Origin of the sequence: Pseudomonas karstica, from assembly GCF_009707515.1 — a bacterium.
Classification (GTDB): domain Bacteria; phylum Pseudomonadota; class Gammaproteobacteria; order Pseudomonadales; family Pseudomonadaceae; genus Aquipseudomonas; species Aquipseudomonas karstica.
Map to the genome: position 1 here is coordinate 172,454 of NZ_WLYI01000005.1, position 49,812 is coordinate 222,265.

Annotated in this window: 45 protein-coding genes, 2 tRNA genes and 2 pseudogenes (1 of these 49 running past the window's edge); 37 read left to right on the plus strand and 12 right to left on the minus strand. The window is 58.7% G+C overall.

Annotated features, from left to right (window positions below; genetic code table 11):
* The 3 genes and pseudogenes from GIR22_RS05825 to rsgA form a co-directional block, all read right to left on the minus strand.
* A pseudogene (locus GIR22_RS05825) lies at nt 1-122 on the minus strand (caspase family protein) (it extends 839 nt beyond the left edge of the window).
* 3 nt (nt 123-125) lie between these two features.
* Complete coding sequence (locus GIR22_RS05830; RefSeq protein ID WP_154742406.1) at nt 126-533, minus strand: TIR domain-containing protein; 408 nt, start codon at nt 531-533, stop codon at nt 126-128.
* 238 nt (nt 534-771) lie between these two features.
* Nucleotides 772-1,803 carry a small ribosomal subunit biogenesis GTPase RsgA gene (gene rsgA / locus GIR22_RS05835; RefSeq protein ID WP_154742407.1) on the minus strand — a complete coding sequence of 344 codons (1,032 nt, stop codon included), beginning with the start codon at nt 1,801-1,803 and terminating at the stop codon, nt 772-774.
* 106 nt (nt 1,804-1,909) lie between these two features.
* On the opposite strand from rsgA, the gene orn reads away from it, so the two are divergent.
* Both orn and GIR22_RS05845 read left to right on the plus strand, forming a co-directional pair.
* Nucleotides 1,910-2,452, plus strand: coding sequence for an oligoribonuclease (gene orn / locus GIR22_RS05840; protein WP_154742408.1), 543 nt, complete (start codon nt 1,910-1,912; stop codon nt 2,450-2,452).
* A 106-nt stretch (nt 2,453-2,558) separates the two neighbouring features.
* On the plus strand, nt 2,559-3,173 hold the full coding sequence (locus GIR22_RS05845) for a TRIC cation channel family protein (protein ID WP_178122114.1): 615 nt from the start codon (nt 2,559-2,561) through the stop codon (nt 3,171-3,173).
* Here the strand turns inward: GIR22_RS05845 and queG are convergent.
* Nucleotides 3,155-4,234: a tRNA epoxyqueuosine(34) reductase QueG gene (queG, locus tag GIR22_RS05850; RefSeq protein WP_154742410.1), complete on the minus strand. Its 1,080-nt coding sequence runs from the start codon at nt 4,232-4,234 to the stop codon at nt 3,155-3,157. The two genes, GIR22_RS05845 and queG, sit on opposite strands and share 19 nt — an antisense overlap.
* Nucleotides 4,235-4,297: 63 nt before the next feature.
* On the opposite strand from queG, the gene GIR22_RS05855 reads away from it, so the two are divergent.
* The 12 genes from GIR22_RS05855 to GIR22_RS05910 all read left to right on the plus strand — a co-directional run bounded on the left by GIR22_RS05855 (nt 4,298) and on the right by GIR22_RS05910 (nt 18,634).
* Entirely contained in the window at nt 4,298-5,158 is an 861-nt protein-coding gene (locus GIR22_RS05855) for an NAD(P)H-hydrate dehydratase (protein ID WP_154742411.1), read from the plus strand.
* A complete protein-coding gene (gene tsaE, locus GIR22_RS05860) occupies nt 5,146-5,616 on the plus strand; it encodes a tRNA (adenosine(37)-N6)-threonylcarbamoyltransferase complex ATPase subunit type 1 TsaE (protein WP_178122109.1) in 471 nt (156 codons plus the stop codon). Before GIR22_RS05855 ends, tsaE begins: the two co-directional genes overlap by 13 nt.
* Nucleotides 5,617-5,631: 15 nt before the next feature.
* Nucleotides 5,632-7,050, plus strand: a complete 1,419-nt coding sequence (locus tag GIR22_RS05865) for an N-acetylmuramoyl-L-alanine amidase (RefSeq protein WP_154742412.1) — start codon at nt 5,632-5,634, stop codon at nt 7,048-7,050.
* 14 nt (nt 7,051-7,064) lie between these two features.
* Entirely contained in the window at nt 7,065-8,963 is a 1,899-nt protein-coding gene (gene mutL, locus GIR22_RS05870) for a DNA mismatch repair endonuclease MutL (protein ID WP_178122115.1), read from the plus strand.
* Entirely contained in the window at nt 8,963-9,934 is a 972-nt protein-coding gene (miaA, locus tag GIR22_RS05875) for a tRNA (adenosine(37)-N6)-dimethylallyltransferase MiaA (RefSeq protein WP_154742414.1), read from the plus strand. Before mutL ends, miaA begins: the two co-directional genes overlap by 1 nt.
* 94 nt (nt 9,935-10,028) lie before the next feature.
* Complete coding sequence (gene hfq, locus GIR22_RS05880; protein WP_154742415.1) at nt 10,029-10,289, plus strand: RNA chaperone Hfq; 261 nt, start codon at nt 10,029-10,031, stop codon at nt 10,287-10,289.
* A 12-nt stretch (nt 10,290-10,301) separates the two neighbouring features.
* The gene (gene hflX, locus GIR22_RS05885) at nt 10,302-11,603 is read left to right on the plus strand and encodes a ribosome rescue GTPase HflX (protein WP_154742416.1); all 1,302 of its coding nucleotides are present in this window, start codon (nt 10,302-10,304) and stop codon (nt 11,601-11,603) included.
* Between the two features lie 96 nt (nt 11,604-11,699).
* On the plus strand, nt 11,700-12,875 hold the full coding sequence (hflK, locus tag GIR22_RS05890; RefSeq protein WP_154742417.1) for an FtsH protease activity modulator HflK: 1,176 nt from the start codon (nt 11,700-11,702) through the stop codon (nt 12,873-12,875).
* The gene (gene hflC / locus GIR22_RS05895; RefSeq protein WP_154742418.1) at nt 12,875-13,741 is read left to right on the plus strand and encodes a protease modulator HflC; all 867 of its coding nucleotides are present in this window, start codon (nt 12,875-12,877) and stop codon (nt 13,739-13,741) included. The genes hflK and hflC overlap by 1 nt, the downstream gene beginning before the upstream one ends.
* A 288-nt stretch (nt 13,742-14,029) precedes the next feature.
* Complete coding sequence (locus GIR22_RS05900; protein WP_154742419.1) at nt 14,030-15,217, plus strand: ATP phosphoribosyltransferase regulatory subunit; 1,188 nt, start codon at nt 14,030-14,032, stop codon at nt 15,215-15,217.
* A 53-nt stretch (nt 15,218-15,270) separates the two neighbouring features.
* Complete coding sequence (locus GIR22_RS05905; RefSeq protein WP_154742420.1) at nt 15,271-16,560, plus strand: adenylosuccinate synthase; 1,290 nt, start codon at nt 15,271-15,273, stop codon at nt 16,558-16,560.
* A 139-nt stretch (nt 16,561-16,699) separates the two neighbouring features.
* Nucleotides 16,700-18,634, plus strand: a complete 1,935-nt coding sequence (locus tag GIR22_RS05910) for a methyl-accepting chemotaxis protein (protein ID WP_154742421.1) — start codon at nt 16,700-16,702, stop codon at nt 18,632-18,634.
* A gap of 128 nt (nt 18,635-18,762) precedes the next feature.
* Here the strand turns inward: GIR22_RS05910 and GIR22_RS05915 are convergent, their stop codons facing one another.
* The 4 genes from GIR22_RS05915 to GIR22_RS05930 all read right to left on the minus strand — a co-directional run bounded on the left by GIR22_RS05915 (nt 18,763) and on the right by GIR22_RS05930 (nt 21,873).
* A complete protein-coding gene (locus GIR22_RS05915) occupies nt 18,763-20,328 on the minus strand; it encodes an ABC transporter permease (RefSeq protein ID WP_154742422.1) in 1,566 nt (521 codons plus the stop codon).
* Nucleotides 20,328-21,353, minus strand: a complete 1,026-nt coding sequence (locus GIR22_RS05920; protein WP_154742423.1) for an extracellular solute-binding protein — start codon at nt 21,351-21,353, stop codon at nt 20,328-20,330. The genes GIR22_RS05915 and GIR22_RS05920 overlap by 1 nt, the downstream gene beginning before the upstream one ends.
* A gap of 169 nt (nt 21,354-21,522) precedes the next feature.
* A tRNA-Leu gene (locus GIR22_RS05925) sits at nt 21,523-21,609 on the minus strand.
* Between the two features lie 177 nt (nt 21,610-21,786).
* A tRNA-Leu gene (locus GIR22_RS05930) sits at nt 21,787-21,873 on the minus strand.
* Nucleotides 21,874-22,097: 224 nt separating this feature from the next.
* Between GIR22_RS05930 and rnr the strand changes: the two genes are divergently transcribed.
* From rnr to GIR22_RS05995, 14 genes and pseudogenes are all read left to right on the plus strand, one after another.
* Entirely contained in the window at nt 22,098-24,728 is a 2,631-nt protein-coding gene (rnr, locus tag GIR22_RS05935) for a ribonuclease R (RefSeq protein ID WP_154742424.1), read from the plus strand.
* Complete coding sequence (gene rlmB / locus GIR22_RS05940; RefSeq protein WP_154742425.1) at nt 24,725-25,495, plus strand: 23S rRNA (guanosine(2251)-2'-O)-methyltransferase RlmB; 771 nt, start codon at nt 24,725-24,727, stop codon at nt 25,493-25,495. Before rnr ends, rlmB begins: the two co-directional genes overlap by 4 nt.
* Nucleotides 25,496-25,696: 201 nt before the next feature.
* Nucleotides 25,697-26,119, plus strand: a complete 423-nt coding sequence (gene rpsF / locus GIR22_RS05945) for a 30S ribosomal protein S6 (protein WP_003217491.1) — start codon at nt 25,697-25,699, stop codon at nt 26,117-26,119.
* A 28-nt stretch (nt 26,120-26,147) separates the two neighbouring features.
* Nucleotides 26,148-26,378: a 30S ribosomal protein S18 gene (rpsR, locus tag GIR22_RS05950; RefSeq protein WP_003171373.1), complete on the plus strand. Its 231-nt coding sequence runs from the start codon at nt 26,148-26,150 to the stop codon at nt 26,376-26,378.
* Between the two features lie 36 nt (nt 26,379-26,414).
* Entirely contained in the window at nt 26,415-27,308 is an 894-nt protein-coding gene (locus tag GIR22_RS05955) for a YybS family protein (protein ID WP_154742426.1), read from the plus strand.
* Nucleotides 27,309-27,326: 18 nt separating this feature from the next.
* Entirely contained in the window at nt 27,327-27,773 is a 447-nt protein-coding gene (gene rplI, locus GIR22_RS05960) for a 50S ribosomal protein L9 (protein ID WP_003171376.1), read from the plus strand.
* 108 nt (nt 27,774-27,881) lie between these two features.
* Nucleotides 27,882-29,276: a replicative DNA helicase gene (dnaB, locus tag GIR22_RS05965; RefSeq protein WP_154742427.1), complete on the plus strand. Its 1,395-nt coding sequence runs from the start codon at nt 27,882-27,884 to the stop codon at nt 29,274-29,276.
* A 96-nt stretch (nt 29,277-29,372) separates the two neighbouring features.
* A complete protein-coding gene (locus GIR22_RS05970) occupies nt 29,373-31,676 on the plus strand; it encodes a YgiQ family radical SAM protein (protein ID WP_154742428.1) in 2,304 nt (767 codons plus the stop codon).
* A 232-nt stretch (nt 31,677-31,908) separates the two neighbouring features.
* Nucleotides 31,909-32,826, plus strand: coding sequence for an Ssp4 family T6SS effector (gene ssp4, locus GIR22_RS05975; protein ID WP_154742429.1), 918 nt, complete (start codon nt 31,909-31,911; stop codon nt 32,824-32,826).
* Complete coding sequence (locus GIR22_RS05980; protein ID WP_178122110.1) at nt 32,823-33,269, plus strand: hypothetical protein; 447 nt, start codon at nt 32,823-32,825, stop codon at nt 33,267-33,269. The genes ssp4 and GIR22_RS05980 overlap by 4 nt, the downstream gene beginning before the upstream one ends.
* Nucleotides 33,270-33,275: 6 nt before the next feature.
* Entirely contained in the window at nt 33,276-33,725 is a 450-nt protein-coding gene (locus tag GIR22_RS05985; protein WP_154742430.1) for a hypothetical protein, read from the plus strand.
* An 81-nt stretch (nt 33,726-33,806) separates the two neighbouring features.
* Complete coding sequence (locus tag GIR22_RS05990) at nt 33,807-34,265, plus strand: hypothetical protein (RefSeq protein ID WP_154742431.1); 459 nt, start codon at nt 33,807-33,809, stop codon at nt 34,263-34,265.
* A 20-nt stretch (nt 34,266-34,285) separates the two neighbouring features.
* Nucleotides 34,286-34,447, plus strand: a pseudogene (locus GIR22_RS26285) (NAD synthetase); the annotation flags it as partial.
* Nucleotides 34,444-34,893 (plus strand): hypothetical protein, encoded by a 450-nt coding sequence (locus GIR22_RS05995; RefSeq protein ID WP_178122111.1) that lies wholly within the window; start codon nt 34,444-34,446, stop codon nt 34,891-34,893. The pseudogene GIR22_RS26285 and the gene GIR22_RS05995, both read left to right, overlap by 4 nt.
* Nucleotides 34,894-35,099: 206 nt before the next feature.
* On the opposite strand, the gene GIR22_RS06000 is transcribed toward GIR22_RS05995, so the two are convergent.
* Complete coding sequence (locus tag GIR22_RS06000) at nt 35,100-35,288, minus strand: hypothetical protein (RefSeq protein ID WP_154742432.1); 189 nt, start codon at nt 35,286-35,288, stop codon at nt 35,100-35,102.
* A 439-nt stretch (nt 35,289-35,727) separates the two neighbouring features.
* Between GIR22_RS06000 and azu the strand changes: the two genes are divergently transcribed.
* Nucleotides 35,728-36,174, plus strand: a complete 447-nt coding sequence (gene azu, locus GIR22_RS06005; RefSeq protein WP_154742433.1) for an azurin — start codon at nt 35,728-35,730, stop codon at nt 36,172-36,174.
* A 119-nt stretch (nt 36,175-36,293) separates the two neighbouring features.
* Here azu and nadE read toward each other — a convergent pair whose 3' ends face one another.
* From nadE to GIR22_RS06020, 3 genes are all read right to left on the minus strand, one after another.
* The gene (gene nadE, locus GIR22_RS06010; RefSeq protein ID WP_154742434.1) at nt 36,294-37,121 is read right to left on the minus strand and encodes an ammonia-dependent NAD(+) synthetase; all 828 of its coding nucleotides are present in this window, start codon (nt 37,119-37,121) and stop codon (nt 36,294-36,296) included.
* Between the two features lie 3 nt (nt 37,122-37,124).
* On the minus strand, nt 37,125-38,339 hold the full coding sequence (gene pncB / locus GIR22_RS06015) for a nicotinate phosphoribosyltransferase (protein ID WP_154742435.1): 1,215 nt from the start codon (nt 38,337-38,339) through the stop codon (nt 37,125-37,127).
* Nucleotides 38,340-38,575: 236 nt separating this feature from the next.
* Nucleotides 38,576-39,463: a LysR substrate-binding domain-containing protein gene (locus tag GIR22_RS06020; RefSeq protein WP_178122112.1), complete on the minus strand. Its 888-nt coding sequence runs from the start codon at nt 39,461-39,463 to the stop codon at nt 38,576-38,578.
* Between the two features lie 152 nt (nt 39,464-39,615).
* On the opposite strand from GIR22_RS06020, the gene amaB reads away from it, so the two are divergent.
* From amaB to GIR22_RS06060, 8 genes are all read left to right on the plus strand, one after another.
* The gene (gene amaB / locus GIR22_RS06025; protein ID WP_154742436.1) at nt 39,616-41,106 is read left to right on the plus strand and encodes an L-piperidine-6-carboxylate dehydrogenase; all 1,491 of its coding nucleotides are present in this window, start codon (nt 39,616-39,618) and stop codon (nt 41,104-41,106) included.
* Nucleotides 41,107-41,254: 148 nt separating this feature from the next.
* The gene (gene amaA / locus GIR22_RS06030; RefSeq protein ID WP_154742437.1) at nt 41,255-42,538 is read left to right on the plus strand and encodes an L-pipecolate oxidase; all 1,284 of its coding nucleotides are present in this window, start codon (nt 41,255-41,257) and stop codon (nt 42,536-42,538) included.
* A gap of 393 nt (nt 42,539-42,931) precedes the next feature.
* A complete protein-coding gene (locus GIR22_RS06035) occupies nt 42,932-44,068 on the plus strand; it encodes a branched-chain amino acid ABC transporter substrate-binding protein (protein ID WP_154742438.1) in 1,137 nt (378 codons plus the stop codon).
* Between the two features lie 222 nt (nt 44,069-44,290).
* Complete coding sequence (locus GIR22_RS06040; RefSeq protein WP_154742439.1) at nt 44,291-45,205, plus strand: ABC transporter permease subunit; 915 nt, start codon at nt 44,291-44,293, stop codon at nt 45,203-45,205.
* 2 nt (nt 45,206-45,207) lie between these two features.
* Nucleotides 45,208-46,485 carry a high-affinity branched-chain amino acid ABC transporter permease LivM gene (gene livM / locus GIR22_RS06045; RefSeq protein ID WP_154742440.1) on the plus strand — a complete coding sequence of 426 codons (1,278 nt, stop codon included), beginning with the start codon at nt 45,208-45,210 and terminating at the stop codon, nt 46,483-46,485.
* Nucleotides 46,482-47,357, plus strand: a complete 876-nt coding sequence (locus GIR22_RS06050) for an ABC transporter ATP-binding protein (RefSeq protein ID WP_154742441.1) — start codon at nt 46,482-46,484, stop codon at nt 47,355-47,357. The genes livM and GIR22_RS06050 overlap by 4 nt, the downstream gene beginning before the upstream one ends.
* On the plus strand, nt 47,354-48,070 hold the full coding sequence (locus GIR22_RS06055; RefSeq protein WP_154742442.1) for an ABC transporter ATP-binding protein: 717 nt from the start codon (nt 47,354-47,356) through the stop codon (nt 48,068-48,070). Before GIR22_RS06050 ends, GIR22_RS06055 begins: the two co-directional genes overlap by 4 nt.
* A gap of 814 nt (nt 48,071-48,884) precedes the next feature.
* Complete coding sequence (locus GIR22_RS06060; RefSeq protein ID WP_154742443.1) at nt 48,885-49,652, plus strand: SDR family oxidoreductase; 768 nt, start codon at nt 48,885-48,887, stop codon at nt 49,650-49,652.
* Nucleotides 49,653-49,812: the final 160 nt, after the last annotated feature.

Below are 49,812 nucleotides of genomic sequence, written 5' to 3' on the forward strand. Positions count from 1 at the left end.
TGGGTCGGCCGTTCGCGTGACGTTCCAATTAAAGAAGCCATCGCAATGGCGTCATTGTTGCAGCCCGATAGCGGTGAAACATACTGGTAGTTATTAATGCCAATAAAAAGTGCCTTGCGCATGGTTCAGGCTTCCGTGTGCAGGCGAATGGCACCGACGATGCTGTTGGTATTCCATGCGCACTCTGCATTGGCCGCCTCGCGCACGACCGTGGAAATACGTTCGGCGCCAAACGGTTTGATCGCGATAATGACTTTGCCCATGCGCTGGGCAATCTCGATTTCCTTGTTGATCCACTTGCTGTAGGTGGAATACATCCCCGCCATGATCAGCACCGCCGAGCACGGGCGAATCTTGTTTTCGATGGCGGTTTCAAGTTCCTTGTCGGTCTGCGCGCCGATGATCGGGTTGTGCGGCGGTACCGAGAAGTTCTTGAAGTTAAATGTCGGGTGGGCAGTCAGCAGATTTACCAACTTGTCGTGTGCATCTGAGTAGTTCCACGAATGACTGATAAACAGATGGTAAGTTTGCATGGCATTCCCTTGGGGCATTTCGCATTGATCGTTTGCGGCATCGATTGATGGTGCCGAGATGGCGGAATGTAAGGGAATAAGTGCGTAATAAAACTGTGCTTTTAATAAAGAGAAGAACCCTTCATTTAGCGGGATTTATATCCTACGGAGGATTCTTTGTGCGATGGGGTATTGGGAATGTAGGACGAGGGGCCTTGCCAAGTAGCCCGGCACAGGAGCCGGGCCACTATCGCGATGTTTAATAACTGGTTTCAGGCAAGCTGGCGATGATCGAGCGATAGCTGTTCATCCGCTGCTGTTGCACACGGCCCTCTTCCAGGGCCTTGAGCAGGGCGCAACCCGGCTCGCGATCATGTTTGCAGTCACGGAAGCGGCAGGTGCCGATCAAGTCGTTGAACTCGATAAAGCCCGCTTCTACATCCGTGCGGCTGACATGGCCCAGGCCAAACTCGCGAATCCCTGGGGAGTCGATCAACTCACCGCCGCCCGGGAAGTGGAACAACCGCGCGGTGGTGGTGGTGTGGGTACCCTGGCCGGACAGTTCCGACAGCGGCCCCACACGGGTCTCGACTTCCGGCAGCAGGCTGTTGACCAGCGATGACTTGCCCACGCCCGATTGGCCAACGAACACACTGATGCGCCCGTCCAACTGTTGTTGCAGTTGTTCCATGCCATTGCCGTGGTGGGCCGAGACTTCCAACACTGGGTAGCCCAGGGTGCGGTAGACCGCCAGCAATGCATTGAGCGCCGGAGCGTTCTGCTCATCGATCAAGTCGAACTTGTTCAGCAGCAACAGCGGGCGGATGCCAGCATGCTCGGCCGCCACCAGGTAGCGGTCGATCAGGTTGGCATGGGGTTCGGGCAGTGGCGCGAAGACGATGACGATCATGTCGACGTTGGCCGCCACCGGCTTGAGCTGGCCTCGGCTGTCTGGGCGGCGCAGTTCGGTAGTACGCGGCAGTTGGGCGACGATCACGCCGATGCCCTGGTTGCCGGCACGCCACACCACCTGGTCACCGGTGACCAGCGCGGGCAGGTTGGCGCGCAAGTGGCAACGGAACACGGAGCCGGCGTGTTCGCCTTCTTTAGCCTCGACTTCGACCTGCACACCAAAGTGCGCGATCACCAGGCCCGTTTGTTCGGGCCCCAGGTCGCCGCCTTCAAGCGCGTCTACAGCGCTGGATTCACGTTTGGCGGCGCGGGCAGCGCGTTCGCCTTGAATCTTTTCGATGCGCCAGTTTTGGCGACGGTTGAGCTGGCGTTTGGCCATTGGTGTTCCGTGTCGATAATGCAAAGGTTAGGTAAAACGGTCGCGAGTCTAGCACGCCCTGCCTGCTAAACTGCGCAGCTACGCCAAGGTGCCAAGGAACCACGACATGCAAAACCAACAGAACCTGATTTGGATCGATCTGGAAATGACCGGTCTGAACCCTGACACCGACGTCATCATCGAAATGGCGACCATTGTCACCGACAGCAACCTCAATACCTTGGCCGAAGGCCCCGTCATCGCGATCCACCACAGCGACGCAGTGCTCGCCACCATGGATGAGTGGAACACCCGCACCCACGGCGGTTCGGGCCTGACCCAGCGAGTGCGTGAAAGCCGCATCAGCATGGCCGAAGCCGAGTCCGAAACCATTGCCTTCCTGGAACAGTGGGTGCCCAAGGGCAAGTCGCCGATCTGTGGTAACAGCATTTGCCAGGACCGACGCTTTCTCTATACCTATATGAAAGCGCTGGAAAGTTACTTTCACTATCGCAATCTGGATGTGTCGACCTTGAAAGAGCTGGCCGCACGCTGGGCACCGGAAGTCAAAGACAGCTTCCATAAAGGCAGCACCCACCTGGCGCTGGATGACATTCGCGAGTCGATTGCCGAGTTGCAGCATTATCGCAAGCATTTCATCAAGTTCTGATTCCGCAGGGCGTTCCCGCGCAGAGCGTAGGAACGATCAGTCAGTGCGCCCCCTTTTGGTGCCCTCGTCAAATGATTAGACTGCGCACCTCTTTGCACGGATCGCCATCATGCTGCTGATGCTCTACCTCATTGCCATCACCGCTGAAGCCATGACCGGTGCCTTGTCTGCCGGTCGGCGCGGCATGGATTGGTTCGGCGTGGTGCTGATCGCCTGTGTGACGGCACTGGGCGGCGGTTCGGTGCGGGACGTGCTGCTGGGTCACTATCCGCTGACATGGGTCAAGCACCCGGAATACCTGGTACTGACTTCCATCGCCGCGTTGGTGACGATCTTTATCGCGCCGCTGATGCGCCATCTGCGTTCGTTGTTTCTGGCCCTGGACGCCGTGGGCCTGGTGGCGTTTACCCTGATCGGCTGCATGACCGCCCTGGAAATGGGCCACGGCATGCTGGTGGCTTCGGTCAGCGGCGTCATTACCGGGGTATTTGGCGGCATTCTGCGGGACATCTTCTGCAACGATATCCCATTGATCTTCCGCCGCGAACTGTATGCCAGCGTGTCCTTCCTCGCTGCCTGGTTCTACCTGCTGTGCATCTACCTGGAACTGCCCAGTGAGCAAGCGATCCTGCTCACGCTATTCAGTGGGTTTCTACTGCGTTTGCTGGCGATCCGTTTTCACTGGGAAATGCCCAAGTTCGTCTACAACGACGAACACTGACGCTGGGCGTGCTGGTTCAGCGCCCATTCCACATGTTCGCGCACCAGTTCCGATGGGTAATCCCGGCGTGCGTTCAAGGCCTCCAGTACTGCAATGCTTGATGGTGCATTGCCCAGGCCCACTGCCAGGTTGCGCAGCCAGCGCTCATAACCGGCTCGGCGTAGCGGTGAGCCTTCGGTACTACTGAGGAACTTATCCTCATCCCACCTGAACAGCTCGGCCAGTTCTGTGTTATCCAGATTATGCCGTGGCTTGAAATCGCCTTCGGTCGAGGTTCGCGCGAAACGATTCCATGGACAAACGATCTGACAGTCATCGCAACCGAAGACTCGATTGCCAATCAGTGGCCGCAGGTCCTCGGGGATTGCACTCTTGAGCTCAATGGTCAGGTAGGAAATACAGCGTCGGGCGTCCAGCATATAAGGCCCGACGAAGGCATTGGTGGGGCAGATATCCAGGCACGCGGTGCAACTGCCACAGTGTTCGCTGGTGTGAGGTGGATCGACCGGTAACGGCAGGTCGACAAACAGTTCGCTCAAGAAGAAGTAACTGCCGGCCTTGCGATTGAGTACCAGGGTGTTTTTACCGATCCAGCCCAGCCCGGCTTGTTCGGCGATGGCTTTTTCCAGCACCGGGGCGCTGTCGACAAAGGCGCGAAAGCCGAAGGGGCCGATTTGCGCCTGAATACGGTCCGCCAGTTGCTGCACGCGCTTGCGGATCAGCTTGTGATAGTCGCGGCCCAGAGCGTAACGGGAGATATAGGCTTTTTCGGGTTGGGCCAGCAATTGCGCCATGTGTGTGTCGCCGGGCAGGTAATCCATGCGCAGGGACACCACGCGCAAGGTGCCGGGCACCAGCTCATCGGGGTGAGAGCGTTTGCTGCCATGGGCGCCCATGTAATCCATTTCGCCATGGTAGCCGGCGTCGAGCCAGCGCTGCAGATGGTGTTCGTGCTCGCCCAGGTCCAGGCCGCTGATGCCCACTTGTTGAAAGCCCAACTCGCGGCCCCAGTCTTTGATCGATTGGGCGAGGGCGGGCAGGTCGGAGGTGATAGCAGGCATGAGACAAGAGAAACCGCAGGTTAGATGCGTATAATTCTGCCAGACATCGGAGCTTGAAGACGCATGCCGCAGACAAAACACGAAATAACCGACGTGCAGCAGTTGTTACCCGGCCACTTGCCGCAACTGCCTGCCCGTTCCCCGGATGCCCATAAAGGCCAGTTTGGCCATGTCCTGCTGATTGGGGGCGACCATGGGTTTGGCGGCGCTGCCTTGCTGAGCACGCAAAGCGCCCTGCGCAGTGGCGCCGGCCTGGTATCCCTGGCAACCCGTAGTGAGCACGTTCCGGCCGCCCTGGCCCGCCTGCCGGAAGTCATGATCCTGGGCGTGCATTCGGCCAATCAATTGATGGGGTTGCTGGAAAAGGTCTCGGTGATCGTCATTGGCCCTGGCCTGGGGGAAGCGTCCTGGGGCAAGAGCCTGTTGTCGGTGGCAGCCAATGCCCAACAGCCACAGGTCTGGGATGCCGACGCCCTGAACCTGCTGGCGGCGGGCTCTGTCAGCTTGCCAGCCAATTGCGTGATCACTCCGCACCCCGGAGAGGCAGCCCGGCTAATGGGGATTTCGACAGCCGAGGTTCAGGCGGATCGCCTTAACGTAGCGCGCGCAATGAGTCAGAAGTTCAAGGCGGTGACAATCTTGAAAGGCGCGGGCAGCTTGATTGCCAGTCCTGACGGTCGAGTCGCTCGCTGTGATCAGGGCCACCCGGCGATGGCGACGGCCGGCCTGGGGGATGTGTTGGCCGGTCTGGTGGGGGCTTTGCTGGCCCAGGGGATGCCGGCGTTCGACGCTGCCTGCCTGGCGGTCTGGTTGCATGCTACTGCCGGGGATAGGCAAGGTGTGCTGGGTCGCGGGTTGGCGGCCAGTGACCTGATTCCCGCCATTCGTCAGTTGTTGGAGGAGCAGTCGCCGTGTCTGAAGTAACCCTGTTTCTGGCTGATGAAGACGCCATGGTCGCGTTTGGCAAACGTATTGCCGATGTCACCAAAGGCTCGGGCCTGATCTTTCTGGAAGGGGACCTGGGGGCCGGGAAAACCACGCTGTCCCGGGGGATCATTCGTGGCTTGGGTCATAAAGGCGCGGTAAAGAGCCCAACGTTTACATTGGTCGAGCCCTACGAGATCGGCGAAGTGCGGGCCTTCCACTTTGATCTGTATCGCCTGGTGGACCCCGAGGAATTGGAGTACATGGGCATCCGCGACTACTTCGACGAGAATGCCTTGTGCTTGATCGAATGGCCGGACAAGGGCACAGGCTTTTTGCCAAAGTCTGACCTGACCATTACCATTAGCCCACATGACAGTGGACGTCAGCTGAAGTTGTTGCCCCAAGGCGCGCGCGGTGAGTCGTGGTGCGCCGCCTTGGCATTGGAATTCAAATAATTGGTGGGGTTAGGTATGCGCTTTCGCGCGTTGGTTGCTGTCGTAGGGGTGTTGCTTGCGGCAATGACCGTCAATGCTCTGGCCGCTTCACAGGTGCGCAGTGTCCGCCTGTGGCGGGCACCGGATAACACACGACTGGTATTCGACCTGTCTGGCCCGGTCCAGCACAGCGTCTTCACCCTGACGGCGCCGGATCGCCTGGTGATCGACATCAACGGTGCGACCCTGGCCGCGCCGTTGAACGTTGCCACGGCCAATACCCCGATTATTGCGATGCGCTCGGCCCAACGCACGCCGTCGGATTTGCGGGTGGTTATCGACCTGAAAAAGGTCGTGACCCCGAAGAGCTTCTCTCTGACGCCCAATGCCCAGTATGGCAACCGGCTGGTGGTCGACCTGTTTGACAACCCCGCCGACGCCGCGCCGCCGCCTGCTCCAATCCCCAGGGTCGCGACGGTACCTGCGGTGCCGGTCAACCCCTCGCAACCTCAGGTCAAGCTACCGCCGCCGCCCGCTTCAACAGGCAGGCGCGACGTCATCGTAGTGATTGACGCCGGTCACGGCGGTGAAGACCCAGGTGCTTCCGGCTCTCGTGGCCAGCACGAAAAAGACGTGGTACTGGCTATCGCCCGAGAACTGCAGCGTCAGATCAATGGCATGAAAGGTTATCGCGCCGAGTTGACCCGTACGGGTGATTATTTCATTCCGCTGCGCGGTCGCACCGAGATCGCCCGCAAGAAGGGCGCTGACCTGTTCGTCTCGATCCACGCTGACGCCGCGCCGTCACGGGCGGCCTTTGGCGCCTCGGTGTTTGCCCTGTCTGATCGCGGTGCCACGTCCGAGACCGCCCGCTGGCTGGCGGACAGTGAAAACCGCTCCGATTTGATCGGCGGGGCTGGCAATGTGTCCCTGGATGACAAGGACCGCATGCTTGCGGGTGTGCTGCTGGACCTATCGATGACTGCCTCGCTGACCTCCAGCTTGAACGTCGGCCAGAAGGTCCTGAGCAATATTGGCCGGGTGACGCCACTGCATAAGCAGCGAGTGGAGCAAGCCGGGTTCATGGTGCTCAAGTCGCCGGATATTCCATCGATCCTGGTGGAAACGGGCTTCATCTCCAACTCCAAGGAAGCTTCAAAACTGGCTACCCGCAGTCACCAGCAAGCCTTGGCGCGCTCCATCAGCGCCGGTGTCGGGCAGTTCTTCCAGCAAAATCCGCCACCGGGCACTTATGTCGCCTGGCTGCGGGACTCCGGAAAAATCGCCCAGGGCCCTCGTGAACATCGGGTCCAGCCCGGCGACACCCTGGCCATGCTGGCGGTGCGTTTCCAGGTTTCGGCGGCTACGTTGCGCAGTGCCAATCAGCTGAAAAGCGATGAATTGAAAGTGGGCCAAGTGTTGACGATTCCCAGCACTGAATTGGCGGCACAGTAATGAGCGAATCGATTTTGAACAACGCCTCGCGCATCGAATTGCTCAGCCCGCGGCTGGCCAACCAGATTGCCGCGGGCGAAGTGGTCGAGCGGCCAGCGTCGGTGATCAAGGAGTTGCTGGAAAACAGCATCGATTCCGGAGCCAAGCGTATCGACGTCGACGTCGAGCAAGGCGGTGTCAAGCTGCTGCGGGTGCGTGACGATGGCAGTGGCATCTCTTCCGATGACCTGCCGCTGGCCCTGGCCCGTCACGCCACCAGCAAGATTCGCGACCTGGAAGACCTGGAGCGGGTGATGAGCCTGGGGTTTCGTGGTGAGGCACTGGCCTCCATCAGCTCTGTGGCGCGCCTGACCCTGACCTCTCGTACCCAAGGCGCCGATCAGGCCTGGCAAGTGGAAACCGAAGGCCGTGACATGGCGCCCCGGGTCCAGCCGGCCGCCCATCCGGTAGGCACCTCGGTAGAAGTGCGCGACCTGTTTTTCAATACCCCGGCGCGGCGTAAATTCCTCAAGGCCGAAAAAACCGAATTCGATCACCTGCAAGAAGTCATCAAGCGCCTGGCCCTGGCCCGTTTCGATGTGGCTTTCCATCTGCGTCACAACGGCAAGACTATTCTCAGCCTGCACGAAGCCAACGATGACGCGGCGCGTGCTCGCCGGGTGTCGGCGGTTTGCGGCGCAGGCTTTCTTGAGCAGGCGTTGCCGATTGAGATTGAGCGCAATGGCTTGCGCTTGTGGGGTTGGGTGGGTTTGCCGACCTTCTCCCGTAGCCAGGCGGATTTGCAGTATTTCTTTGTAAACGGCCGGGCTGTGCGCGACAAGCTGGTGGCCCATGCGGTGCGCCAGGCTTATCGCGATGTGTTGTTCAATGGGCGGCACCCGACCTTTGTACTGTTTTTCGAGGTCGACCCAGCCGTGGTGGACGTCAATGTGCACCCGACCAAGCACGAAGTACGCTTTCGCGATGGGCGCATGGTTCACGACTTCCTCTACGGTACCTTGCACCGTGCGCTGGGCGATGTGCGTCCGGATGATCAGATGTCTGCGCCGATTGTGACGGCGGTGGTCCGGCCTAGCGGTTCGGAAGCTGGTGAGTTTGGCCCTCAGGGCGAAATGAGCCTGGCGGGCAACCTGCTGCAATCGCCGCAACCTCAACCGAACTACACCGCACCAGGGTCTGGTGCCGGGGCGGGTTATCAGTACCAATACACCCCGCGCCCGCAATCAGCCGTGCCGGTGGCCGAGGCCCAGGCGGCCTATCGCGAATTTTTTGCTCCACTGCCGGGTGCCGAGCCGGGCGCTGTCGCCTTGCCAGAGGGCGGCGGTGATGTTCCGCCGCTGGGCTATGCCCTGGCGCAGCTCAAGGGCATCTATATTCTCGCGGAAAACGCCCAGGGGCTGGTGTTGGTGGATATGCACGCCGCCCACGAGCGGATCATGTACGAGCGATTGAAGATCGCCATGGCCAGTGAGGGCTTGAGCGGCCAGCCACTGTTGGTCCCGGAGTCCCTGGCGGTCAGCCAGCGCGAAGCTGATTGTGCGGAAGAGCACGTCAGCGTGTTCCAGAAACTCGGTTTTGAATTACAACGCCTGGGGCCGGAAACCTTGGCCATCCGGCAAATTCCGGCGCTGCTCAAGCAGGCCGAAGCCAATCGTTTGGTGGCCGACGTGCTGGCAGACCTGATGGAGTACGGCACCAGTGACCGTATCCAGGCGCACATCAACGAGTTGCTCGGTACCATGGCCTGTCACGGTGCAATCCGCGCCAACCGACGCCTGGCCCTGGCGGAAATGAACGGCTTGTTGAGGGATATGGAAAACACCGAGCGTAGCGGTCAATGCAATCATGGCCGCCCGACCTGGACCCAAATGGGCCTGGACGACCTGGACAAATTGTTCTTGCGCGGCCGTTGATGGGTACTCTCCCTCCGGCCATCTTCCTGATGGGACCTACCGCAGCCGGCAAGACCGACCTGGCTATTGAACTGAGCAAGGTCTTGCCTTGCGAACTGATCAGTGTCGATTCTGCCCTGGTTTACCGGGACATGGACATCGGCACCGCCAAACCCTCCAAAGAGCTGCTGGCACAATATCCGCACCGGCTGATCGACATCATCGACCCGGGCCAGAGCTATTCGGCGGCGGATTTTCGCGCCGATGCCCTGGCGGCCATGGCTGAAATCACCGCGCGGGGCAATATTCCGCTGCTGGTGGGTGGCACGATGCTCTATTACAAGGCGTTGCAGGAAGGCCTGGCCGATATGCCGCCGGCGGATCCCCAAGTGCGCGCCGAGTTGGAGGATGAGGCGGCACGCCTTGGCTGGCAGGCGCTGCATGATCAGTTGGCGGCGGTGGATCCGGTGTCCGCCGCGCGAATTCACCCCAACGATCCCCAGCGCCTGTCACGAGCCCTGGAAGTCTGGCGGGTCAGCGGTCAAACCATGACCGCCCATCGACTGAGACAATCTGCGCAAAGTACTGATGTAGGCGCATCTGGACAGTCACAATTGCCCTATACTGTGGCGAACCTGGCCGTCGCTCCGGCGAATCGACAGGTTCTGCATGAGCGAATTGCACAAAGATTCACAATTATGTTGGAACAGGGGTTTGTGGATGAGGTCGTAGCACTGCGTTCCAGAGGTGACCTGCATCCCGGGCTGCCTTCGATACGTGCTGTAGGTTACCGCCAAGTCTGGGATCATCTGGATGGCAAGTTGACGTCAGCCGAAATGCAGGAGCGCGGCATCATTGCCACGCGCCAATTGGCGAAGCGCCAGTTCACATGGCTACGCAGCTGGGCTGACTTGCATTGGCTGGATAGTCTGGATTGCGACAATCTGTCACGTGCCTTGAAATACTTGAGAACGGTCTCCATATTGAGCTGAGTCCTTGCAATTGCCGTCTATCCTTGGGGGTGTGACGGTCACGAGCTATCTATTTTCCGATTTTTTATTATTGATCCTTAAAGGAGTGCGGCACATGTCAAAAGGGCATTCGCTACAAGACCCTTACTTGAATACTTTACGTAAAGAGAAAGTTGGGGTTTCCATCTATCTGGTCAACGGCATCAAGCTGCAAGGTACGATCGAGTCTTTCGACCAGTTCGTTATCCTGTTGAAAAATACCGTCAGCCAGATGGTCTACAAACACGCTATCTCGACAGTAGTGCCGGTTCGTCCAATTCGTCTGCCTAGCGCAACCGATACCGAACAGGATGACGCTGAGCCAGGTAACGCCTGATAGGAGTCTCCTTTGTTCTTTGAGCGCCACGGTGGTGGTGAGCGAGTGATCCTCGTTCACTTGGATGGACAGGACCCTGAGGCGCGCGAAGATCCGCAGGAGTTTCAGGAGCTGGCAAATTCGGCCGGCGCCGAGACCGTTGCGTTTTTTAACGTGCCGCGTCATCGGCCAACCGCCAAATTCTTGATCGGCAGCGGCAAGGTCGAGCAATTGCGCGATCTGGTCCATGCCGAACACGCAGACCTGGTGATTTTCAATCACACCCTCACGCCCAGTCAGGAGCGTAACCTCGAACGTGTTTTCGAGTGTCGCGTGATCGACCGCACGGGCTTGATTCTCGATATTTTCGCCCAGCGCGCCCGTACCCATGAAGGCAAGCTCCAGGTCGAACTGGCCCAGCTTGATCACATGAGCACCCGGCTGGTGCGAGGCTGGACTCACCTTGAACGCCAGGGTGGTGGTATCGGTATGCGTGGTCCGGGTGAAACCCAGTTGGAAACCGATCGGCGTCTGCTGCGGGTTCGTCTGCGCCAGATCAAGGGCCGCCTGGAAAAAGTACGCAGCCAGCGCGAGCAGTCGCGACGTGGCCGTATGCGTGCAGATATTCCTACCGTGTCCCTGGTTGGCTACACCAACGCCGGCAAATCCACGCTGTTCAACAACGTGACGAAATCGGACGTGTATGCGGCCGACCAACTGTTCGCCACCCTCGACCCGACCTTGCGCCGCCTGGACGTGGACGACCTGGGGCCGATTGTGCTGGCCGACACCGTGGGTTTCATTCGTCATTTGCCCCACAAGCTGGTCGAGGCATTTCGGTCTACGCTCGAAGAGTCGAGTAACTCCGACTTGCTGCTGCACGTGATCGATGCGGCCGAACCTGACCGTATGTTGCAGATTGAGCAAGTGATGGTGGTGCTGGGCGAGATTGGTGCCCAGGACTTGCCGATCCTCGAGGTCTATAACAAACTCGATTTGCTTGAGGGCGTTGAGCCGCAAATCCAGCGTGACGAAAATGGCAGGCCTCAGCGGGTCTGGCTTTCGGCGCGCGATGGTTCGGGGCTTGAGTTGCTCAAACAAGCGATTGCCGAGTTGCTGGGCAACGATTTGTTTGTTGGCACCTTGCGCTTGCCGCAGCGTTTTGCTCGACTGCGTGCACAGTTTTTTGAGTTGGGCGCGGTTCAGAAAGAAGAACACGATGAAGAGGGTGTCAGTCTGCTGGCCGTTCGATTGCCACGGGCAGAGCTGAATCGGCTGGTCAGCCGTGAAGGTATCCAGCCGATGGATTTCATCGAACAACACACTTTGCAATAAAAGCCTGAGAAAGCGGTTGTGCCGCTGTAGCAGGCATTCTGTAGCATTGGTCGGCGCGCCGTGGGTGCGTCTTTGCTTTATCAGATGGAGAGCGCTATGGCTTGGAATGAGCCGGGTGGCAACTCGAATAATCAGGATCCTTGGGGTGGTAAACGCCGCAACAATGGCGACCGCAAGGGGCCACCGGATCTCGACGAGGCCTTCCGAAAGCTGCAGGAAAGCCTGAATGGGTTGTTCGGTGGTGGAAAAAAACGTGGTGGTGACGAGGGTGGTCGCACGAGCAAGGGCGGTGGTTACGGCTTGCTTGGCCTGGCACTCGTTGCGCTGGCGGCCGTTTGGCTGTACAGCGCAGTCTATGTGGTCGACGAGCAGGAGCAGGCCGTAGTGCTGCGCTTCGGCAAGTACTACGAGACCGTCGGCCCCGGCCTGAATATCTACTTCCCGCCGATCGACAAGAAGTACATGGAGAACGTCACGCGTGAGCGTGCCTACACCAAGCAGGGCCAGATGCTGACCGAAGACGAGAACATCGTCGAGGTGCCGCTGACCGTGCAGTACAAGATCAGCAACCTGCAGGACTTCGTACTGAACGTCGACCAGCCGGAAATCAGCTTGCAACATGCGACCGAAAGCGCCCTGCGCCACGTAGTGGGCTCCACCGCGATGGACCAGGTGCTGACCGAAGGTCGTGAATTGATGGCCAGCGAGATCAAGGAGCGCCTGCAACGGTTCCTCGATACTTATCGCACTGGTATCACCGTCACTCAGGTCAACGTACAGAGCGCAGCGGCACCACGTGAGGTGCAGGAAGCCTTCGATGACGTGATCCGTGCCCGTGAGGACGAACAGCGTTCGCGCAACCAGGCTGAGACCTACGCCAATGGCGTGGTGCCAGAAGCCCGTGGTCAGGCCCAGCGCCTCCTTGAAGATGCCAACGGTTACCGTGATGAAGTGGTCTCCCGCGCCAAAGGTGAGGCGGATCGCTTTACCAAGCTGGTAGTCGAGTATCGCAAGGCACCGGAAGTCACTCGTGAACGTCTGTACCTGGACACCATGCAGGAAGTCTTCAGCAACACCAGCAAGGTCCTCGTGACTGGCAGCAAGGGTGGGCAGAACAATCTGCTTTACTTGCCGCTGGACAAGATGATTGACAGTGGTCGTAGTGGCAGCAGTACGCCGTCCAGCAGTTCGACTGCCGCAGCCAATGAGGCGAGCGCCCGTGCGGCCGCTGACTTGCAGCAACAGCAAACACGTACCAGGGAGAGTCGTTGATGAGCAATAAATCGCTGACCGCTCTGATTTTGGGCGTCGTCGTGGTCATCGCTGCCTGGAACTGCTTCTACATCGTGGCTCAGACCGAGCGCGCGGTGTTGCTGCAATTCGGTCGTGTGGTCCAGGCGGATGTCCAGCCGGGCTTGCATGTGAAAATCCCCTACGTCAACCAGGTGCGCAAGTTCGACGGCCGCCTGATGACGCTGGATGCACCGACACAGCGTTTCCTGACCCTGGAAAAGAAAGCCGTGATGGTTGACGCCTACGCCAAGTGGCGCGTCAAGGATGCCGAGCGCTTCTACACCGCGACTTCCGGCCTCAAGCAGATTGCCGACGAGCGTTTGTCGCGCCGTCTGGAGTCGGGCCTGCGTGACCAGTTTGGTAAGCGCACCCTGCATGAGGTGGTATCCGGTGAGCGTGATGCCTTGATGGCGGATATCACGGGTTCACTGAACAAGATGGCTGAAAAAGAGCTGGGCATCGAAGTCGTCGATGTTCGGGTCAAGGCCATCGACCTGCCGAAGGAAGTGAACCGGAGCGTGTTCGAGCGCATGAGCACCGAGCGTGAGCGTGAAGCTCGTGAGCACCGCGCCAAGGGTAACGAGTTGGCTGAAGGTATCCGTGCGGATGCCGATCGTCAGCGCCGTGTACTGTTGGCAGAGGCTTATCGCGAGTCTGAAGAGGCTCGTGGTGACGGTGATGCTCAAGCGGCGGCAATCTACGCCAAGGCATACGGCCAGGACCAGGAGTTCTACGCGTTCTACCGTAGCCTGCGCGCCTACCGTGAAAGCTTCGCGAACAAGACCGACGTCATGGTGCTTGACCCAAGCAGTGATTTCTTCCGCTACCTGGAAAAATCCAAGTAACTCGAAGCTCACTCCGTCTGGCGGCTAAAATGTCGGGCGGGGTGATCCTTTGGGAAAACGGGTGTATGATGCGGCAGCCGGGAAATTCCCGGCTTTTTTGCGTCTGCATGTTTGATTGTCGTTTGTTGCTGTGAGGCGACAGGTTTTTCGAGGAAAGTGCCCGACGAGGCCGATTGCTGGTCGTTCGTCACGTCGCTCTTGCGCGTGGTTTATGCAGGGGCTGGGCATTTCTGCTTCACTCAAGGCTCGCCCGAGGGCAGGCCGCCCGGATCATAGGGGAATGGCGTAATGGCAACGGTAGACCGCTGGCTGCTGCCAGATGGCATCGAAGAAGTACTGCCACCTGAGGCTGCGCGTATTGAAATCGCGCGCCGCCAGGTGTTGGATCTGTTCCAGAGCTGGGGTTACGAGTTTGTCGTGACCCCTCATATCGAGTACCTGGAATCCCTGCTGACCGGCGCGGGCCAGGACCTGGATTTGCGCACCTTCAAGGTCATCGACCCACAGTCGGGTCGGCAAATGGGTTTTCGTGCCGACATCACCCCGCAGGTGGCGCGCATCGATGCGCACACCTTGCGCCGTGAAGGTCCGAGCCGCCTGTGCTATGCCGGCAGTGTGTTGCATGCCCAGCCGCGTGCGTTGTCGTCTTCACGCAGTCCTATCCAGTTGGGCGCCGAGCTGTATGGCGATGCCAGCCCGAGCAGCGATGTGGAAGTCATCAGCCTGATGCTGGCCATGCTGCAACTGGCGGACGTGCCGGATGTGCACATGGATCTGGGGCATGTGGGGATCTACCGTGGCCTGGCGCGTGCCGCGGGCTTGTCCGGTGAAGTGGAGCAACAGTTATTCGATGCCCTGCAACGCAAGGCCATCGATGAAGTCATTGCCCTGACCGAGAGTGTGCCTGCGGATCTGGCCGGCATGCTGCGTTCGTTGGTGGATCTGTGTGGTGGTCGCGAAGTGCTGTCCGCTGCCCGTGATCGCCTGGCAAATGCACCGGCCCCGGTCCTGGCAGCCCTGGACGACGTACTGGCGATTGCCGAGCAACTGTCTGCGCGGTTCCCGCAGTTGCCGCTGTATTTTGACCTGGGTGAGTTGCGCGGCTACCACTACCACACCGGTGTGGTGTTCGCGGTGTTTGTCCCGGGGGTTGGCCAAGCCATCGCCCAGGGCGGTCGTTATGACGATATCGGCGCCGATTTTGGCCGCGCCCGTCCGGCGACCGGTTTTTCCACCGACTTGAAAACCCTGGTGACCCTGGGGCGTGCTGAGGTCGAGTTACCGTCTGGCGGTATCTGGATGCCCAACAGTACGGACTCGGCACTCTGGCAGCAGGTTTGCCAGTTGCGCAGTGAGGGTCAGCGCGTTGTCCAGGCTTTGCCTGGGCAGCCATTGGCCGCCGCCGGTGAGGCGGACTGCGACCGCCAATTGATTCAGCAGAACGGGCTTTGGCAAGTATCGCCACTGGCTTCTTGAGTTTTCCTGCCGGCGACGCCGGCACCAAGTTTGCGCGAATGAGGACAAGTGTTATGGGTAAGAATGTCGTAGTCCTGGGCACCCAATGGGGTGATGAGGGCAAAGGCAAGATCGTTGATCTGCTGACCGAACATGCTGCCGCCGTAGTGCGCTACCAAGGTGGCCACAACGCGGGTCACACCTTGGTGATCGATGGCGAAAAAACCGTCTTGCACCTGATCCCGTCGGGCGTACTGCGCGAAGGCGTGCAGTGCCTGATCGGCAACGGTGTGGTAGTTGCGCCCGACGCCCTGCTGCGGGAAATCAACAAGCTCGAAGAGAAAGGCGTACCGGTGCGTGAGCGCCTGCGTATCAGCCCGTCCTGCCCACTGATTCTGTCTTACCACGTCGCGCTGGACCAGGCCCGTGAAAAGGCCCGTGGCGAGCTGAAGATCGGTACCACCGGTCGCGGCATCGGCCCGGCGTACGAAGACAAGGTTGCTCGTCGCGGCCTGCGTGTTGGCGACCTGCTCAACATGCCGCGTTTTGAAGACAAGCTGCGTGAGCTGGTGGAATACCACAACTTCATGCTGGTTGGTTACTACAAAGAGCCAGCCATCGACTACGACAAGACTCTGGCCGAGTGCAAGGAATACGCTGAGCTGCTCAAGCCGCTGATGTTGGACGTGACTGCCGAGCTGCACGACCTGCGCCGCGCTGGCAAAGACATCATGTTCGAAGGCGCCCAAGGTTCGTTGCTGGACATCGACCACGGCACCTACCCGTACGTGACCAGCTCTAACACCACCGCTGGCGGCGTTGCTACTGGCTCGGGTGTTGGCCCTATGTTCCTCGACTACATCCTGGGCATCACCAAGGCTTACACCACGCGTGTAGGTTCGGGGCCGTTCCCGACTGAACTGTTCGATGAAGTCGGTGCTCACCTGGCTAAACAAGGACACGAATTCGGCGCGACTACCGGCCGTGCTCGTCGTTGTGGCTGGTTCGACGCGGTTATCCTGCGTCGCGCCATCGATGTGAACAGCATTTCGGGCATCTGCCTGACCAAGCTGGACGTACTCGACGGTCTGGAAACCATCAATATCTGCGTCGGCTACAAAGATGCAGAAGGGAAGGACATCGCCCCGACTGATGCTGATAGCTACTTGGGGCTGCAGCCTGTGTACGAAGAAGTGCCGGGTTGGACCGAATCGACCGTGGGTGCAAAGACCCTGGAAGAGCTGCCCGCTAACGCCCGTGCCTACATCGAGCGCGTTGAAGAGCTGATCGGCGCGCCGATCGACATTATTTCGACGGGCCCGGACCGCAACGAAACCATCGTTCTGCGCCATCCGTTCGCTTAATAAGCTGTTGATGTAAAAAGCAAAGGGCCCTTGAATGGGCCCTTTGTCGTTTCTGTCTGTTGTACGGCACGACCCTTGCTGTGATTCCTTCTTTCGCGGTGCCATCAATTTAATGGCATCCATGGTAGAGGGATTCTCGATGTCTGCCGTTCTTTCGTTGTTACAAAGCCGTCTGTTGCGGCCGGTGTTCGTTACCCTGGGTATCGCTCTTTTGGTGCAGGTATTGGTGGCTGTTGCTCTGACTCGGATCACGATCACGGCTCTGGAGGCTGATTTGGGCAGTCGCCTGGGCGTGGACAGCCAGAAACTGTCAGGCGAACTGACGCAGGCTGGCAAGGAAGTCACATCCAGTTTGGACAGCCTGTCTTCCAGTACCCGTCAGCGCCTCACCACGGGGTTGTCTTCGCGCTTGCAGGAAGAGCAGAAGCAACTGCGGGCGACCCTGGAAAAAGACCTGAAAGACTCGGCCAATGACATGGCGCAGTTGTTGGCTTCGGTGGCGCCTCGTGCCATGTGGGACAGCGATGTGCCTGCTTTGTCGGAGTTCGCTCGCCGCGCCCAGCGCAATCCCAATGTGTTGTTCGTGGTTTACGATGATGCTGCCGGCCAGCATCTGACTCGCTACTTGAACCGGGGAAACCCGATCAACAAGGCGCTGCTGGAAAAGGGCCGGGGCGAGCGTGCCTTGGATAAAGTACTGGATGCGGCGAAAAACGACTCGTCCGTCTATTACCTGGAATCATCCATCAGCCCCAACGGAGTGGAGATCGGCAAGGTCATCATGGGGGTTTCGACCGTCGCGGTGGATGCCGAGCTGGCCGCGCTGGACCAGCGTTTCGCCGCGCTCATTGCCAGCAGTGATCAATTGGTGGGTGATAGCCTCAAGGGGGCTGCGGCTGATAGCGCAGTGGCCATGGGTATGCGACTGCAATCGGCGCAGGCCACGGCGACCGAGATGTCTGCCAATACTACCAGTGCTGTGCGGGAGGCCGCAGGGACCTTGCGCTGGCGGATTGGCATGAGCCTGGCGGTGGTCGGTTTTGCTGTGTTGCTGCTGGTTGCGGTGGTGCTCGGGCGTCGTGTGGTCAGTCGCTTGAAGCTGTTGATCACCGCCATGGATGATCTGGCGGCCGGCGAGGGCGACTTGACCAAGCGCGTACAGATCAACAGTCGGGACGAGATCGGCGCCATGGCTGCGGCGGTCAATCGCTTTGTGGATAAGTTGCAGCCGATCGTGCGTGAGGCGGGTGATGTGGCCCAGCGCACCGGGGTGGAAATCAGCGCGATGACCCTGCGCAATGCCGGCGCCGATGCCGCCGCTGGTCTGCAGCGCGATGAGGTGGCTGAAAGCTTGCGAGCGCTGTCACAGATGGCTGATGAGGCTCAGGCGGAAAGTCACGCCATGCAGGCGGCATTGCAGCAGGTGGTGGGTATTCGCCAGGCCACGGATGAGAATGCCCGGACTTCCGCCGAGGTTGGTGGCTTGATTGAGGCGTTGGCGGGGCAGGTGGACACTGGAGCCAAGGTTATCGAGCGCTTGGCCCGGCAAAGCGAACAAATTGAAGTGGTGCTGACGGTGATCCACGGGATTGCCGAACAGACCAATCTGTTGGCGCTCAACGCTGCCATCGAAGCGGCGCGGGCTGGCGAGACCGGCCGCGGCTTTGCCGTGGTCGCGGACGAGGTGCGGGCGCTGGCCAGTAAAACCCAAAGCTCCACCGGTGATATCCAGGCGCACATTGTGGCCTTGCAGCAAGGCGCGCGTGAGGCGGTGGAAACCATCGGCAAGGCCGGGCGCCAGGCCAGCGAAGGTTTGCTGGTGTTGCGCGACAGCGTGCGTTTGCAGCAGTCGGTGCAGGCTTCGGTGGAGCAAGTGCATGCGGCGATTGGCCTGGCCACCCGCGCAGCTGAGCATCAGGCTCAGGGAGCGCATGCGGTGCGTGGGCGGGTCGAGGTGATTCACGCCCAGGCCGAGCGTGCTGCGCAGGCGGTGGTGGAGACCACGGCCAGCGGCAAGGTGCTGGATGGGTTGGCGGCGCAGTTGAAGGCGAGTCTGGGGCAATTTCGCGCATAGCACTGTAGGGGCGGGCTTGCCCGCGAAAAACGTCAGCGATAACGCGGGCATCCTGGGTGCGCGCGGCGCTCTCAGGTTTTTCGCGAGCAAGAACCAGGCATCCCCCTCGCTCCTGCAGTAGAGGGGTCTCAGCGGCTCAGGTACATCCGGGTCGTTAACAAGTACACCGGCAACCCCGACACCAGAATCAACAGCGCGGCATAAGGCGCCGCTGCCGCAAATTCCACATTCGAGGTATGCGCCCATACAGCTGTCGCCAATGTGTTCAGGCCAGTCGGGCTAAGTAATAAGGTCGCCGTCAGTTCCTTCATCGCATCCAAAAACACCAACGCAAATGCCGCTCCCAGTGCCGGGAAGATAATCGGCAGGGTGACCCGGCAAAATGCACTGAACGAGGATGCTCCCAGCGTTCGTGCAGCCTCCTCCAGCTGTGGCGCCGCCTTGTTCAATGCGGTACGAATCGGTGCCTGGGCCAGTGGCAGGAACAACAGTGCATAAGCAATCAGCAGCAATCCAGACGTCTGATACAGCGCCGGCACGTAGTGCAGGGCGAAATACACCAAGGCCAGCGCAATCACCAATCCGGGCAGGGCGTGCAGCAGATAGGGCAGGCGTTCGGCCCATAACGCCAGCCGGCCCTTGTAGCGCACCACCAGCAAGCCGACAGGCACCGCCAGTACCAGGCACAGTGCGGCGCCACCCAGAGACAGTGCCAGGGACGACAACAGTGCTTCGCTGATTTCGGCCACCGGAAATGCCGCTGAAGAACCTACCGCCAGCCAGTAGCCGAGCATCCCCAGGGGAATGCCGCTGCCAATGCTCGCCAGCAACAAACAATATAACTGCCCCAATGGCGCCCACTGGCCGAGCCGTACCGGTTCGGCATGCCGGGCAGCGCCCTGGCCGGTGCGCACATGGCGGCCCTTGCCGCGTACTCGCAGCTCCAGCCACAGCAGGGTCAGGCACATCACCAGCAGCACTGCCGAGAGCATTGCCGCATTGGCATTGCTGAATTCCAGTTCGAACTGCTGATAGATTGCTGTGGTAAAGGTCTGCAGGCCGATGATCGACAAGGCGCCGAACTCCACCAGCATATGCAGGGCGATCAACAGTGCGCCGGCCAGCAGCGCCGGCCACAGCAGCGGCAGGGTGACACGAAAGAATACGCCCCAGCGATTCAGCCCAAGGGTGCGAGCCGACTCTTCCAGGGAGGGATCAAGGTTGCGCAGGGTAGCTGCCACAGGCAGAAACACCAACGGGTACTTGGACAGGGTCATCACCAGGATCGCCCCGCCCAGCCCTTCGAAGTTCGCGCTCAGGGACACCCAGGTGAAACTGCTGACAAATGCCGGTACCGCAAATGGCAGGCACAGAACCACACCCCAAATGCGTCGCCCTGGCAGATTGCTGCGTTCCAGCAGCCAGGCCAGTGACAGGCCGATCACGCCGCAGGCTACGGTGACACCTACCATCAGCGCCAGGGTGTTGCGCAGCAAGCCGAACACATAGGGTCGCCACAGCAAATGCACGGCCTCGGCCCAGCCGGCCTGCCACGTCTTGAGGCCTACATATGCCAGCGGCAGCAGGCTCAGGCCCACCAACAGCAATACGGGCAGCAGCAGCCAGATCGAAGGGCGCTTGCGTCGTGGAATAAAACCCCCGCGCAAGGCGGGGGCGGGTAGCGATGGGTTCATCAGTTCAAGCCAACCTCACGTTCCAGCTCCAGGGCTTCTTCGGCGTTGCCCAAGTCGGCGGGGGTGACTTTTGGCGGTTGCAGTTCACTGAAGGGCTTGAGGCCGCGGCTGGATTCCATGCCTTTGCGCAGCGGATATTCAGCCGAAGTGTTGGTGATGACGCGCTGGCCTTCTTCGCTGGCCATGAACGCCAGCAATTGCTGGGCTTCTTTCGGGTGCTTGCTGGACTTCAGTGCTGCGGCGGCGGACACGGTGATCAGGCCGCCGGCATCACCGTCAGTGAAGTAGTGCAGTTGGGAATCCAGATTGGTTTTTTCTTTCTTGAGGGCGAACCAGTAGTAATTGTTCACCAGGACGGTGGCAACTTCGCCGTTTTCCACGGCTTTGAGTGCAACCATGTTGTTGCTGTAGACCTTGCCGAAAGCGCGCAGGCCGGTGAGCCACTCTTCAGCGGCTTCGCGGCCGTGCAGCTTGATGATTGCCACGGCCTGTTCCTGGAACGCACCGCTGGTGGGTACGAAGCCGACCTTGCCTTGCCACTCGGGCTCGGCAAACTCCAGCACTGACTTGGGCAGCTCTTGCTCGGTAATCAGTTTTGGGTTGAAAGCAACCACTCGGGTGCGAGCGGTCACGCCCATCCAGGCGCCGTTGCCCGCGACATATTCCTTGGGTAGCACACTCAAGGTGCTGTCATCGATCTTGGCCAGCAGGCCTTGCTCGCCCAGTTTGTTCAGCGGTGGCGATTCTTCGGTATAGATCACGTCGGCAGGAGAGCGGTCGCCTTCTTCGACAACCTGGCTGGCCAGTTGGTTACTGCTGCCCTTGCGCACGTTTACGTGGATGCCGGTCTTGGCTTCGAAGGCCTTGGCGAGTTCATCGCCGACCTCCTTGTGCTGGCCGTTGTACAAGGTCAGTGCAATCTTGTCGGCACAATAGGCGGCGGGTGAGAGCAGCGCCAGGCCGAACAGAGTGATGGTCAAGCCACGCAGAAGGGATGTCTTGAGACGAGTATCGCGGATCATCATCCAGGGAGTTCCTCACTTGAGTGCAACAAATCATTGCAAGGATAAACGATAAAGGTTCTCAGGTGCGGCCCGAGGAGCATTCGCAGGAAAAATCTCGGGTGCCAGAAACGCAAAAACCCGCTTTCGCGGGTTTCTGTGAGGCTTGAGGTTAAAACCTCAAGCTTTAAATTGGTGCCCAGAAGAAGACTCGAACTTCCACGACCTTGCGGTCACCAGCACCTGAAGCTGGCGTGTCTACCAATTTCACCATCTGGGCAGTATCAGCAACGTTGCCGCTGTTGATGAGGCGAACTATACGGAGGGCTTTTTGATCTGTAAACCCCTGATTTGAAATTATAAATCAGGTTTTCCGTTAAGAATCAAAGACCTGTAAAACAAAAAACCCGCTTTCGCGGGTTTTTGGAAACCCGAAGGATAACCTTGGGTTTTGAATTGGTGCCCAGAAGAAGACTCGAACTTCCACGACCTTGCGGTCACCAGCACCTGAAGCTGGCGTGTCTACCAATTTCACCATCTGGGCAGTATCGTCAACGTTGCCGTCGTCGATGGCGCGCACTATACGCAGAGCACTTTTGACTGTAAAGCCCTGCCATCAAAAAAGCCTGGAAAATTTCTCCAGTGGTCGTGCATGGTGTATTTCGGGGGCTGCAAAGGGCTTTTAACGGCTTGTTGGTGCCTGAAATTTCCCGTTTCAATACGCGTATGCCAAACTAACCCGCATATAGACAAGGTGAAAACTCTCTAATGGCCGATTGGCAGTCCCTCGATCCCGAGGCCGCTCGTGAAGCGGAAAAATATGAAAACCCTATTCCTAGCCGCGAACTGATTCTGGCGCATCTCGCCGATCGGGGTTCGCCTGCTAGCCGCGAGCAGTTGGTCGAAGAGTTTGGTCTGACCACCGAGGACCAGCTCGAAGCCCTGCGCCGCCGCTTGCGCGCCATGGAGCGCGACGCTCAACTGATCTACACCCGCCGCGGCACCTATGCGCCGGTAGACAAGCTCGACCTGATCCTGGGTCGCATCAGTGGCCACCGTGATGGTTTCGGCTTCCTGATCCCGGATGACGGCAGCGACGACCTGTTCATGAGCCCGGCGCAAATGCGCCTGGTGTTCGATGGCGATCGTGCCCTGGCGCGTGTATCGGGCCTGGACCGTCGCGGTCGTCGTGAGGGCGTGATCGTCGAAGTGGTGTCTCGTGGCCATGAGACCATCGTCGGTCGTTACTTCGAAGAAGGCGGCATCGGTTTTGTCGTCCCGGATAACCCGAAGGTTCAGCAGGAAGTGCTGATTACCCCGGGCCGCAACGCTAATGCCAAGGTCGGTCAGTTCGTCGAGGTGAAAATCACCCATTGGCCAACCCCGCGCTTCCAGCCCCAGGGTGATGTGGTTGAAGTGGTCGGCAACTACATGGCGCCGGGCATGGAGATCGACGTTGCGCTGCGCACTTACGATATTCCTCACGTCTGGCCAGAGGCCGTGATCAAGGAAGCCCGCAAGCTCAAGCCGGAAGTTGAAGAGAAAGATAAAGAGAAGCGCATCGACTTGCGCCATCTGCCGTTCGTCACCATTGACGGCGAAGATGCCCGTGACTTCGATGATGCGGTCTACTGCGAGGCCAAGCCTGGCAAATTGCGTCTGTTCTCCGGCGGCTGGAAGTTGTACGTGGCCATTGCCGACGTCTCCAGCTACGTGAAGATCGGCTCGGCCCTGGACAACGAAGCCCAGGTGCGCGGCAACTCGGTGTACTTTCCTGAGCGCGTGATCCCGATGCTGCCTGAACAACTGTCCAACGGCTTGTGCTCGCTGAACCCGAAAGTCGACCGTTTGGCCATGGTGTGCGAGATGACTATCTCGAAAACCGGCGAAATGACCGATTACCAGTTCTACGAAGCGGTGATCCACTCCCAGGCGCGCCTGACCTACAACAAGGTCAGCACCATCCTGGAGAAGCCGAAAACCAGCGAAGCCAAGGCATTGCGCGATGAGTACGGTCATGTCGTACCGGACCTCAAGCAGCTGTATGCGCTGTACAAGGTGCTGCTGGGCGCACGTCACATTCGTGGCGCGATCGATTTTGAAACCCAGGAAACCCGGATCATCTTCGGTTCCGAGCGCAAAATTGCTGAAATTACCCCGACTACGCGTAACGATGCGCACAAGCTGATCGAGGAGTGCATGCTGGCGGCCAACGTGGCCACCGCTGAGTTCCTGAAAAAGCATGAAATTCCTGCGCTGTACCGGGTCCACGACGGTCCGCCTCCGGAGCGTCTGGAAAAGCTGCGCGCATTTCTCGGCGAGCTTGGCCTTTCCCTGCACAAAGGCAAGGACGGCCCATCGCCGAAGGACTACCAGGCTCTTTTGGCCAGTATCAAGGGCCGTCCGGATTTCCACCTGATTCAGACCGTGATGCTGCGCTCCCTGAGCCAGGCGGTGTACAGCGCCGATAATCAGGGCCACTTCGGCCTGAATTATGAGGCGTACACCCACTTCACCTCGCCGATTCGCCGTTACCCGGACTTGCTCACGCACCGGGCGATCCGCAGTGTGATCCATTCCAAGATGAACACCCCGCACGTCAAGCGCGCCGGTGCCATGAGCATTCCCAAGGCACGGATCTATCCGTACGACGAAGCCGTTCTGGAGCAGCTGGGCGAGCAGTGCTCCATGAACGAGCGCCGCGCCGATGAAGCCACCCGTGACGTGGTGAACTGGCTCAAGTGTGAGTTCATGAAAGATCGCGTGGGTGAGTCGTTCCCGGGTGTGATCACTGCCGTGACCGGCTTTGGGCTGTTCGTCGAGCTGACGGACATCTACGTTGAGGGGCTGGTGCACGTCACGGCCTTGCCAGGTGACTACTATCACTTCGATCCTGTGCACCACCGCCTGGCGGGCGAGCGCACCGGGCGCAGCTTCCGCTTGGGCGATACGGTTGAGGTGCGGGTCATGCGCGTCGACCTCGACGAGCGCAAGATTGATTTCGAGATGGCGGAAAAAACCATCAGCGCACCAATTGGCCGCAAGAAGCGTGGTACTGAAACCGCCGCTCCTGCTGGCAAGGGCGCGCCTACCAAAGCCGCTGCCGAGGCTGCGCCGGCGAAGGTTGCCGGCCGTCGCACCTCGAGTAAGGAAAAAGCCCCCGAGACTTATCGTCCAAGCGATGCTGCGGCGAAAAATGCCGAGTTGCGTAAAAGCCGTGAACTGAAACAGGCACTGCTGAACGAAGCCAAAAGCGGTGGTAAAGCGGCGTCTGGGGGAAAGCCCCAAGGGGCGGACAAGCCGTCGAGCAAGTCGAGTAAACACCGTAAAGGCCCGCCCAAAGCGGGTTCGGCTCCCGCAAAAAGCGGCGGGTCGCGCAAACCTAAGGCCAAGTCATGAGTCTGGAAAAAATCTACGGCGTACACGCCGTAGAAGCATTGCTGCGTCACCACCCAAAACGCGTCAAGCAAGTATGGTTGGCTGAGGGTCGCAGTGACCCGCGCGTACAGGCGCTGGTCGAGCTGGCCAACGAAAACCGTGTGGCGATCGGCCAGGCCGAGCGTCGCGAAATGGACGTGTGGGTCGAAGGCGTTCACCAAGGCGTAGTGGCTGATGTGAGCCCGAGCCAGGTCTGGGGCGAAGCGATGCTCGACGAGCTGCTCGATCGTACCGAAGGTGCGCCGCTGTTGCTGGTGCTCGATGGCGTGACCGATCCGCATAACCTTGGTGCCTGCCTGCGTTCGGCGGATGCTGCCGGTGCGTTGGCGGTGATCGTGCCTAAAGATAAGTCGGCAACCTTGACGCCAGTGGTGCGTAAAGTTGCGTGTGGCGCGGCCGAGGTGATTCCCCTGGTGGCCGTGACCAATCTGGCGCGTACCCTGGAAAAGCTCCAGCAGCGCGGCCTGTGGGTCGTGGGTACGGCGGGGGAGGCTGAGGTCAGCATTTATGACCAGGACCTGACTGGCCCGACCATCCTGATCATGGGCGCCGAAGGCAAGGGCATGCGTCGCCTGACTCGTGAGCATTGCGATTATCTGGTGAACCTGCCGATGGCGGGTAGCGTCAGCAGTCTCAACGTTTCGGTCGCAACCGGCGTATGCCTGTTCGAGGCCCGGCGCCAGCGTGGTGCCAAGGCCAAAAAAGCAGCCGCTCCTCGGAAGCCATAAGCTTCAAGCTGCAAGTTTAGACGCGAGGTGGATTACCACTTGTAGCTTGTCGCTTGCAGCTTCCCCCCTGCTCCTCTACTATTGCGCCCCTTGCCTTCCCGGCGGGCACGCATGTGCCTCCCTTTGGCAAGATCCATAAGTGTCATTCACTCCTTGTCTGACCGTTTTTGAGCGGCAGGCTACAACCCGTAAGGAGCATTCATGCGTCATTACGAAATCATCTTTTTGGTCCACCCGGATCAAAGCGAGCAAGTCGGCGGCATGGTTGAGCGTTACACCAAGCTGATCGAAGAAGACGGCGGCAAAATCCACCGTCTGGAAGATTGGGGCCGTCGTCAACTGGCCTACGCAATCAACAATGTTCACAAGGCTCACTACGTGATGCTGAACGTTGAGTGCACTGGCAAGGCCCTGGCCGAGCTGGAAGACAACTTCCGCTACAACGATGCAGTGATCCGTAACCTGGTCATCCGTCGCGAAGAAGCCGTTACCGGCCAATCCGAGATGCTCAAGGCTGAAGAAAACCGCAGTGAGCGCCGTGAGCGTCGCGACCGTCCTGAGCACGAAGGCGCTGAAAGCGCTGATAGTGATGACAGCGACAACAGCGATAACGCTGACGAGTAATCCACGGACCTTTTAAGGAGCCTATCAAATGGCACGTTTCTTCCGTCGTCGTAAGTTTTGCCGCTTCACCGCTGAAGAAGTGAAGGAGATCGACTACAAAGATCTCAACACTCTGAAAGCCTATGTATCCGAGACCGGCAAAATCGTTCCAAGCCGTATTACCGGTACCAAAGCTCGCTATCAGCGTCAGCTGGCCACCGCTATCAAGCGCGCCCGCTTCCTGGCCCTGCTGGCCTACACCGACAGCCACGGCCGCTGAGACCAGGCAGTCGACAAGTAGTAAGGGATTGAATGCATGCGCGCCTTAGCTGAGTTCATCATGCGCGGTCGTGTGCAGGCCACTCTGGTAGTGGCTGGATGTGCAGCATTGCCGTTGTTGTATTGGTTGGGTGCTGCCGCGGGAAGCTTCGTGCTCCTGCGGCGCGGTTTGAAGGACGCTATTGGCGTTCTTGCCTTGGGATTGCTGCCGGCCTTGATCTGGTGGCTGCAATTCGATGATCCACGGGTACTTCTGGTACTGCTGGGGTCATCGAGCCTTGCGTTGGTTTTACGCGCAAGTGAGTCCTGGGCCCGTACGCTGCTGGTCAGCGTGGCATTGGGGTTGGTGTATTCAGTGATGCTTGGCGCGGCTTTCCGCCCGCAAATCGAAGCGCTGGCGCAGGAGATTGTCAAAATCCTGCCCTTGGCCCTCGGGGATCTCTACCAGCAGTTGTCGGTAGATGAGCGAGCGCGTTTTGTGGCACTGATTGCACCGGTTCTAACCGGCTTGATAGCGGCATTGTTGCAGGTTGTCAGCGTGCTGAGCCTGATTCTTGGGCGTTATTGGCAAGCGTTATTGTACAACCCGGGTGGTTTTGGTCGCGAATTTCGCAGTATCAGAATCCCTGCGGGGCCGGCGATGTTGCTGCTGGCGTGCATGGTTGTCGGACCGAACTTCGGCCCACAAATGGCCATGTTGACGCCGTTGTGCAGCGTACCGCTGGTGTTCGCCGGGCTGGCCCTGATTCACGGGCTGGTCGCGCGCAAGCGCCTGGCCAGGTTCTGGCTGGTGGGGTTGTACGTCACGCTGTTGCTGTTTATGCAGCTGATCTATCCGTTACTCGTGGTTTTGGCCATTGTCGACGGCCTGATTGATTTTCGCGGTCGTCTGGCGTCGAAAGACGCCGATAACGCGAACGGTGAAGGTTAAAAGTTAGAGGATTTTCACATGCAACTGATCCTTCTGGAAAAAGTCGCCAACCTGGGCAACCTGGGCGACAAAGTGAACGTTAAGGCCGGTTACGGTCGTAACTACCTGCTGCCATACGGCAAAGCTACCGCTGCAACCGCTGCCAACCTGGCTGCGTTTGAAGAGCGTCGTGCTGAGCTGGAAAAAGCAGCAGCAGACAAAAAAGCTTCGGCCGAAACTCGCGCTGCCCAACTGGCTGAGCTGGAAGTGACTATCACTGCCACCGCCGGTGACGAAGGCAAGCTGTTCGGTTCGATCGGCACCCACGACATCGCTGATGCACTGACCGCCTCCGGCGTTGAAGTGCAGAAGAGCGAAGTTCGTCTGCCGAACGGCACCATCCGCAACGTAGGTGAATTCGACGTAGCCGTGCACCTGCACGCTGAAGTTGAAGCCACCGTACGCGTTGTAGTGGTAGCGGCTTAAGCAGCACCTAACTGACTGGCACCTCGCGTGCCAGGCGGTTAACATCGGGCACGATCCTGTTTACAGGTCGTGCCTTTTGTTTTTCTACAACCCCAATTTCAAGTGGCCATGAACGATATCTCCGCTCCTGAGCAATACGATCTGCAAACCGCTGCCCTGAAGGTGCCGCCGCACTCCATCGAGGCCGAACAGGCCGTGCTCGGTGGCTTGATGCTGGACAACAACGCCTGGGAACGTGTGCTCGATCAAGTCTCGGACGGTGACTTCTATCGGCATGACCACCGCCTGATCTTCCGCGCCATTGCCAAGCTGGCCGATCTGAACTCCCCCATCGACGTCGTGACCCTTGCCGAGCAATTGGACAAGGAAGGTCAGACTTCGCAGGTGGGTGGTCTCGGTTACCTGGGTGAATTGGCGAAAAATACCCCGTCCGTTGCCAACATCAAGGCCTATGCGCAGATCGTCCGTGCGCGGGCGACCTTGCGGCAACTGATCGGCATCGCCACGGAAATCGCCGACAGTGCCTTCAACCCGGAAGGGCGCACGGCTGAAGAGATCCTTGACGAAGCCGAACGGCAGATCTTCCAGATTGCCGAGGCGCGGCCGAAAACCGGCGGCCCGGTGAGCGTCAATGACCTGCTGACCAAGGCCATCGACCGCATCGATACCCTGTTCAATACCGACAACGCCATCACCGGCCTGTCCACCGGCTACACCGACCTTGATGGCATGACCAGCGGCTTGCAGCCATCCGACTTGATCATCGTCGCCGGCCGTCCGTCCATGGGTAAGACCACGTTCGCCATGAACCTGGTGGAGAACGCCGTTCTACGCAGCGAAAAAGCCGTACTGGTCTATTCCCTGGAGATGCCAGGTGAGTCGTTGATCATGCGGATGCTCTCGTCCCTGGGCCGCATTGACCAGACCAAGGTTCGGGCCGGTCGCCTGGAAGACGACGATTGGCCGCGCCTGACCTCGGCAGTCAACCTGCTCAACGACCGCAAGCTGTTCATTGATGACACCGCGGGTATCAGTCCTTCGGAAATGCGTGCGCGCACCCGACGCTTGGTGCGTGAGCATGGCGAGATTGGCCTGATCATGATCGACTACCTGCAACTGATGCAGATCCCCGGCTCCAGCGGTGACAGCCGAACCAACGAGATTTCCGAAATCTCCCGCTCGTTGAAAGCCCTGGCCAAGGAGTTCAACTGCCCGGTGGTTGCGCTTTCGCAGCTCAACCGTTCCCTGGAGCAGCGTCCGAACAAACGCCCGATCAACTCCGACTTGCGGGAATCCGGAGCGATCGAGCAGGATGCTGACGTGATCATGTTCGTGTACCGGGACGAGGTTTATCACCCGGAGACCGAGCACAAAGGCATCGCCGAGATCATCATCGGCAAGCAGCGTAACGGTCCAATCGGTACCACGCGCCTGGCGTTTATCGGCAAATACACCCGTTTCGAAAACCTTGCGCCGGGCAGTTACAACTTCGACGACGAGTAAAGTACCCCGCCAATTCCGACCGCAAAGGTCGGAATTGGTTAAATTTTGTGCTATATTTCGCGCCCGCGATTTTTCATCTCAACACCGGTCATCGTCATGCAAACAGCCAAGCCGTTATTTGACTATCCCAAGTACTGGGCCGAATGCTTCGGTCCAGCGCCATTCCTGCCCATGAGCAGGGAGGAGATGGATCAGCTTGGCTGGGATTCGTGCGACATCATCATCGTTACCGGTGATGCCTACGTCGATCACCCGTCTTTCGGCATGGCAATCATCGGCCGGCTGCTGGAGTCCCAGGGCTTTCGCGTCGGGATCATTGCCCAGCCCAACTGGCAGTCCAAAGACGACTTCATGAAGCTCGGCGAGCCGAACCTGTTCTTCGGCGTCGCGGCCGGCAACATGGACTCGATGATCAACCGCTACACCGCCGACAAGAAAATCCGCTCTGACGACGCCTACACCCCAGGCGGCATGGCCGGCAAACGTCCGGACCGCGCAAGCCTGGTGTACAGCCAGCGTTGCAAGGAAGCCTACAAGAACGTGCCGATCGTACTCGGCGGTATCGAGGCTTCCCTGCGCCGCATCGCTCACTATGACTACTGGCAGGACCGTGTGCGCAACTCGATCCTGATCGATGCCGCTGCCGATATCCTGCTGTACGGCAACGCCGAGCGGGCCATCGTCGAAGTGGCCCAGCGCCTGTCCTGGGGCCACAAGATCGAAGACATCACCGATGTGCGCGGCACTGCGTTCATTCGCCGTGACACGCCTGAAGGCTGGTATGAGGTGGACTCCACGCGTATCGACCGTCCGGGCAAGATCGACAAGATCATCAACCCGTACGTGAACACCCAGGACACCCAGGCCTGCGCCATCGAGCAGGAAAAGGGCCCGGTTGAAGATCCGGACGAAGCCAAGGTCGTACAGATCCTGGCCAGCCCGCGCATGACCCGCGACAAGACAGTGATCCGCCTGCCATCGGTAGAAAAGGTCCGTGGCGACTCGGTGCTGTATGCCCACGCCAACCGCGTGTTGCACCTGGAAACCAACCCCGGCAACGCTCGCGCCCTGGTGCAGAAGCATGGTGAAGTGGACGTGTGGTTCAACCCGCCGCCCATTCCCATGACCACCGAGGAAATGGACTACGTGTTCGGCATGCCTTACGCACGTATTCCCCATCCGGTGTACGGCAAGGAAAAGATCCCGGCCTACGACATGATCCGTTTCTCGGTGAACATCATGCGCGGCTGCTTTGGTGGCTGCACGTTCTGCTCGATCACCGAACACGAAGGCCGGATCATCCAGAACCGTTCCGAAGAGTCGATCATCCGCGAAATCGAAGAGATTCGTGACAAGGTACCGGGCTTTACCGGTGTGATCTCCGACCTCGGCGGGCCGACCGCGAACATGTACCGCATCGCCTGCAAGAGCCCGGAAATCGAATCCGCGTGCCGCAAGCCGTCCTGCGTGTTCCCGGGCATCTGCCCGAACCTGAACACGGATCACTCCTCCTTGATCCAGCTGTACCGCAGCGCCCGTGCCTTACCGGGTGTGAAGAAGATCCTGATTGCTTCCGGCCTGCGTTACGACCTGGCGGTGGAATCTCCGGAGTATGTGAAAGAGCTGGTGACTCACCACGTCGGTGGTTACTTGAAGATCGCCCCGGAACACACCGAGGAAGGTCCGCTCAACCAGATGATGAAACCGGGCATCGGCAGCTATGACAAGTTCAAGCGCATGTTCGAGAAGTACACCAAGGAAGCAGGCAAGGAGCAGTACCTGATTCCGTACTTCATCGCCGCCCACCCGGGTACCACCGATGAAGACATGATGAACCTGGCCCTGTGGCTCAAGGGTAACGGCTTCCGCGCTGACCAGGTGCAGGCGTTCTACCCTTCGCCGATGGCCACGGCCACGGCTATGTACCACTCGGGCAAGAACCCGCTACGCAAGGTCACTTATAAGAGCGACGGCGTAACTATCGTCAAGAGCGAAGAGCAGCGTCGTCTGCACAAGGCTTTCCTGCGCTACCACGACCCGAAAGGCTGGCCGGTGTTGCGTGAAGCCTTGACCCGCATGGGCCGTGCCGACCTGATCGGGCCGGGCAAGGACCAGTTGATCCCGCTGCACCAGCCGGCCACCGACAACTACCAGAGTGCCCGTCGCAAAAACTCGACGCCGGCGGGTAGCCACAAGGTCGCCAAGGAAGCCACCACCAAGATCCTCACCCAGCACACCGGCCTGCCACCCCGTGGCAGCGACGGCAGCAATCCTTGGGACAAACGCGAACAAGCCAAGGCCGCTGCGATGGCCCGCAACAAACAAGCCGCCAAGGAACGTACCGACGCGGCCAAGGGCAAAGGCAAGAAGCCAGTCCGCAAGCCGGTTGTGCCGCGTTGATCGCTGCCTGAAACCACAAAACGCCAGCCTTCGTGCTGGCGTTTTGCTTTCTGGCGGGTGGGTGGTCGGTTTGTTAAGGTGGCGCCTATTCGAACACCGTCACTGTAGGAGCGAGCTTGCTCGCGATGGTCGTTAAGATGACGCGCAAAGCCTGACTGCCCGCGGCGAACTCAGGTTTTTCGCGAGCAAGCTCGCTTCTACAGTCGTGCAGTTATTTCAAGGAAGAGTACGTATGAGCAGCCCCCTGCTTGGCATTGGTATGGACCTCAACCGCTCGCAGTTCATGGCGCGCCAGCGCATCGAAAGCCAGATCAACCTGCCACGCCTGTTTGCCGCCATCGACGCCGATCCAGGTATTGTCGGCGCCGGTGTGGTGTATATCGATGCCGACTTCAATGTCGTGACCCTGCGCGAATTCAAGCCTATCTGCAGCATCAAGCCCAAACGCATCATTTTGCGCGAGGCGCAGAAGTACATTGCGCCGGCGCAGTTTGCCGAGCAAGTGACCAGCAATCCGCGTGAGTCCCGTTTGATAGGAGAGGCTGTCAATACGACCCTATCCTGTGCCGGTGCGATTCTGGGCTGGATCGTGGTGTTCAGTGGCACAGTCGCAGTGCCGTTTACGGCCGGGGCGAGCCTGGTTGTGACCGGGATCGGTGCTACGGCGGCAGCGGCCAGTACTGTGCAGTGTGTGATTGGGGGAACGAGAACGTATAACGAACTCAATGATCCGACGGCCAACGACGATATGGACAGTGAGGATTGGTATCGCTACGCAATGCCGGTATTGGATTCCGTCTCGCTGCTTGGCGCCGGAGCCTCTACCCTGACCACCCTGCGACTGTTGCAGGCCAGAAAGGCCACTACTGGCAGAAGTTGGTACGAACTTTCCAAGGGGCTGACCCGCCAGCAGCGTAAAGCGCTCACCAAGGAGTTGTTAAGCCTGAAAGATCCGAGCCTGAGCAATAAACTTTTAAAGCTGCGCCAGCGGCCAGGTGGGCTGGTCAAACGTTATTCCGCGACTGAAATCAACCACGCGACAGTGACGCAGATTCGGGATTCTCTGGGGGCCGCCATTGGCTTTGCCGGCAGTTCCTTTTCGGGGAATATTCGTACTATTGCGGTTGGTTTGTACGAGGAGCTTGAATGATGGCGCACCAAGACTCTCTGAAGGCTTTTCTGGCCCAGTATTTTCCGGCATTCATCTGTGCCTTTTTTCTCGCCTGCTTTTCCCTTTCCGCCACTATTTCATTGGTCGCCAGTACTTATTTTCGCGGTGACCCCGGTAGGGCGCGTTATTCATTCCTGGCAGCTGTAGTGTTAGGACTACTCCTTGCGCTCAGTCATTTCGTCATGATCCGAGGGCGGGCATGGGGTGTTTGGGTCATCGTTATTTTTTACCTGGTGTGCTTTCTTACGGTTCTCTCTACTTATGGCTATCGACCGCATATGGCCGCTTATGTGACGGGCTTACTGTTTCCTCTACTGGGAGGGTGGTTGCTTAACAGTCGACGTCATCGTGAAATGCGCGCTCAATTATTGATGCTGCGCCAAATGCGTCAGGCTGCTAAAACCTCCGGCAGGTCCCGGTAATTAGAGATGAGAGATGTGCCTGCTTCGAACAGTTTTCTCGCCAGCTATTTCCCGGTGTTCATGGGCACGATCTTCATGGCAATTTTTTCTGGCTCCGCCGCTGTTTCCTTGGCGGGTGTGACTTATTTGCGTGGTGTTGATCCCTCGCTCAAGACCAACTCCTCCGGGCTGGCGATCCTGGTGCTGGTCGCAGTGCTGGTATTTGGTAACGTCATGATCGCGCGAGGGCGCCCGTGGGCCGCCGGGCTGGTGGCGGGCTATCTGGGGAGCAGCCTGTTATTTGTGGTGCCGATGATTCAGTACCACCCTCACATGCTGATCTATTGCTCGGCTGTCCTCTTTCCGTTGTTAGGGTTGCTATTGCTCAACAGCAAGAGCCACCGTGAAATGCGCGCAAAACTGCTGGAGATTCGCCACCGGCGGCAGGCCGTGAAAGCTCAGCACAAAAAGCGCTAGCTCAACAAAAAACACTGGGTAGATTCGCCGGGCGGATGAGCTCAAAAGTATCGCAACGGGTTTATATGAGGAAATCAACGAATGGATGACCTTCACACGCTTCGTGATTTTTTCAGGCAGTCCTTCCTCACTTTTTTGGTCGGAATCTTTGCCGCTTACTGCTCCTTGGCGTTTGCTACGGCACTGGCCTTTGTCACCTATTTTTGTGATGCCTCTATCGGCGACGGCACGGGTGTTTCAATCTTTCTCGCTGGGGCGCTACTGGTGCTGTTAACAGTCCACAGCAACTTTATGATTCTGCGGGGCAGACCCTTATGGGTATGGGTATGGGTCATGGTGATGATCTATCTGGGGTGCTTTCTGTTTGTCTTGTCTATGATCCAACTCCATACACACAGGATTGTTTATTGGCTGGCGCTGGTCTTTCCTTTGTTCGGGTTGCTGACGGTCAATAGTGTCGGCCAGCGCAAGATGCGCGAGACACTCGTGAAGATCCGCCACTTGCGCCAAGCCGCAATTGCCGAACACAAGTCTCGATAAACGTATCGTTTTGCTTTCCCTCGGGTGAATTGCCCAAGCGTTTCACACCTACTCAGATCAAGCACGCAACCGTCACGCAGATAAAGGACGCCTTGGGGGCTTCTATCGGATTAACCGGAAGCGCGATTTCGGGAAATGTTCGAACCCTTGCTGTAGGCCTGTATGAGGAGATTGACCAGTGAATGATGAGCTGAGTATCCGGGCGTTCCTGTCCACGTATTTCCCGGTTTTTATGGGCGCAATATTTGCGTCGGTATTTTCCCTGGTTTTTGCTGTGCCGTTGTTTTTTGACAGCTACTTTCGAAATTTACCGTTGGCCGACAATGCCAAATACTCTTTCCTGGGTGGAATTGCGCTCACAGTGGTCATCGTGCATTGCAACTTCATGATTGCACGTGGGCGACCGCAATGGGTGTGGCCATTAGTGGTGCTGTTGGGGCTTTGTTTTTTGGGTGTATTGCCCACCATTGAGTACCGACCGCATAAGTTGATTTACGGTTTGAGTGCGTTTCTTCCATTGCTTGCTCTGCTATTGCTCAACAGCAAGCGCCACCGCGAAATGCGCGCAAAACTGCTGGAAATCCGCCACTTGCGCCAAGCCGCAATTGCCAAACACAAGTCTCGATAAACGGCCGATGCTTCTGTAGGAGCGAGCTTGCTCGCGAAAAACCTCAACGATAACGTGTGCATCCAGGATAAACGCGTCGCCTATGTGTTCTTCGCGAGCAAGCTCGCTCCTACGATGCGGGGGGATTTTGAGTAGTGCGGGGGATGTCGTTGGGGTGTTGTGACAGATGATCGTTCCCACGCGCGGGAACGATCATCAGGAGGGTCTCAGGCCTCGGGCGCCTGATCTTTCGGTGCTTCGGTCTCGTCAGTTGCCACTTCACCTTCTGCATCCGGGTTCAGTGCGCCAGCTTCTTCATCGGCTGCAGCTTTCTTGCGTTGCAGCTTTTCCTCTTTCTTCTGTTCCTTGGCCAAGTCTCTCTGACGTTTGGCGAAGGAGTAATTAGGTTTTGCCATGGGCGATCCTCTGGGGTCGAAGGTGAGGTTGAGCGGCGCGTATTCTGCCTTTAATCGTGTCCCAAGGGTTAATCGGTTTTTTGATCCGTCCACTTGGCTGGCGATTTGCTCATTTGCAGCATGTCACGACGAAGCGCCAGGGCGAAACCTTAACTGAGATTAAACCTCGCGCGGGGGCGTTTGGCAGGTACCGCTGGCACCACAGGCGTAAGCGGCAAGCAAGCTGCGAAGCAGGCTGTTGAAGTGCATGGCTCGAGACTCCGTAGGAATGACAAACTGATCATAGGCGGGCAATGAGCATTACGCTGTTTGATTGTTTCGATCAGTCTGATAGCCTAAAGTTGTATACAATTTGTTGATGCAGATCATGGGATATTTGCTCTGTATCAGGCAATCTTCCCGTTATTCGGATTTTGTTAACCCAGTCTTGGAGATTCACATGTTTGCCAAACTCGTTGCCGTTTCCCTGCTGACCCTGGCTAGCGGCCAGTTGCTTGCTGCAGAGTGCAAGGTCACCGTCGACTCTACTGACCAGATGTCCTTCAACACCAAGGAGGTCACGATCGACAAGAGCTGCAAAACGTTCACCGTTGAGCTGACTCACTCTGGCAGCTTGCCGAAGAATGTCATGGGCCATAACTGGGTGTTGAGCAAAGAAGCCGACATGCAGCCGATCGCGACTGACGGCCTGGGCGCAGGCATTGACAAGGATTATCTGAAAGAAGGTGATGCTCGAATCATCGCCCATACCAAGCTTATCGGCGCCAAGGAAACCGACTCGGTCACCTTCGACGTATCGAAACTGTCGGCTGACGAAAAATACGGCTTCTTCTGCTCCTTCCCAGGCCACATCTCGATGATGAAAGGCACTGTGACCCTGAAGTAATCAGGACACGAGCATAAAAAAGCGCCGTCACAGGCGCTTTTTTGTGGGTGGTCAGTTAAACCGAGCCATCGTTCGTCGCAGGCAAGCCTGTCTGGCGCTAGAGAGCGGCCTGGCTCACCTCACGGCGCAAACGGCATCACCCGCTTGTGTTCGGTCTTGCGGTAGGTGTCGCAGATGATCTTGAACGCCTCTTCACGCACTGGCTCGCCGTGAAGGAACGCATCAATTTCGGTATAGGTCACGCCATGGGACGCTTCATCCGGCTTGCCTGGCGACAGGTCTTCCAGGTCGGCCGTCGGGACTTTCTCCACCAGCGATTCGGGCGCGCCCAAGTGCCGCGCAATCGCTCGCACCTGGTTTTTCACCAACCCGCTCAAGGGGGCCAGGTCGCAGGCGCCATCACCGAACTTGGTGAAAAACCCCATTACCGCTTCCGCTGCGTGGTCGGTGCCTATCACCAGGCCGCCGGCTGCGCCGGCGATGGTGTACTGCGCCACCATGCGCATCCGTGCCTTGGTATTGCCCAGCACGAAGTCCCGGGAGACCGCGTGCTTGCCTTCAAACGCGGCAACTTCATTGGCCAGGGCCTTGACCGCCGGGCCGATGTTCACCGTATGGCATTCGTGCGGGGCGATAAAATCCACCGAGGCCTGGGCGTCGTGTTCGTCGAACTGGGTTTCGTAGGGCAGGCGTACCGCGATAAAACGGTAGGCCTGGTCGCCATTACGCGCGCGCAACTCTTCCATTGCCCGCTGGGCCAAAAGGCCGGCGGTCAGGGAGTCGACGCCGCCGCTGATGCCCAGCACCAAGGTCTTGAGCCCCGAATTGATCAGGCACTCCTGGATAAAGGTAATGCGCCGGGCAACCTCCGCCTCCAGGGCGGCCTGGTCTTTGAACGGCGGTTGGACCTTGAGCTGTTCAGCAATCTCACGCTGTACGGCTTGCATGATTCATTCCTCGCTGGATTGGGCAGGTACTTTGAAAACGTGGCGTAAATAAGCGGCGAAGTTCGGATCCGTGCAGTGGGTCTTGCCCGCTTCATCGGAGATCTTCGCCACGGGCTGGCCATTGCAGGCGGTCATTTTAAGCACGATGCTCATGGGCTCCACACCTGGAATATCACAGGTCAGGTTGGTGCCGATGCCGAAGCTGACATTGATCCGACCGCGCAGCGCCCGGAAAATCTCCAAGGCCTTGGGCAGCGTCAGGCTGTCGGAGAACACAAGGGTCTTGCTCATCGGCTCGATCCCCAGCTTGTGATAGTGGGCGATGGCTTTTTCTGCCCACAGCACCGGGTCGCCGGAGTCGTGGCGCAGGCCGTCGAACAGCTTGGCGAAGTACAGGTCGAAGTCGCCGAGGAAGGCATCGGTGGTGATGCAATCGGTCAGGGCGATGCCCAGCAGGCCACGGTATTCACGAACCCAGCAGTCGAGGGCGGCAATCTGGCTGTCGATCAGCCGTGGCCCCAATTGCTGGTGGGCCATGATCCACTCGTGGGCCATGGTGCCCAGGGGCTTCATGTCCAGCTCGCGGGCCAGGTGCACGTTGCTGGTGCCGACAAACCGCCCGGGGAAGTCGTGCTTGAGCACGTTGACCACTTCTTCCTGAACCCGGTATGAGAAGCGCCGACGGGTGCCGAAGTCAGCTACCTGCAACTCCGACAGTTCGTCGCTGCTGGCGTTGGCGGTGAGCCAATCGAACTTGCGGTACAACTGCTCGCGGGCCTGTTCGAGGATTACGCTCTGGTAACGGTAGCGGTTACGCACCTCGCTGACGATGGCCAGCATCGGCACTTCAAACAAGATTACATGCAGCCACGGCCCGCGCAGGCGGATAAACAATTCGCCGTTTTCGATACCGGTCTGCACGTAGCGCAGGTTGAAGCGAAACAGGCCGAGGAAGCGCAGGAAGTCCGGCTTCATGAAACTGATGCGTTCCAGGAAACCCAGTTGATCCGGGCTCAGGCTCAGCTCGGCCAGGCGTTCGATCTGGTAGCGAATCTCCGCGAGGTAAGGGCGCAGATCTTCACTGTTGCGGCAACGGAACTCCCATTCAACTTCCACATTGGGGTAGTTGTGCAGCACCGCCTGCATCATGGTCAGTTTGTAGAAGTCGGTGTCGAGCAAGTTCTGCACGATGCGATCGGCAAACACACTCTCGCTCATAACGGGAATCTCCAGACAGGTTGGCGATGGGCGCCGACCTTTACGCACAATTAAGGAATGGCACTAGTGGCGCATAGACGCGGGTCGGTTTGCCAGTGTTTTTTTTGTGCCGCCACTGACGCTATCGCGGGCAAGCCCGGCTCCCACAGGAGAATGCATTGCAAATGTGGGCGTTGGCTTGTCGAATCGTCGCACCGCTGTGCTAGCGATATTCCAGTCATAAACAATCAAGCGGTTTAAACCTGCTCCATCATCCACCGTACAAAATCCCGCACCTTGGGCACTTCTGCCGAATGCTCGGGATAGGCCAGGTAATAGGCATCCTGGCTCGGCATTGCATGCTGCCAGGGGATCACCAGCTTGCCGTCGGCCAACTCCTCTTCCACCAGGAACCTTGGCAGCAGCGCCACACCGCAGCCCACTTGCGCGGCGCGGATGCACATATAGAACGTATCGAAACGCGGCCCGTGGTAGCTGTGTTCGGTGTGGTAGCCCTGGCTGGCGAACCATTCATGCCAGCCCTGGGGACGGGAGGCGTTTTGCAGCAGTACCAGGTCGCTCAGTTGCGTCGGGTCGGCGAAGGGTTGCGCAGGCAAACTGTCTGGTGCGCATACAGGTACCAGTTCTTCGCTGAACAGTTTCAGGCTTTCGGTGCCGGGTCGTGAGCCTTGGCCGAAGTAAAACGCCAGGTCGGCCTTGCCTTGCAGCAGATCGTCCGGCTCTTGTTCGTTGCACAGGTCCAGGTGTATCTGCGGGTGACGCAGCCGCCAGCCCTTGAGGCGCGGCACCAGCCAGCGGGCGCCGAAGGTGTAGGGTGTCGAGACCCGTAGCACCTCGGTCTCTCCGCCGTAAGAGCGTAGGTAGTGGGTAGACATCTCCACCTGGGTAAGGATCTTGCGCACCTCTACCAGATACAGGTCGCCCGCCGGGGTCATCTGCAAGCGGCGGCGTACTCGACGGAACAGCAGGTGCTGCAGCAAGTCTTCCAGCTGCGCCACCTGCTTGCTGACGGCGCTTTGCGTCAGGTTCAGCTCTTCGGCGGCGCGAGTGAAGCTCAGGTGGCGGGTAGCGGCTTCGAAACACTGCAGGGCGGTGATCGATGGCAAATGTCTTTTATTCAGCACGGCGTGCCTCGTTTTCTTTTTGCATGAATAAACGGAATGATATCTCGCCTAATCGTCGTTTGTTGGCAAGTCTTGGGCCAGCTACAAATAAGGTCTGGATCGCCTTGTGAAGGGCGGCGCATATTTTCGTTTGTAGTTGGAAGGAGAAACCCATGGTTGCCGCATTGCTTGATCGTCTCGGGGTAAACCCGGCACTGTACCAGTCGGGGAAACAGCCCGTGCATTCGCCCATTGATGGCAGCCTGATCGCCAGTGTGCACTGGGAAGGAGCGGCTGAGGTGGAGCAGCAGGTCAGTCGTGCCGAGCATGCATTCGAGGCCTGGCGTAAGGTGCCGGCGCCGCGACGTGGCGAACTGGTACGCCAATTCGGCGAAGTGCTGCGTGAGTATAAAGCCGACCTGGGCGAGTTGGTGTCCTGGGAAGCCGGCAAGATCACTCAGGAAGGCTTGGGTGAAGTACAGGAAATGATCGACATTTGCGACTTCGCTGTAGGCCTCTCCCGCCAGTTGTACGGTTTGACCATCGCTTCCGAGCGTCCAGGCCACCACATGCGTGAAACCTGGCACCCATTGGGTGTTGTGGGAGTCATCAGCGCCTTCAACTTTCCGGTCGCGGTGTGGGCGTGGAACACCACCCTGGCCCTGGTGTGTGGCAACTCCGTTATCTGGAAGCCGTCGGAAAAGACTCCGCTCACGGCCCTGGCTTGCCAGGCGCTGTTCGAGCGCGTACTGAAGACGTTCAGCGATGCTCCCGAGTATTTGAGCCAAGTCATCATCGGTGGTCGCGATGCTGGCGCCGCGCTGGTGGACGACCCGCGTGTCGCGCTGATCAGCGCCACCGGCAGCACCCGCATGGGGCGCGAAGTGGCGCCGAAAGTCGCTGCGCGTTTTGCCCGCAGTATCCTCGAGTTGGGCGGCAATAATGCGATGATCCTCGGCCCGAGCGCCGACCTGGACATGGCCGTGCGCGCCATTCTGTTCAGCGCGGTCGGGACTGCCGGGCAACGTTGCACCAGCCTGCGTCGCCTGATCGCCCATGACTCGGTAAAAGAAGAAATTGTCACCCGCCTCAAGGCTGCCTACTCCAAGGTGCGCATCGGCCACCCATTGGAAGGCAACCTGGTGGGCCCGCTGATCGACAAGCACAGTTTCGAAAACATGCAGGACGCCCTGGAGCAGGCATTGAGCGAGGGCGGCAGAGTTTTCGGCGGCAAACGTCAGTTGGAAGACCAATTCCCTAATGCCTACTACGTGTCGCCGGCGATCGTGGAAATGCCGGAGCAGAGCGATGTGGTTTGCACCGAGACCTTCGCGCCGATTCTGTATGTGGTCGGCTATACCGATTTCGCCGAAGCCTTGCGCCTGAACAACGCCGTGCCGCAGGGATTGTCTTCGTGCATCTTTACCACCGACGTTCGGGAAGCCGAGCAGTTCATGTCGGCGGTAGGCAGCGACTGCGGCATCGCCAACGTCAACATCGGCCCGAGCGGCGCGGAAATCGGCGGCGCATTTGGCGGCGAGAAAGAAACTGGCGGCGGGCGTGAGTCGGGCTCGGATGCGTGGCGCGGGTATATGCGCCGGCAGACCAATACCGTGAACTACTCGCTGGAGTTGCCGTTGGCGCAAGGCATTACGTTCGACTGAGTGCGCTGATCGCTCCCACGCTTTGCGTGGGAGCGCATCCTGTGACGCTAGGCGTCATGATTTCAACAGTGGACGCAGAGCGTCCAAGGCAGCATTCCCACGCAGAGCATGGGAACGATCAGTGGTGTATTCATCCCGGAGTCTGGCAATGCCTTTACGCGAAGCATGTTTGTGGGAGGAACTGACTCCTGGCCGGCCGGATCGCGCCGCGTTGAACGGCGAGGTGAAGGTCGATGTGTGTGTGATCGGCGCCGGGATCACCGGATTGTCGGCCGCCATTCACTTGTTGGAGCAAGGTAAAAGCGTCTGTGTACTGGAGGCCCATCGTACCGGCCATGGCGGTTCGGGGCGTAACGTAGGGCTGGTCAATGCCGGGATGTGGATTCCCCCGGATGAGATCGAAGCCGGTTTTGGCGAAGCGGTGGGCAGCCAGCTCAACCGTATGCTCGGCGCGGCGCCGTCACTGGTGTTCAGCTTGATCGACAAATACGGTATCGATTGCCAGCTGCGCCGCGAGGGCACCTTGCACATGGCGCACAATGCCCGTGGCGAAGCGGATTTGCGCAGTCGTGAAGAACAATGGAAACGCCGTGGTGCACCAGTGGAGCTATTGACCGGCACCGCTTGCGAACAGGCCATCGGTACCCGGAAGATCGGCGTCGCCTTGCTTGATCGGCGCGCCGGCACCTTGAACCCGATGGCCTACACCAGTGGTTTGGCCAACGCTGCCGTGGGCCTCGGTGGGCAGTTGTTTGATCATTCTCCCGTCACTCAACTGGAGCGTCAGGGGCAGCACTGGTCTGTGCAAACTACCCAGGGCGCGGTGCAGGCCGAGCAAGTGGTGATCGCCTCCAACGCCTACACCGAAGGCGAGTGGACCGAGTTGCGGCGCAATTTCTTTCCCGGTTATTACTACCAAGTGGCTTCGGCCCCATTGACCGATGAGGCCGCGCAACAAATCCTCCCCGGTGGTCAAGGTTCCTGGGATACGCGGCAAGTCCTCAGCAGCATTCGTCGCGATGCCGATGGCCGGTTGCTGCTGGGTAGCCTGGGTAACGGTAGCCAGAAACCCGCCTGGTTTCTCAAAGCCTGGGCCGATCGAGTGCAGCGGCACTACTTTCCCCATCTCAAGACGGTGCAGTGGGAGTTCACCTGGACGGGCTGTATTGCCTTCACTCCGGACCACCTGATGCGCCTGTTCGAACCGGCACCCGGCTTGGTGGCCGTCACCGGTTACAACGGGCGAGGGGTAACCACCGCCAGTGTGGTGGGCAAAGCCTTCGCCGATTACTTGTGTCACCAGAATCCCCAGGCCTTGCCGATTCCTTTCGCGCCGATGCAGCCGCTGGTCGGAGCGGGCCTGCGCAGTTGCTTATATGAGGCGGGTTTTTCCTTGTATCACGCTGGGCAATGCCTGCGGATTGTCATCTGATCAGCGAAATAGCTGTAAGAAGACGGCATTTTCTTAGCAGGCTATGAATCTGTATTGGTGCGAGTCGTAGCATTGGCGCACTGTAAATGTGCAGTTCCGTTACGCCTGTGGTTACAGATCCAGAGGCTGTCGTTTATGGGGCGGGTTGCAATGCTTGTGAGGGCGGGTTGCGCTTTCTTGGTCTGTTGGTGGCGCCTGCGCAAGCTAAAGGGTTGCACGTCTAATTGAAAGGAGTCGAAACGCTTGTAATAACAATGACACGGTGTCTTTTTGAATAATGAAAACGTACTGGCACGGGGCTTGCTCTTGGCTTTTAGGTGAAAGTTTGAAGTGAAGTTGCTTTTTATTTGTTGAAGAAATACCAATAAACAAAAAAACTCGGAGCACCACCTCATGTCCCAGACGTTTTACAAGAAAGGTTTTCTGGCCCTCGCAGTGGCTACTGCATTGGGTGTTTCTTCGTTTGCTCAAGCTGATGTGAAGATTGGCGTAGCGGGGCCGATGACCGGTGCCAACGCGGCGTTCGGTGAGCAGTACATGAAAGGCGCCCAGGCGGCCGCCGATGTCATCAACAAGGCGGGCGGGATCAACGGCGAACAAATCAAGCTGGTGGCGGGCGACGATGCTTGCGAGCCCAAGCAGGCCGTGGCCGTGGCCAACCGCCTGGTTGACCAGGACAAGGTGATTGGCGTGGTCGGGCACTTTTGCTCCTCGAACACCATTCCAGCCTCCGAGGTGTATGACGACGCGGGTGTGATTGCGATCACCCCAGGGTCTACCAACCCGCAAGTGACCGAGCGCGGTATGGGGGCGATGTTCCGTATGTGTGGTCGTGATGACCAGCAAGGCATCGTCGCTGGCGACTACATCGTCGATGTGCTCAAAGGCAAGAAAATCGCAGTGATCAACGACAAGGACACCTACGGTAAAGGCTTGGCTGACGCCACTGCGGCGCAGTTGACCAAGCGCGGTGTCAAGCCTGTGCTGGAAGAGGGCTTGACCCGTGGCGAGAAAGACTTCAGCGCCCTGGTCACCAAGATCCGCTCCCTGGGCGCCGACGTCGTGTACTTCGGTGGCCTGCACCCGGAAGCCGGTCCATTGGTTCGCCAAATCCGTGAAGCCGGCCTCAAGGACGTCAAGTTCATGTCCGATGATGGTGTCGTGACTGACGAGCTGGTGACGACTGCCGGCGGTGCGCAGTACGTGGATGGGGTCTACATGACCTTTGGCGCCGACCCGCGCAAGCTGGCGGATAGCAAGACCGTGGTAGACGCGTTCCGCAAAAGCGGCTACGAGCCTGAAGGCTACACCCTCTACGCTTATGCCTCGCTCCAGGCCCTGGCCGCCGGCTTCAATGGCGCTAAATCCAACAAAGGCGAAGACGCCGCCAAGTGGCTGAAAGCCAACCCGGTGAAAACCGTCATGGGCGAGAAGACCTGGGACGCCAAGGGCGACCTGAAAATCTCTGATTATGTGGTTTACCAATGGGACAAGGATGGTAAATACCACCAGTTGGAAAAACAGAAGTGATCTGAGAGTCTGAACTGACTGCAGAACCCTTGTAGGAGCGAGCTTGCTCGCGAAGAACGTTAACGATAACGCGTGCATCCTGGATGCACGTATCGCTCTCCGGTTTTTCGCGAGCAAACTCGCTCCTGCAGGGGAGGGCAGTCCAGTTGCTAAGCCTCTGTTTTCCTCCTAGAAGCGCCGCACACCTTGCATGTGTAGGCGCTCACTGCGTGAGATTGCGTTATGGATGGTATTTTCCTGCAGCAACTGGTCAATGGCCTGACCCTCGGGTCGGTTTATGGCCTGATCGCCATCGGCTACACAATGGTCTATGGCATCATCGGCATGATCAACTTCGCCCACGGCGAGGTTTATATGATTTCCGCTTACCTCGCGGCAATCAGTCTGGCTCTGCTGGCTTGGTTCGGTATCGAATCCTTCCCGTTGCTCATTCTCGGCACCCTGGTATTCACCGTAGTAGTCACTGGCGTTTACGGTTGGGTCATCGAACGTGTCGCCTACAAACCGCTGCGCAACTCCACCCGCCTGGCGCCGTTGATCAGTGCCATCGGTATTTCCCTGATTCTGCAAAACTACGCACAGATCGCCCAAGGCGCCAAGCAACAAGGGATTCCCACCCTGCTGGCAGGTGCCTGGCGAGTCGATATTGGTACCGGGTTCGTGCAACTGACGTACACCAAGGTGTTTATCCTGGTGGCGGCCTTCGCCGGGATGGCGTTGCTGACCTACATCATCAAGTACACCAAGCTAGGCCGCATGTGCCGTGCCACCCAGCAAGATCGCAAGATGGCCTCGATCCTCGGTATCAACACTGACCGGGTGATCTCCTACGTATTCGTTATTGGTGCAGCCATGGCCGCCCTGGCCGGCGTGTTGATCACCTTGAACTATGGCACGTTCGACTTTTATGCGGGCTTCATCATTGGCATCAAGGCGTTTACCGCAGCGGTACTCGGTGGCATCGGTTCCCTGCCTGGGGCCATGCTCGGCGGGATCATCCTCGGCATCTCCGAGTCGCTGTTCGCCGGTTTGATCAACTCTGACTACAAAGACGTGTTCAGTTTCTCACTGCTGGTGGTGATTCTGATTTTCCGTCCCCAGGGCCTGCTCGGTCGCCCACTTGTGGCGAAGGTATAAACATGTCTGCAGCCAAATCTATCGATATCAAGAAAAGTGTGGTTGATGCGGTCCTCGCCGGGCTGATTTCACTGATCGTGTTCGGCCCGATCGTCGGCGTGGTCCTCGACGGCTACAGCTTCAACCTGCAACCGGCCCGCGTTGGCCTGCTGGTTGCCATCGTGATGGCCGGGCGTTTCGCCATGAGCCTGTTCCTGCAAACGCCCAAGGGCCTGAGGATTCTCCAGGGCTTCGAAAGCACCGGTTCCGGCGTGCATGTGCTGGTGCCAGACTACAAGTCACGGCTGCGCTGGATCATCCCCGCACTGATCGTGATTGCCATCGTCTTCCCGTTCTTTGCCAACAAATACTTGCTGACGGTGGTGATTCTCGGGCTGATCTACGTGTTGCTGGGCCTGGGCCTGAACATCGTGGTGGGCCTGGCCGGGCTGCTCGACCTGGGTTACGTGGCGTTCTATGCCATCGGCGCCTACGGCCTGGCCCTGGGTTATCAGTACCTGGGCCTGGGCTTCTGGACGGTGCTGCCGTTGGCGGCCATCGCCGCGGCGCTGGCCGGATGCATACTCGGCTTCCCTGTGCTACGAATGCACGGGGATTACCTGGCCATCGTGACCCTGGGTTTCGGTGAAATCATCCGCCTGGTATTGAACAACTGGCTGTCGTTTACCGGCGGTCCGAACGGTATGCCGGTGCCCTCTCCGACCTTCCTCGGCCTGGAGTTCGGGCGCAGGGCCAAGGAAGGCGGGGTGCCGTTTCACGAGTTTTTCGGCATCGCTTACAACCCCAATGTTAAATTCCTGTTTATCTACATTGTGCTGTTTATCGTGGTGCTGTTGGTGCTGCACATCAAGCATCGCCTGACCCGCATGCCAGTGGGCCGAGCTTGGGAAGCCTTGCGCGAAGATGAAATCGCTTGCCGTTCCATGGGTCTGAACCACGTACTGGTCAAGCTCTCGGCGTTCACCATTGGTGCTTCCACTGCCGGTTTGGCCGGGGTGTTTTTCGCCAGCTATCAAGGCTTCGTCAACCCATCGTCATTTACCTTCTTTGAGTCGGCGCTGATCCTCGCCATCGTGGTGCTGGGCGGCATGGGCTCCACGGTCGGGGTGGTGATTGCCGCGTTCGTGCTCACGGTGGCGCCGGAGCTGCTGCGCAGCTTCTCCGAATACCGTGTGCTGTTGTTCGGCGTACTGATGGTGGTGATGATGATCTGGCGGCCGCGCGGCCTGATCCGTATCAGTCGTACCGGTGTCACGCCACGCAAGGGGGTCGCGCCATGAGCAAGGAAGTGGTTCTCAGCGTGGAAAAACTGATGATGCACTTCGGTGGCATCAAGGCCTTGAGTGATGTGAGCCTCAAGGTCAAGCGCAACTCGATCTTCGCCCTGATCGGTCCCAACGGTGCGGGCAAGACCACGGTGTTCAACTGCCTGACCGGTTTCTACAAGGCCACCGGCGGCAAGATCGAACTCAATGTGCGGGGCAAGCAGACCAACGTCATCCAGTTGCTCGGCGAGCCCTTCAAGCCCACTGACTTTATTTCGCCCAAAAGTTTCATCAGCCGGGTGTTCTACAAAATGTTCGGCGGTACTCACCTGGTGAACCGGGCAGGCCTTGCCCGCACCTTCCAGAACATTCGCCTGTTCAAGGAAATGTCGGTGGTGGAAAACCTGCTGGTGGCCCAGCACATGTGGGTCAACCGCAACATGCTGGCGGGTGTTCTCAACACCAAGGGCTATCAGAAGGCCGAGAGCGACGCCCTCGACCACGCCTTCTATTGGCTGGAGGTAGTGGACCTGGTGGACTGCGCCAACCGCCTGGCTGGCGAGCTCTCCTACGGCCAGCAGCGCCGTCTGGAAATCGCCCGCGCCATGTGCACCCGGCCGCAAATTATCTGCCTGGACGAACCGGCAGCCGGTCTGAACCCCCAGGAAACCGAAGCCCTCAGCGCGATGATTCGCTTGCTGCGCGACGAGCATGATTTGACAGTGGTACTGATCGAACACGACATGGGCATGGTAATGAGTATTTCCGACCACATCGTGGTGCTCGACCACGGCAACGTCATCGCTGAGGGTGGCCCGGAAGCGATCCGTAATGATCCGAAAGTGATCGCCGCTTACCTGGGCGCGGATGAAGAGGAGTTGGTATGAGCGAACCCATCCTCGAGTTGAAAGACCTGGACGTGTTCTACGGACCAATCCAGGCCCTGAAAAAAGTCTCGCTGCACATTAATGAAGGGGAAACCGTCAGCCTGATCGGCTCCAACGGCGCGGGCAAATCCACGTTGCTGATGTCGATATTTGGCCAACCACGGGCCGAGTCCGGGCAAATTCTCTATCGTGGTGTGGACATTACCCAGAAATCGACCCATTACATCGCGTCCAACGGCATTGCCCAATCGCCGGAAGGCCGACGGGTTTTCCCCGACATGACGGTCGAGGAAAATCTCCAGATGGGCACCATCCCCATTGGCGACAAGTTCGCTGATGAGGACATGCAACGTATGTTCGAGTTGTTTCCTCGGCTCAAGGAGCGGCGCAATCAGCGGGCGATGACCATGTCTGGCGGCGAGCAGCAAATGCTCGCCATTGCCCGGGCATTGATGAGCCGGCCCAAGTTGTTATTGCTCGATGAGCCGAGCCTGGGGCTGGCGCCGATTGTGGTGAAGCAGATCTTCGCCACCCTGCGGGAGTTGGCAACCACCGGGATGACTATCTTCCTGGTGGAGCAGAACGCCAACCATGCATTGCGTCTGTCTGATCGGGCGTATGTGATGGTCAACGGCGAAATCCGCCTCACCGGGACCGGCAAGGAGTTGCTGGTCAATGAGGAGGTGCGTAACGCCTACCTCGGCGGGCACTAAGTCGGGGTGGTGTGAGCCGCTGCCGAAGAATGAGGCTGCGATGCGTGTCCGCAGGGCTGCCCTTAGGGCCGCTGCGCAGCCCATCGCAGTTTCGTACCTCGGCAGCGGCTACAGGTAACCCGTGCGCATATTTTTTGTACCATCCGAAGGCTTTCGCCAAATTGTGGAAAACAAATCTGGGCACCTCCCAAAGCGCGACATATAGCCGCCGCAAATCCCTGTTTTGTCACAGTTTTGACTTGTCCCCACGGACTGTGGAACTGGCTGTGGGTAACGTGGGAGTAGCTGGCTGGAAGCCTTTGGCTACGCGGCTTTCAGCGTCATGGTTGTTTTTTGATCAGGGGCTTTTTCAGGTTCTTCCTACGGAGTTGTCAACCTGTACAAAGACACAGGTATATGACAAAAAAATCACCCTCCGACCTGTGGATAAGTCTGTGACTAAACTCTGGAAAGACTCCCGCAGGGGGCGCAATTACTGGCCTGGAGCCATCCTCTTGATTCCTTCATGCGCAATAGACCTACATACGCCTGGGCCAAGGTCAAGCAAAAAACTTTTAGAAACGCGCTGAAAGCCTTGTACTCAGCGGCTTGGCGGGTTTTGTACTTGCCCCCAAAGACTGTGGACGGGGCTGTGGATAAGGTGCGTGTATATGGCTGCAGGCCACGATTTATATGGCTTTTAAGCGGTTGGTTGTTTTTTGTACAAGGCTGTCGGGCGGGTGGGTATTTCGGTTGCCGCCAAGACGGTGTGCGGGCATTCTGCTCGCTGGTTTTTTATCTCACTGGCTGCGCGAAGCCCTGCAAGGAGAACATCATGTCCAACACGCTATTTATTACCGGTGCAACTTCCGGTTTTGGCGAGGCCTGTGCCCGGCGTTTTGCCGAGGCAGGCTGGAAGCTGGTGCTGACCGGGCGTCGTGAGGAGCGTTTGAACGCGCTGTGCGCCGAGCTTTCACAGCAGACTGAAGTCCACGGCCTAGTGGTGGACGTACGTGATCGCAAGGCCATGGAAGAGGCTATCGCCAACCTGCCACCCTCTTTCAGCAAGCTGCGCGGGCTGATCAACAATGCAGGCCTTGCCGTGGGCACGGACCCGGCACCCAAGTGCAACCTGGACGATTGGGAAACCATGGTCGACACCAACGTCAAGGGCTTGCTATATGCCACCAACCTGCTGTTGCCACGCCTGATTGCTCATGGGCGCGGTGCCGGGATCATCAACCTGGGCTCCATCGCTGGCAACTATCCTTACCCGGGCAGCCACGTGTATGGCGCAACCAAGGCTTTCGTCAAACAGTTTTCCCTGAACCTGCGTTGCGACCTGCAAGGCACCGGTGTACGCGTGACCAACATCGAGCCGGGCCTGTGTGAAAGCGAGTTTTCCCTGGTGCGTTTCGGCGGTGACCAGGCGCGGTATGACGCCACGTACTCGGGCGCCGAGCCCATCCAGCCACAAGACATTGCCGACACGATCTTCTGGGTACTCAACACCCCGGCACACGTGAACATCAACCGCCTGGAGCTGATGCCGGTCAGCCAGACCTGGGCGGGCTTCACCATTGAGCGCGGCGCTAAGGGTTAATCTGTAGCCGCTGCCGAGGCACGAGGCTGCGATAAGGGCCGAAGGACCTTCACCTAGGGCCGCCTCGGCCGAACGCGACTCCATGGCAGTGACACATTAGTCAATAAGCACCCTTGCTGTTTTATGTAGTTATAGCGGCAACTTGACGCGGAAAAATCGT

Bases quoted from the DNA above. Each gene is read 5' to 3' on its own strand.
- GIR22_RS05830 (WP_154742406.1), bottom strand. From the start codon at position 533: ATGCAAACTTACCATCTGTTTATCAGTCATTCGTGGAACTACTCAGAT.
- rsgA (WP_154742407.1), bottom strand. From the start codon at position 1,803: ATGGCCAAACGCCAGCTCAACCGTCGCCAAAACTGGCGCATCGAAAAG.
- orn (WP_154742408.1), top strand. From the start codon at position 1,910: ATGCAAAACCAACAGAACCTGATTTGGATCGATCTGGAAATGACCGGT.
- queG (WP_154742410.1), bottom strand. From the start codon at position 4,234: ATGCCTGCTATCACCTCCGACCTGCCCGCCCTCGCCCAATCGATCAAA.
- GIR22_RS05855 (WP_154742411.1), top strand. From the start codon at position 4,298: ATGCCGCAGACAAAACACGAAATAACCGACGTGCAGCAGTTGTTACCC.
- GIR22_RS05865 (WP_154742412.1), top strand. From the start codon at position 5,632: ATGCGCTTTCGCGCGTTGGTTGCTGTCGTAGGGGTGTTGCTTGCGGCA.
- miaA (WP_154742414.1), top strand. From the start codon at position 8,963: ATGGGTACTCTCCCTCCGGCCATCTTCCTGATGGGACCTACCGCAGCC.
- hfq (WP_154742415.1), top strand. From the start codon at position 10,029: ATGTCAAAAGGGCATTCGCTACAAGACCCTTACTTGAATACTTTACGT.
- hflK (WP_154742417.1), top strand. From the start codon at position 11,700: ATGGCTTGGAATGAGCCGGGTGGCAACTCGAATAATCAGGATCCTTGG.
- hflC (WP_154742418.1), top strand. From the start codon at position 12,875: ATGAGCAATAAATCGCTGACCGCTCTGATTTTGGGCGTCGTCGTGGTC.
- GIR22_RS05900 (WP_154742419.1), top strand. From the start codon at position 14,030: ATGGCAACGGTAGACCGCTGGCTGCTGCCAGATGGCATCGAAGAAGTA.
- GIR22_RS05905 (WP_154742420.1), top strand. From the start codon at position 15,271: ATGGGTAAGAATGTCGTAGTCCTGGGCACCCAATGGGGTGATGAGGGC.
- GIR22_RS05910 (WP_154742421.1), top strand. From the start codon at position 16,700: ATGTCTGCCGTTCTTTCGTTGTTACAAAGCCGTCTGTTGCGGCCGGTG.
- GIR22_RS05915 (WP_154742422.1), bottom strand. From the start codon at position 20,328: ATGAACCCATCGCTACCCGCCCCCGCCTTGCGCGGGGGTTTTATTCCA.
- GIR22_RS05920 (WP_154742423.1), bottom strand. From the start codon at position 21,353: ATGATGATCCGCGATACTCGTCTCAAGACATCCCTTCTGCGTGGCTTG.
- rnr (WP_154742424.1), top strand. From the start codon at position 22,098: ATGGCCGATTGGCAGTCCCTCGATCCCGAGGCCGCTCGTGAAGCGGAA.
- rlmB (WP_154742425.1), top strand. From the start codon at position 24,725: ATGAGTCTGGAAAAAATCTACGGCGTACACGCCGTAGAAGCATTGCTG.
- rpsF (WP_003217491.1), top strand. From the start codon at position 25,697: ATGCGTCATTACGAAATCATCTTTTTGGTCCACCCGGATCAAAGCGAG.
- rpsR (WP_003171373.1), top strand. From the start codon at position 26,148: ATGGCACGTTTCTTCCGTCGTCGTAAGTTTTGCCGCTTCACCGCTGAA.
- GIR22_RS05955 (WP_154742426.1), top strand. From the start codon at position 26,415: ATGCGCGCCTTAGCTGAGTTCATCATGCGCGGTCGTGTGCAGGCCACT.
- rplI (WP_003171376.1), top strand. From the start codon at position 27,327: ATGCAACTGATCCTTCTGGAAAAAGTCGCCAACCTGGGCAACCTGGGC.
- dnaB (WP_154742427.1), top strand. From the start codon at position 27,882: ATGAACGATATCTCCGCTCCTGAGCAATACGATCTGCAAACCGCTGCC.
- GIR22_RS05970 (WP_154742428.1), top strand. From the start codon at position 29,373: ATGCAAACAGCCAAGCCGTTATTTGACTATCCCAAGTACTGGGCCGAA.
- ssp4 (WP_154742429.1), top strand. From the start codon at position 31,909: ATGAGCAGCCCCCTGCTTGGCATTGGTATGGACCTCAACCGCTCGCAG.
- GIR22_RS05980 (WP_178122110.1), top strand. From the start codon at position 32,823: ATGATGGCGCACCAAGACTCTCTGAAGGCTTTTCTGGCCCAGTATTTT.
- GIR22_RS05985 (WP_154742430.1), top strand. From the start codon at position 33,276: ATGAGAGATGTGCCTGCTTCGAACAGTTTTCTCGCCAGCTATTTCCCG.
- GIR22_RS05990 (WP_154742431.1), top strand. From the start codon at position 33,807: ATGGATGACCTTCACACGCTTCGTGATTTTTTCAGGCAGTCCTTCCTC.
- GIR22_RS06000 (WP_154742432.1), bottom strand. From the start codon at position 35,288: ATGGCAAAACCTAATTACTCCTTCGCCAAACGTCAGAGAGACTTGGCC.
- azu (WP_154742433.1), top strand. From the start codon at position 35,728: ATGTTTGCCAAACTCGTTGCCGTTTCCCTGCTGACCCTGGCTAGCGGC.
- nadE (WP_154742434.1), bottom strand. From the start codon at position 37,121: ATGCAAGCCGTACAGCGTGAGATTGCTGAACAGCTCAAGGTCCAACCG.
- pncB (WP_154742435.1), bottom strand. From the start codon at position 38,339: ATGAGCGAGAGTGTGTTTGCCGATCGCATCGTGCAGAACTTGCTCGAC.
- amaB (WP_154742436.1), top strand. From the start codon at position 39,616: ATGGTTGCCGCATTGCTTGATCGTCTCGGGGTAAACCCGGCACTGTAC.
- amaA (WP_154742437.1), top strand. From the start codon at position 41,255: ATGCCTTTACGCGAAGCATGTTTGTGGGAGGAACTGACTCCTGGCCGG.
- GIR22_RS06035 (WP_154742438.1), top strand. From the start codon at position 42,932: ATGTCCCAGACGTTTTACAAGAAAGGTTTTCTGGCCCTCGCAGTGGCT.
- GIR22_RS06040 (WP_154742439.1), top strand. From the start codon at position 44,291: ATGGATGGTATTTTCCTGCAGCAACTGGTCAATGGCCTGACCCTCGGG.
- livM (WP_154742440.1), top strand. From the start codon at position 45,208: ATGTCTGCAGCCAAATCTATCGATATCAAGAAAAGTGTGGTTGATGCG.
- GIR22_RS06050 (WP_154742441.1), top strand. From the start codon at position 46,482: ATGAGCAAGGAAGTGGTTCTCAGCGTGGAAAAACTGATGATGCACTTC.
- GIR22_RS06055 (WP_154742442.1), top strand. From the start codon at position 47,354: ATGAGCGAACCCATCCTCGAGTTGAAAGACCTGGACGTGTTCTACGGA.
- GIR22_RS06060 (WP_154742443.1), top strand. From the start codon at position 48,885: ATGTCCAACACGCTATTTATTACCGGTGCAACTTCCGGTTTTGGCGAG.